This window comes from Nonomuraea jiangxiensis (assembly GCF_900099965.1).
Taxonomy (GTDB): domain Bacteria; phylum Actinomycetota; class Actinomycetes; order Streptosporangiales; family Streptosporangiaceae; genus Nonomuraea; species Nonomuraea jiangxiensis.
The window spans coordinates 56,363-112,222 of sequence record NZ_FNDJ01000010.1 but is presented as its reverse complement, the minus strand read 5'-3'; the positions used below and the strand labels follow the sequence as shown (position 1 = coordinate 112,222).

The window sequence follows — 55,860 nt, the reverse complement described above, 5'->3', positions numbered from 1 at the left end:
AGGTCGAATATCGGCTGACGCCGATGGGCCGCAGCCTCGCCGAGGCGGTCGAACGGCTGGCGGACTGGTCGCGGGCGTACAAGGACACCATGGCCCACGCCCGCGAGCAGTGGGACGCCGAACACGCGGGCGACGCCTGAGCCGGCGCCGATCGCGGCTCAGCCCTTGGCGATGGCCTCCTTGAGCTCCTCGGCCGAGTAACCCTGCACGTAGGCAGGCTTGTCCCGGGTGAAGCGGCGGCCCTCGCTGAGCGGGCCCGCGTCCACGACGTCGAAGCCGAAGGAGTCGATCAGTTCGGTGACGGCCTGCTTCGCCTCGGGGTCGTCACCCGCGATGGGGAGCGCGCGGCGGCCCTCGGTGCCACGCGGCACGCCCTGCGTGCCCAGGTCGCGGTAGTAGATCGCATTGAACGCCTTGACCACCCGGGACGTGGGCAGGTGGGCGGCGAGCAGTTCGCTGTCGGACGTCTCGCCGGAGTCGATCTCGGGGAAGCGCCCGTCCCGCTCGTGGTAGTAGTTGTTGGTGTCGATAACGATCTTGCCCGCGAGCGGCTCGACGGGGACCTCCCGGTAACGGCCGAACGGGATCGTCACCACCACAATGTCGCCCGCGGCCGCCGCCTCCGCGGCCGTCGCCGCCCGTGCGCTCGGGCCGAGCTCTGCCACGAGGTCGGAGAGTGTCTCCGGGCCCCGCGAGTTGCTCAGCACCACCGTGTGTCCGGCGTCGATGGCGAGCTTCGCCAGGGTGCCGCCTATGTAGCCGCTGCCGACCAGTCCGATAATCATGCGCGCCACAACAATGCCTCAGGCGGCGCGTATTCCCCCAGCTCAGCGCGGTGCGCGGGCGCCTGGTCCGGCGTCGGCGGCACCGGTGGGTCCGCCTTGGAACGGGTGCGCTAATCTCGCCGCGGCGTCGTGGTGCATCCATGCGGCGCCTCGGACCTGGGGAGAAACTGGTGCTGCGACGTCCTACGTTCCGCTGGACCGCCGGTCGTGCCAAGGCGGTTGCGCCGCTCGCCGTGGCGGGGGTGCTGGTGCTGGCCGGTGTCCCGGCGTGCGGGTCGTCCTCGCCGGTCACGCCCGCGGCGGCGAGCCCCACTTCGGACGAGGCCTCACCGGTCACGTCCGCCTCGGCCAGTGACGCCCCGAGCGCTGGTGACGCTCCCAGCGAGAGCGATGCCCCGGTCGGCGGGGGCGGGTCGCCCGCGTGTGCGGCGACGGACATCGAGGTGACTCTCACGGAGCAGCCGCAACGACGCGAGGGCGACAGCCGGATGGCGCTCGTCCAGCTCACGAACGCGTCCAGCCGTACGTGCGGGGTGGCCGGCCGACCGGTGATCGCCCTGGTGAACGCCGCCGGCGAGACGGTGACCGTGCCGACGAAGAACGTCGCCCAGCCGGGCGAATCGGTGCCGGCCGACCTGGCTCCGGGTACGGGGGCGTTCGCCGGTATCAAGTGGACGATCTGCGACAAGGCAGCCGCTGACTGCCCGGCCGGGAACACCGTCAAGGTCGGGCTCACGAAGGGCGGGCCGCTCGTGGCGGCGACCCTGGAGGGCTTCCCGAACCCGGAGCAGTCCGGCATCACCTTCAAGTCACTCCTGGTCGGCACCGTTCAGCCCAGCAGGCAGGGCGTCGTCGCCTGGTGACAGCACGCCGGGGGGTCCAGCGGCTGCGCTTCGGCAGGGGCGTCACGGGCCTCCCGGGGGCTACGCGCCGCCCCAGACCTGCCTGGCGGTGTTCGCGACCAGCTCCAGCTTGCGGCGTTGATCGTCGATGGTCAGCAGGTTGCCCCTGGCGGTGGAGGCGAAGCCGCACTGGGGGCTGAGGGCCAGGTTCTCCAGGGGTACGTACTTGGCGGCCTCGTCGATGCGCCGGCTCAGCTCGTCCGGGGATTCCAGGTGAGGGGTCTTGGAGGAGACCAGGCCGAGGACCACCGTGGTGCCGTCGGGGACGAAGCGCAGCGGTTCGAAGCCGCCCGCGCGGTCGGTGTCGTACTCCAGCAGGAAGCGGTCCACCGGGACCTCGCCGAACAGGCGTTCCGCGATGGGCTCGTAGCCGCCCCTGGACATCCAGGCGCTGCGGTTGTTGCCCCGGCAGATGTGCATGCCGACCGTGACGTCGGGGTTCATGGCCTTGGCGGCGCGTACGACTTCGGTGTCCACCGCGATCGTCATGTCGAGGATGCCGTCCGGGCCGGGGCCGTCGGGGCCGAGCAGGCGCATGCGGAACTCGGGGTCGATGACGTGGTTGTAGCCCAGCGAGTCGAGCTGGATCCAGGTCACGCCGCGCTCCAGCAGCCCCTTGATCTCGTTGATGCGCAGGGCGACGAGGTCGCGCACCATGTCGGCGGGTGTGGGGTAGGCCGCCAGGCTGAGGTCGGGGCGCCACAGGAGGTTGCCCATGGACGAGCTCATCATTGTGATCTTGAACTGGCCGGGGGCGTGCCTGGCCAGGAAGTCGGCCTCGGTGAAGGTGAGGTTCCGCTTCTGGGTGAGCTTGGCGTTCGTGGCCACCATGTCCCAGACGGTGTCCTCGTACCGTGGGGCGCCGTCCTCGCGGAACCAGCCTCCCTCGGGCAGCCGGACGGACACCACGCCGCCGAGCGACTCCAGCAGGCCGGCCATCCAGGTGGCCCGCCGGACCTCGCCGTCGGTGAAGACCTCGATCCCGGCCTCGCGCTGCAGCTTGATCGCGGCCAGCGCCGCGTCGTCCTCCAGTCGCGCCAGCTCCTCCCCGGTCATGTAGCCACGCTCGCACGCGTGCCGGGCCTCCAGCAGTTCGGGCGGCCGCAGGAGGCTTCCCACGTGCTCGGCGTGGTGGGTCGCGGGCATACTTCCTCCTCGAGGTCGGTACGCGGGAGAACGTGGTATCCGCGCCGGCCGTGCGGCCGACGGTCAACCATCACTTTCCGCTGATCTACGTAGGTCGTCCACCCCCGCGCGTTAGGTGGTGGCTGGCGAATCTTGCCGGGACCTTGCCGAATCCGTGGCGGGCAACATCTCACTGTCTGTGGCGGGCCAGGGTGGAATGGGCGATGTCGTGCATCGGGAGGCAGGAGGGCCGGAGTGCTCGATCGGGTCCGTGAGGCCGCGGGGACGGCGCTGGTGGACGACGCCGGCGCGGTCATCGAGGCCGCGGCCGCCATGTCCGAGCGGTTCCGGGGCGGTGGCAGGCTGCTGGCCTTCGGCGGGGCCGCGGACGCGGCGCACGTCGCGGTGGAGTTCACCCATCCGGTGATCGTGGGCAAGCGCGCGCTTCCGGCGTTCTGCCTGGGTGGCGAGCCCGCCCTGCTGCCGGTGCTGGGCCGGGCCGGGGACATCGCCGTGGGGATCCGGCCCGCCGCGGGTGACCTCGTCGTCGCCCGGGGGCTCGGCATGCTGACCGTCGCGCTGACGGCGAACGAGGCGTGTGCTGAGGCCGATCACCCGCTGGTCGCGCGGAGTGACGATCCGCTGGTCGCCCGGGAGATCCACATCACGATGTACCACCTGCTGTGGGAGCTGGTCCACGTGTTCCAGGAGGCGGGCTCGTGAGCGGGCGGCCGGAGGACGGGGCGGTCTGCGAGTCCTCCTGCCTGACGTGCGGTGACATCGCGGTCCAGGTGCGGGTGGTGAGCCTGTTGCCGGCGGGGCTGGCCCTGGTGGACACCGGTTCGGGGACCGAGGAGATCAGCGTGGCGCTGGTGGCGGCGCGGGTCGGCGACACCGTGCTGGTGCACGCCGGCGAGGCCATAGTGGTGATCGAGGACGGGATCGGTGACGACACGTCGCCGTGAGCGGAGGGGGGAAGCCGTGACGGGGACGCTGTATCCGTTTCTGCGGCGGGATCCGCTTGACCTGCGGGCGTCCACCGAGGCCAAGGCGCGAGAGAGCCTGGAGTTGCGGCGGCGGGTGCTCGGCGAGCTGTCGCCGGCGCTGGGGGTGGCCGCGGCGGCGATGGCCGCGGCCTTCCGGGGCGGCGGGCGGCTGTTCGCCTTCGGCAACGGGGGCAGCAGTACGGACGCGCGGTCGATGGCCGCGCTGTTCACCGGGCGTGGCCTGCCCGCGGTGTCGCTGGCCGACGACTCGGCGCTGGTGACGGCGCTGGGCAACGACGTCGGGTTCGACGTGGTGTTCGCCCGGCAGATCGCGGCGCTGGGCGGGGCGGGCGACATCGCCTGCGCCCTGTCCACGAGCGGCGGGTCGGCGAACGTGGCGCGGGGGCTGGCGCAGGCCGGTGACCGGCGGATGGTGACGGTCGGATTCGCCGGGTCGGGGGGCGGGCGGATGGCCGCGGACCGGCTGGCCGAGCACCTGTTCGTGGTCCCGTCCGCGTCGGTGCACCGTATCCAGGAGGCGCAGGCGACGCTCTACCACGTGCTGGCGGAGCTGGTGTCGGCAGAGGTCGCAAAATAGCGGGTCTCGGTGGGCCGGGGTCAGCAGATGCGGGGTAGAGGGTCGCCGACCAGGACGTCCACCACCCGGGTGCCGCCGAACGTGGTACGCAGCAGGACCAGGCCGGGCGGGTCGTCCGCGACGGTGCCGATGATCTCGGCCTCCGAACCCAGCGGGTGCCCGCGGAGCGTGTCGAGGGCCTGGGCGGCGTGCTCGCCGTCGACGACCGTCACGAAGCGGCCCTCGCAGGCCACGTAGAGGGGGTCGAGGCCGAGGAGCTCGCAGACGCCGGTGACCTCGGGGCGTACCGGGATCTTCTCCTCCTGCAGCACGACGGCCACCTCCGAGGCGACGGCCACCTCGTTGATTACCGTGGCGATGCCGCCCCTGGTGGCGTCGCGCAGGGTTCTGACGTGCTGCGGGATCGCCCGCAGCAGGTCCGCGACGATGCCGTGCAGCGACGCGGTGTCGGAGGTGATCGGGGCTTCTATGTCGAAGTCGCCCCTGGCCAGCATGATGGCGGCGCCGTGCGCGCCGATCGGGCCGGACACGATGACGGCGTCGCCCGGCCGCGCGCCCGCGGCGGTCAGCGTGACCGGCTGCTCGATCAGCCCGACCCCGGCCGTGGTGATGTAGCAGCCGTCGCCCTTACCGCGCGGGACGACCTTGGTGTCCCCGGTGACGATCGTCACCTCGGCGGCTGCCGCGGCGGCGGCCATGGAGGCGGTGACGCGCCGCAGGTCGGCGACCGGGAAGCCCTCCTCCAGGATGAAGCCGGCCGACAGGTGGCAGGGCCGGGCGCCGCACATGGCCAGGTCGTTCACGGTGCCGTTGACGGCCAGGTCGCCGATGTCCCCGCCGGGGAAGAACAGCGGCGAGACCACGAACGAGTCGGTGGTGAAGGCCGCGCGGGCGTCCTCCAGCCGCAGGATCGCGCCGTCGTCCAGGGGCGCGAGCAGCGGATTGCGGAACGCCTCCAGGAAGACCGCCTCGATCAGGGTGTGGGTGGCCTTGCCGCCGGCCCCGTGGGCGAGCGTGATGCGCTCCTCCCGGACCACGGGCTTGCGCCGCCGGACCCGCTCGATGCGGTCGAGTACCTGCTGTTCGCGGCTCATGCCCGGCTCGCCTCCCCCGCCAGCGGCTCATCGGCCGCCGCACGCATGCGTTCCCGGGAGAAGCGCCCGAAGTTGTAGTACGCGGCGCAGGCCCCCTCCGAGGACACCATGCAGGTGCCGATCGGCGTCTCGGGCGTGCAGGCGGTGCCGAAGACCTTGCACTCCCACGGCTTGAGCACCCCCTTGAGCACCTCGCCGCACTGGCACGACCTGGGGTCGGCGACGCGTACCCCGGGCAGGTCGAAGACGCGTTCGGCGTCGAAGGCCGCGTAGTCCTCCGCCATGGCCAGCGCGGAGTGCGCGATGAAGCCGAGCCCGCGCCACTCGAAGTGCGGGCGCAGCCGCATCACCTGGCCGATGGCCGACAGGGCGACGCGGTTGCCGTGCCAGGGCACCACGCGGGCGTACTGGTTCTCCACCTGGCAGCGGCCCTCGGCGAGCTGGCCGAGCAGCATGTGCACCGAGGTGAGGATGTCCAGCGGCTCGAACCCGGCGACCACCATCGGTTTGCCGTAGTCGTGGGCGATGAACTCGTACGGCTGGCAGCCGATCACCGCCGACACGTGCCCGGGACCGATGAACCCGTCGAGGCGCAGGTCCGGCGAGTCGAGGATGGCCTTGATCGCCGGAATGATCAGGACGTGGTTGCAGAAGACGGAGAAGTTCGACAGGCCCTCGGCCGCCGCGCGCAACACGGTCACGGCGGTGGACGGCGCGGTGGTCTCGAAGCCGATGGCCATGAACACGACCCGCCGGTCCGGATTGGCCCGCGCGATCTTGAGCGCGTCCAGCGGCGAGTACACCATCCGGATGTCGGCGCCCTCCGCCTTGGCGTCCAGGAAGCTGCCCGACCCGCCGGGCACCCGCATCATGTCGCCGAACGACGTCATGATCACGTCCGGCTGGCGGGCGATGTGGATGGCGTCGTCCACCCGGCCCATCGGGATCACGCAGACCGGGCAGCCCGGGCCGTGCACGAGGTTCACCTCGGGCGGCAGGTGGTCCTCCAGGCCGTGCTTGTAGATCGTGTGGGTGTGGCCGCCGCACACCTCCATGAACGTGTACCGGCGTCCCGGCCGGCAGGCGGCGGCGATCCGCTCGCCCAGGGCCCGCGCCCGGTCGGCGTCGCGATACTCATCGACGAAACGCATCCGTCCCCCTCAAGCGCCGTCCGAGGCGCGCAGCGCTTCAAGCTCGTCCTCGTACGGCTGCCCGAGCTCCTGTAGGTAGTCGAGCACCGCCTGCGCCTCCCGTTCGGAGATCTTGGACAGCGCGAACCCGACGTGCACGAGCACCCAGTCGCCCGGCTGCAGCCGCTCGTCGGCGAGCAGGCCGATGTTGATGCGCCGGCGCACGCCGCCGACCTCCACCACGGCCAGGTCGCTCGGCTCCTCGACGAACTCGACCAGCTCACCGGGGATGCCGAGACACACCGGGCACCTCCTCGACGAAGGTGACCGACTCCAGGACCAGTTCGTCGCCGCCGCTGAGCTCCACGGCGTCGTCGCCGCAGTGCGGGCAGGCGGCCAGCACGTCCACCGACTTGGAACGGCCGCCGCACGCGCGGCAACCGATCGTCATCGGAGTGACGACCAGCTCCACCGTCGCGTCCTGGACGGGGGTGCCCGCCGCGGCGAGCGCGAAGGCCTGCTCGAAGGCGGCGTCCACGACGGCGTGCCGGGCGCCGACACGCACCCGGGCGGCCGTGACCTGCCTGCCTGCCCCTTGCTGCTGGATCAGCTCGACGAGGCCCTCGCACATCCCGATCTCATGCATGCTGCCCCTACATCCGCTCCATCTTCAGGTACCGGTGAATCTGCGGCCACTGGTGGGCGACGAACGCCGCCAGCCCGCAGAGCACGAGCAACGTCACCACGCGTGACTTCCACATCTCACATCACCTCACTGCGGGGCCCGAGCGCTCGGGCCGGTGTTTTCCGTAATCATGTCCATAACCAGGGACTTCACTAGGTTCGCCGCTTCGCCGATCATCGCGCGTACCGGCTCGCTGAGCTCGAACAGCGCCTCCTCGACCGTCGCCGGCTCGCAGCAGACCACCCGGACCCGATCGGGTACGCGGCCGAGCGTCCGGGCCAGCCACAGCACCCGGACGGGGTCCATGCCGTGGGTCTCCACCGGCGCGCCGGCACTGCCGTCCGCGACGTCCGGCAGGTCGGGGTCCAGGACGGTGAGCGTGCCTGGGGCGTGGCCGCGTGCGGCCGCGTCCACGAAGATCACGGCCGCGTAGTCGCGTTGCAGGGCGTAGGCCAGGTCCATGCCGCGGATGCCGAAGTCGACCACGTCCACGCCCGGGAGGGCGGGCTCCTCCGCCAGGCGGCGGACCACCTCGACGCCGAAGCCGTCGTCCCCGAGGAAGACGTTGCCGATGCCGGCGACCAGGACGCGGCCGGTCAGGCGCTCCCCCGGCTCGCCCAGCGGCTCGATCTCGTCAACGGAGTAGAAGAAGCGGTGGCCTGGCAGGCGGGCCTCGCCCAGGTCGCGGCCCGGGTCGTCGTCCAGCGTGACCGCGACGTACAGGATGCCCTCGTCGTCCTGCTCGACGCTCTCCACGATCGCCACGCGGCCGTCGAGCACGAGGTCGAAGATGTCGGCCCTGCCTGTCGGGCTCGGTGCTGTCGGGCCCTGTGTTGTTGGGCTCGACGCTGTTGGGCTTGTTTTGGGGTGCAGGCGGACGCGGCTGCCTGGGCCGACCAGTACGCCGGAGACGAGCACCTCGCCGGGGCCGCGCCTGGCCATCCGGGTCCAGAAGCCGTTCACGTGTGTGCTCCCGTCCTGCGCATGAGGCCGTGCAGCCGCATCAGCTGCTCCGGTGTGAGCGCGGTGCAGCGGTCGAGGATCTCGCGGCCCCGGGGGTCACCGTCGCGGATCTCCTGCTGCTCCTGTTCGCTGAGGGCGAGCACGCTCAGCGTGAGGAGCTGGTCGATCTCGGTGGCGTCGAACAGGTCGCCGGGGCTCTCCGGGGAGATCCGCGGGTGGTCGTAGAGAATGATCGGCGAGGCGAGCACGGTGTGCCGGTCGCCGTCCGGGCCGGCCAGCACCGGCCAGGCACCGACGTTGTGGCAGGACTCGACGTGGACGCGCAGCTCCGGCGGCGGGTCCATGAGCGAGACGAACCTGGCGCGCGGCGCGTGCAGCACGGTGTGCGCGGAGACCAGCGTGCGCTGGAGGGCCTCGTCGCGGGTGCCGCCGTCCCAGGGCGTGGTGTTGACCACCTCGACGGTGAGCCGGAACAGGCCGGGGGCCAACTGCTGCGCGCCGGCCTCGATCCGGCCGTTCAGCGCCTCCCAGGAGTACACCTCCTCCCCTCGGGCCGGGTCCGCCGTCCGGCGTTCCGTCCCGGCCGGGAGGTCGATCTCCGTGCCGGCGGGGGCGTGCGACAGGTCCTCCAGGACGAGTCCCGCGAGCTTCACCTCGCGCTCCCGCGCCTCCTGCCCGGGCGTTCCGTCGGCGGCGTGCGACACCACGTGCAGGAACCGCACACGTACGTCCACCTGGTCGCGCGGCTCGGCCTCGACGAGGCATTCGGTATGCATCAGCCACGGGTTCCCGTCGTGAGCCCGCCCGTACGCCTCGGGGTGCACGCCGCCGATCGTCCAGCGGTGCCGGTTCTTCAGCGCCGAGGCGCGGTACGGCCACAGCAGGTAGCCCTCGTACAGCACGGCCTGCGCGATCTGCCTGACCTGGTCCATGGGTCGTCAGCCTCCGCTCGTCTCCAGCAGCGACCGCACCGCGTCGTCCCAGCCGAGCAGGGTGTGCCGGACCCGGTGCGCGTACAGGCGGTCGAACGTGTCGCGCTCCAGGCGGATCCAGGCGGTGCGCGGGAAGTGGCGCTCCATCAGGTCCTGCCACACGGTCACCGGCATGCGGAAGTCCGCCTCGGTGTCCCACGGCAGGTGCGCCGCCTGCAGCCGGTCCCCGTCCAGATAGAAGACGGTGCCGGTGAACAGGAAGCGCAGCGGCACCTCGCCGTCGGGCAGGTTGTGCAGGTATTTGGCCGCGGCCACGTCGAAGTCATAGGTGCAGGGGACGGTGATCGGCGCCACGGTGCTGCCGGTGAAGGCGGGCACGTGGGTCACCGTCTGCGTCCACAGCAGGCTGGACAGGTTGCGTCCCCAGCTCTCCGGCTCGCCGAACAGCTCCTTGAGCCGCCGCTGGGAGTGCTCGTCGTAGGCGCGGGCGGGCGCGTCGATGCGGAGCTGCGTGGACAGCGTGAGCGCGCGGATCCGCACCCCCGGGGTGGCGTCGATGCGCAGCGGGAAGCTGAGGGCCGGTGCGGCGGCGGGTTCGGCCGCCACCGCATCGCGGACCTCGATCTTCAGCTCGGGTGAGGTCGGTGACATCGCGATCAGGCGGGTGACAGGTTGGGCATGTCGGGTTCGATCGGGTCGTGCTTGCGGGGGTTGATACCGGTCGAGCGCTCGGCCGTGGAGCGGCCGTCCGGCAGGTGCCCGGACTGCTTGTCGTAGTTGCCCAGGGCGTTGCCCTCCTTGACGCCTTTGACGTGGGCGGGCGCGTCGGGGCGGACGTCGCGGTGGCCCGTCCTGATCGGCTGTTTCCTGTTCACGCTGGGCTCCTGTCGTTGCCGGCGGCCGGTACGGTGACGCACCGGGCGTCGAGGTCGGTGAAGAATCGGCTGATGTGCTCGCGGACGCCGGGGCCGCCCGTCATCCCCCGCCAGTGGGCCCGGATCGTGCCGGCGAGCGCGTAACAGTCGTCCACGGGGACGATCCAGGCGCCCCGGTCGCGGTCGAGCAGCAGGGCCTCCACGTCCGGGAGCAGCCCCGCGAGGTCCGGGTGGGCGCTCCGCAGCAGCTCCCAGGCGGACCGGTCCACGGTGGCCCGCACCGGCCCGGCCGGGCTCGGGTAGAACTGGACGATCTGCCCGGCGGCCTCCTCCTGCACCAGGAACACCATGCGTACCGGGGTGCGCAGCCGGGCCCAGGTCTGGTCGTCCACGGTGAGCCCGCTCAGCCGCAGGCGCCGGTCCGGCAGCAGGCGGTAGTGGCCCGCGCCGGTGGCGGCGTGGTCGAACAGCAGCTGACACGCCCGGCAGGCGCAGCGCGGCTCGCGGGCGGGCAGCTCCAGCAGGTGGCGGTGGTCGGTGGGCAGCGGTTCGCCGCACAGCTCGCATCGCGGGCGGCGGGCCTCCTCCCGCTCGCGCGCCTCGGCCTGCTCCCGCTGGCGTGCCTGGGTGGCCAGCAGGCGCAACCGGCCGCCGCTCACGGCGCCGACGCCCGCGGCCCAGGCCGCACGGTGGCGTCGGAACGCACTACCGCGTCGGACCGCTCGGTCACGTCAGAGCGTACGGCCGGGCCGCGGCGGACGGTCAGGCTCTCGATCGGGATCAGGGTGGACGCCGCCGCCTCGACCTCGATCTCGACGTGCTCGATCTCCGGGGCCGCGTTCCTTACCGCCTCGCGCAGGGCCGGCTCGGCCGGGGCGGAGTGGCAGCCGGTCGGGCGGAGCCGCAGGCGTACCCAGTCCTCCTCGACGACGAGCACCTCGGCGGAGGTCCCGGCCAGTGCCGACTCCACCCGGGCGCGGGTGTCCAGCGGGTGCAGGTCGTGCAGCAGGAGCAGGGACGAGACCAGCTCGTCGGTCGCCAGCCGGAGCGCCTGCTCCTCCCCCACGGCCGCCATCACCCGCGCCAGGCCCTCGCCGTACAGGTCGAGCAGCTCCTTGACGAGCTCGGCCGCGGCCGGGCCGGCCTGTTCGAGCATGGACTCGATCCTGCCGATGCGCTCGTTCATGCGATCGTCCCCTCAGCCGGAGACGCCCGCGCCGAACGTCGGCGAGTGCACCTGCTTGAGCTCCTTGCCGTCGCCCAGGTACATGTGGACGCCGCAGGGCAGACACGGGTCGAAGCTGCGCACGGTACGCATGATGTCGATGCCCTTGAACGAGTCGGGGCCGTTCTCCTCGAAGATCGGCAGCCCCTGCACCGCGTCCTCGTACGGCCCCGGCACCCCGTGCACGTCGCGCGGGCTGGCGTTCCACGGGGTCGGCGGGTACGGGTGGTAGTTGGCGATCTTGCCGTCCCTGATCACCATGTGGTGCGACAGCACCCCGCGTACCGCCTCGTGGAAGCCGCAGCCGATCCCCTCCTCGGGCACCTCGAAGTCGCTGAACACCTGCGTGCGCCCGGCCCTGACCTCGCCCATCGCCTGCTCGACGAAGTGGACCGCCATCGCGGCCGCGTACGCGACGAAGTAGGCGCGGGCGCGGTTGCGCTCGATGGTGTTGGACCAGCGCGGCACGTTCCACTTCAGCTGCATCTCCGGGAAGGCCGCGCTCTTGGGCAGGTTGATCTCCACGCCGTCGCCGGTGGCCCGCACCGTGCCGGTGTCGACCAGGCGGGCCAGCGCCGTGGACCACAGCCGGGCCAGCGGGCCGCCGCCGGTGTCGAGGGCCAGGTGGTCGCCGGAGCGGGAGTCGTACCAGCGGGGGCTCATGACCCAGCTGTAGTTGCCGTGTTCGAGGTCGCGCTTCTGCGGCTTGGGCAGCGTCGTCTGGTTCCATGGGTGGCGCTGGTCGACCGGGTTGCCGAGCGGGTCGTGGGTGACGAAGGTCTCCTCGGACTGCCAGTCGTCGTAGTAGGAGCTGCCCAGCAGGATCCTGATGCCGAGGTTGATGTCCACCAGCTTCGTCGTCAGCAGTTCGCCGTCCAGCACGATGCCGGGCGTGACGAACATGTTCCGGCCCCACTCGTTCATGTTCCGGTAGTCGTAGTCGACGACCGCCGGGTCCTGGAAGGCGCCCCAGCAGCCGAGCATCACCCGCCGCCGGCCGACCTCCTCGTAGCCGGGCAGCGCCTCGTAGAAGAAGTCGAAGAGGTCGTCGTTCATCGGGACGGCCTTCTTGACGAAGTCGAGCACCTTCAGCAGGCGCGCCAGGTAGTCGGTGAACACCTGGGGCGTCGCGACGGTGCCCACACCGCCCGGGTAGAGCGTCGAGGGGTGTACGTGCCTGCCCTCCATCAGGCAGCACATCTCCCTGGTGACCCTGCTGACCTGGAGCGCCTCGCGGTACACCTCCCCGCTGAACGGGTTGAACGCGCGCATGATGTCGGCGATCGTGCGGTAGCCGTGGATCGCGGCGCTGGGAGCCTCGGCCGTCTCCGCCCGGCGCAGCAGGCTCGGGTTGGTCTCCTTGACCATCTGCTCGCAGTAGTCGACGAAGACCAGGTTGTCCTGGAAGAGGGTGTGGTCGAACATGTACTCGGCGGCCTCGCCGAGATTGATGATCCACTCGGCCAGCGGCGGCGGTTTGACGCCGTAGGCCATGTTCTGGGCGTAGATCGAGCAGGTCGCGTGGTTGTCGCCGCAGATGCCGCAGATGCGGCTGGTGATGAAGTGCGCGTCACGCGGGTCCTTGCCCTTCATGAACACGCTGTAGCCGCGGAACAGCGACGAGGTGCTCCTGCACTCGACCACCTCGCGATTCTTGAAGTCGATCTTGGTGTAGATGCCGAGGTTGCCGATGATCCTGGTGATCGGGTCCCAGGACATCTCCACCAGCTCGCGAGTGGTGCCCGCCTTCTCGCGCCGTCCCGTGGTACGCGTTGCCACCTTGCCGCTCTCCCTAGTTTCCCCAGCGCGGGTCGTACCCGCTCGTCAGTCTGCGGCGGTTGTGGCGCCACTTCGGCTCCTTGTTGGCCGCGTTGTTGGTGATCGCGCGAAGCCGCCGGATCAGCGAGCCGTACGCGCCGCTGAGCGCGATCGACACCGACGCGCCGGGGGGTTCGTCCATGAACGGCATGAACTTGTCGGGGAAGCCGGGCATCGTACAGGCGATGCAGATGCCGCCCACGTTGGGGCAGCCACCGACGCCGTCCATCCAGCCGCGCTTGGTGACGTTGCAGTTGACCACCGGCCCCCAGCAGCCCACCCGTACGAGGCACTTGGGAGAGTTGTAGTCGTGGGCGAAGTCGCCCTGCTCGTAGTAGCCGGCCCGGTCGCAGCCCTCGTGCACGGTCTTGCCGAACAGCCAGGTCGGCCGCAGCATCTCGTCCAGCGGGATGGTCGGGGCCAGGCCCGCCGCCTGGTAGAGCAGCCAGGTCAGCGTCTCCATGAAGTTGTCCGGCTGCACCGGGCAGCCGGGCACGTTGACGATGGGCAGGCCGCCGGCCGAGCGGAAGTCCTTGCCCAGGTAGTCGGCCAGCCCCATGCAGCCCGTCGGGTTGCCGGCCATGGCGTGGATGCCGCCGTAGGTCGCGCAGGTGCCGATCGCGACCACGGCCCACGCCTTGGGCGCGAGGCGGTCGATCCACCGGTTGACGGTGATGGGCTCGCCGGTGATCGGGTCGTTGCCCATGGAGGTCCAGTAGCCCTCGCCGTTGATGCGCTCGTTCGGGATCGAGCCCTCGACCACGAAGATGTACGGCCCGAGCTCGTCCCGGTCGGCCTGGTGGAAGGCGGCCATGAAGGCGTCGCCCACCTCGGTGGCCAGGACCTTGTTGTGCAGGTGCACCTTGGGCAGTCCGGGCACGAGCCCGAGCAGGACGTCCTCAAGGCTCGGCAGTGTGGCCGCGGTGACGGAGACGGTGTCGCCGTCGCAGCTCATGCCCTCCGAAGTCCACAGGATGTGGATTTCGTCCAGGGCAGTCGGCGTTTGCGTGGTTGTCATGGCCCAAGCCCCCTTCTTGGCCCGTGTAGAGGTTTGCGAACGACTCCTTTCGGTAGTCGATGCTCATCTCTACGTAGCGGACATACCGCGCTGACGAAGGTTGCAAACCATGACGCAGACCATGCCACCTCGCTCCACCTCACAGGCTGACCTGCGGGAACGCCGACCCGCTCGGCCTCGACGGTCCCTGCCGCGGGCCACCGCGCGGGGTGCGATCGGCTCCATGGCGATGTCCGGTCTACGGCAGTTCACCACGGCGCTCGGGGTGGTGAAGAAGGTGCCGCCCGAGGCGCTGATCGAACGTACCGCTCCCAGCGTCCTCCGCGAGCTGCCCACCGAGCGCCGCCCGGCGGTGGTCGAGCTGGTCCACTGGGGGGTCGGGGCGGTCGGCGGGGCGGTGTTCGGGCTGCTGCCGGGGGCGGTGCGCGGCCGGGCCTGGGCCGGGCCCGCCTACGGGGTGGCTTTCTGGGCCTTCTTCGAGGCGGTCGTCGCGCCGACGCTCGGCCTGCCGCGCCGCCACCACACCACGCCCGAACGCCTGGCGCTGCTCGCCGACCACGTCCTGTACGGGATCGTGGTCGGCGCCTCACCCTGGCCGCACCAGGACCGACCGACCTGACCATGGCCGCACCAGGACCGACCCGCCTGACCATGGCCGTATCAGGACCGGCCGGCCTGACCCTGACCCGCGTCACGATCGGCCGGGCTCACCGCCGTTCGGTCTCATCGTGGCCGCCTCACGATCGGTGGGTCTGAGCGCCGTCAAGGTCGCGGGCGGCGGCGACGGCTGCCTGGCCGAGGCTGATGCCGCCGTCGTTGGGCGGGACCCTGGTGTGCGTGAGCACGCGGAACCCGGCCTCGTCGAGCAGCTCGACCGTGCGCCGTGCCAGCAGCATGTTCTGGAAGACGCCGCCGGACAACGCCACCGCCGTCAGTCCGGTCTCCTCGCGCAACCGCCGGCAGCAGGCCACGACCAGATCGCTCACACCGTTGTGGAAGCGGGCCGAGACGACCGCCGGGGCGACGCCCGCGCGCAGGTCCGCAGCGGCGGCCCGCACCAGGTCCGCGCCGGACACCACGAACGGGCCGGGCGCGCCGCCCGACACGGCCGCCGGATAGCCGCCCCGTTCGGCGGGGTCGGCGAGCTGCTCCAGCTCGATCGCGGCCTGCCCCTCGTAGGCGACCGTGTCCCGCACGCCGACCAGCGCCGCCACAGCGTCGAACAGGCGACCGGCACTGGACGTCAGCGGCGCCCCGCCCCCGACGCCCGCCGTCGTGCCGCCCTCGGCGCCCGATGTCGTGCCGCCCCCGGCGCCCGGCGTCGTGCCACCCTCTGCGCCCGGCGTCGTGCCGCCCTCTGCGCCCGATGTCGTGCGGGCGCCCGGTGTGAGGGGCGTGCCGGCGCCGCGGGCCAGGGCCGTCACGCTTGGCCACCAGCGTTCGTTGCGGCGGGCCACGGCCAGTGACTCGTCCTCGCCGTCCAGGTACGCGGCGGCCATCCGCCACGGCTGCCGGATCGCCGCCTCGCCACCCGGCATCGGCACCGGGGCCAGGTGCCCGGCCCGCTCGAACGAGGCCAGGTCGGCCAGCAGGAATTCGCCGCCCCACAGGGTGCCGTCGAGGCCGTAGCCCAGCCCGTCGAACGCGACCCCGATCACCCGGCCGGACTCGCCGTTGTCGGCCAGGCAGGAGGCGATGTGCGCGTGGTGGTGCTGCACCCCGGCGAGCGCCACGTCCGGCAGCTCCATGGCGTACCGGGTGGCGGGGTATTCCGGGTGCAGGTCGTGCGCGACGACCTCGGGCCGCACGCCGAACAGGGCCTGGAAGCGGGCGATGCCCTCGGTGTAGGCACGCAGGGTGGCGTAGTCCGCCAGGTCGCCGAAGTGCGGGGAGACGATCGCCCGCCGCCCCTTGACCAGGCAGAACGTGTTCTTCTGCGCGGCTCCGCAGCCGAGGATCTGCCGGGGCGCCCGGCCGGGCAGCATGATCGGGCGCGGGGCGTGGCCGCGCGAGCGCCGCAGCGGCAGCGCCTGCCCGCGGAAGGGGCGTACCACCGAGTCGTCGGCGTGTTGCTGGATGGGGCGGTCGTGGGTGAGGAACGCGTCCGCGATGCCGCCGAGGCGTTCCAAGGCGTCGTGGTCGTCGTACGCGATGGGCTCGTCCGAGGTGTTTCCGCTGGTCAGCACGATCGGCGCGGCGACCTCCGCCAGCAGCAGGTGGTGCAGCGGCGTGTACGGCAGCAGCACCCCGAGCTGCCGGTTGCCCGGCGCGACCGGGTCGGCGACCTCCGCGTCCGCGCGCCGCGGCAGCAGCACGATCGGCCGGGCCCGATCCGCCAGCAGTTCGGCGGCCACCGCGTCCACCTCGCACAGCCGCCGGGCCGCGTCCAGGTCGGCCACCATGACCGCGAACGGCTTGTCCGCCCGCCGCTTGCGCCGCCGCAGCGTGGCGGCGGCACTTTGGTCGGCGGCCAGTACCGCCAGGTGGTAGCCGCCGACGCCCTTGACCGCCAGCACCCCGCCCGCCCGCAGCACCGCGGCGGCGCCGGCCAGCGGCTCGCCCGGCGCCCCGACCAGGCTGAGACTGGGCCCGCACGCCGGGCAGCAGATCGGCTGGGCGTGGAAGCGCCGGTCCGCCGGATCGTGGTATTCGGCCAGGCAGTCGGCGCACATCGCGAAGCCCGCCATCGTGGTCAGCGGCCGGTCGTACGGCAGCCCGCGCACGATCGTCAGCCTGGGCCCGCAGTGGACGCAGTTCACGAAGGGGTAGCGGTAGCGCCGGTCGGCCGGATCGGCCAGCTCGGCCAGGCAGTCGGCGCAGGTGGCGATGTCGGGCGACACCAGCGCGCGGGCCAGGCCCGAGGGATCGCTCTCGACGATCAGGAACCCGCCCTCCGGCCGCGCCGCCCGTACGCCCGACGTGACGGTCACGCGCTCGATGGCGGCCAGTGGCGGCGCGTCGCGCTCCAGCCGGTGCAGGAACTCCTCGATCTCCCGCCGGCCGCCCTCCAGCTCCACGAAGACGCCGCGCGCGTCGTTGCCCACCAGCCCCGCCAGCCCCAGCCCGGTGGCGAGCCCGTGCACGAACGGCCGGAAGCCCACCCCCTGGACGACGCCTTCGACCCTGACCCGCACCCCCATCGAGCCAGTGTGCAGCCAAAGGCGCGGAAATCCCGGCTGGCACACCGGTATCACCTGACAAGCACCATGACTCGTGGTCACAGCAGCATCCTGGGGTCCCGCGAATGCCGCCGCCCCGACGCTTACCGGCAAATCCCAAGAATTCTTTACCGAGGCCGGAATCCCCGTGGATCTCGGGCTTTCCGCACGCCTCCCACCATGTCTTGATTTGACCTACTTGCCACCTTTAAGTAGCGATATATACCTTTTGGCCAGCTCGGCGAATGCTTTGACAAGCGTTCGTCGTAGTGTTGCCAAGTTCTTGACCAGGCCTAATCCGCACCCTCGTGCGGAGCCGGGGACCCACCTTCGGGGGTGAATCGCCCGCCGGCTCGACCGGCGGCGGTAGGGCACTTCCAGGCCCGAACCCGTCAGCTAACCCGGTAGGCGTATGGAAGCAAGGAGTCAATACCCCTCATGCTCAACCCCAGTAAACGCCTCAGCTTCGCCCTGGCCGGCCTCGCTCTGACCGGGACCACCGTCGGCGTGGCCGGCACGGCACTCGCGTCCACCACCGACGAGGGCGGCCCGCTCGCGCCCGTGGCCGAGGCGCGGCAGCAGCCGCTCACCTACGGCCAGGACGTCTCCAACTACCAGCCGCTCTATGACTGGGCCACCAGCTCCGCCCAGTTCGGCATCATCAAGGCCACCGAGGGCGTCGACTTCCGCGACGCCTCCTTCGCCAGGCACTGGCAGGAGCTGGGCAAGAAGGGCATCGTCCGCGGGGCCTACCACTACGGTCACCCGGCCGGCGACCCGATCGCCGAGGCCAACTACTTCCTGTCCACGGTGAACGCCCAGCCCGCCAAGCCCGGCGACCTGCTGGTCCTGGACCTGGAGACCACCGACGGCAAGAGCGTCGCCGAGGTCAACGCCTGGGCCAAGACCTGGCTGTCGTACGTGAAGGCCAAGACCGGCATCACGCCGATGTTCTACAGCAGCTGGCGCTTCGCCGACACCTACGGCCGCGGCCTGTCCGCGTACCCGCTCTGGGTCGCCCACTACGGCAAGGAGAAGGGCACCGTCACCCCACCCGCCGACTGGAAGACCTGGACCATCCACCAGTACTCGGACTCGCCCATCGACCAGGACGTCTCCGCGCTGTCACCCAGCCAGCTGCGCGGCCTGGGCCGCCAGTCGGCCTGAACGCCTCGGCGCCGCTCCCGCGCGGCTCGCCCGGTCAGGACTCTCCCGGGGTCCGGTAGCGCTGCTCCAACACGGCGTGCTCGTCCAGGCCGATGAGCGTGTTGAAGTCGTCGAAGCCGAGCATGTTCGGGCGCATGGAGCGGGTGTCGCCCTGGGCGGCGAGCGTCTCCAGGTAGTCCCACAGGCCCTTGGCCACGGCGAAGGCGGCGCCGACCGAGTAGAGCGCGAGCGCGTACCCCAGATCCTGGAGGGCGCGCACGCCCAGCAGCGGGGTGCGGCCGCCCTCGATCTGGTTGCAGAGCACGGGGACGCGGCCGCGGAACGTCCCGCAGATGCGCCGCATCTCCTCCTCGGTCTCGGGTGACTCGATGAAGAGCAGGTCGGCGCCCGCCTCGTGGTAGGCCGCGCCTCGTTCGAGCGCCTCGTCCAGGCCCATCGTGGTCCGCGCGTCCGTTCTGGCGATGATCACGAAGTCGGGGTCGCGGCGGGCGTCCACGGCCGCCCTGATCTTCTGGGTCATCTCGTCCCTGGGCACGACGTGGCGGCCCAGCATGTGCCCGCAGCGTTTGGGGAAGGTCTGGTCCTCGATGTGCATGGCCGCCGCGCCGGCCGCCTCGTACTCGCGGACCGCGCGGCGTACGTTGAGCGGGTTGCCGTAACCGGTGTCGGCGTCGGCGATCAGTGGCAGGTCGGTGGCGGCGGTGAAGGCGGCGACCCGCGCCACCATCTGCGTCATGGTGAGATAGCCGACGTCGGGCTGGCCCAGCAGGCCGGCCGAGGTCTGGAAACCGCTGAGGTAGATCGCCCGGAAACCGAGCGCCTGGGCCACGCGGACGCCGGTCCCGTCGTAGACGCCCGGGACCACCAGGATTTCCGGGGCTTCGAGCAGGCGCCTCAGCCGGGTCGTGTGTCGCATCAACGGTCCCACCCCCTTGGTCGCCGCGAGCCCGTACCCCTGGGCTCCGCGTGGGAGTTCGGGGCCGGGACCGCGTGCGACTGGCGGCGTGCTCTCCGGGCCCGCCCGAACCGGCCGCTCCAATGGTGGTGACGTGCCCACGGCACCCCCACCGTCGTGCCATCGCCCGTGTCGCCCGTGATGAGCAGATCCGCCGTTTTCTCCGCCGAACCGTCACGGTCATCGCCGTGACGTCGGGTCCGCCCGGTTGATCAGCGGCGGCGGCGCCGACGGCGTGCGCTTCTGCTGTAAGCGCCGCGATCTCTCGGGTTAGGGAAGGGACCCGTGGTGACAGGCGAGCGGGTTACCATCGCGGCCGCCAGATAGTGCTGGATAGACATGACGTCCCTCCTTGTGTGAGTGCCGGGCGGGTGTGTTTTCCCGGCACTCACTTCTCCAACAGGGCAAATACCCATAAACTTCCCATCGGGTCGTTTTATGGGATATTTCGCCCCTGCCTTTTACCACTTCTGGACCGACTCCGCGACGCCCGCTGACGAGCGGGGGAGAGTGATCATGCGTGCGGCCGTACCGCTCAGGAGGCACCGGCCGCCACGGATCGGGCCGGGCCTCGGGATGGCGGCTCACCGACAATGGTATTTCCGGCCATTCTCGCGACGTCCGACATATTGGTTTCTCCACCATTCTGGAGGCATATCGGCGAACGGCGCCCGGAGCACCGCATGACCGCGCTGACCTGGGATTATGTCGTTGACGGCGATGTTGGCGACGCCTAGCATCAGAGCCCGTGGCCAGCACCCTGTCGGTGGAAAAACAGATCCGGTCGCCGAACGCGACCATGCGCGTTCTGAATGGCATAGAACGCGCGGGAAACAAACTCCCCCACCCGTTCTGGCTGTTCCTCATCCTGAGCGCCGCGCTCGTGGTGCTGAGCTGGGTCCTGGCGAGCCTGCGGGTGTCGGCGGTCAACCCGGCCGACAACACGACCGTCGTCGCGAGGAGCCTGCTCTCGGCCGAGGGCGTCCGGCTGATGCTCGGCGACTCGGTCACCAACTTCGCCACCTTCCCCGCACTCGGCACGGTCCTGGTGATCACGCTGGGTGTCGCCGTGGCCGACCGCGCCGGGCTGATGAGCGCCATGCTCAGGCACGGCCTCTGCCGGGTGCCGGCCCGGTGGGTGACGTTCGCGCTGGCCTTCACCGGCATGGTCTCGCACCTGGCCGCCACCTCGGCCTACATCGTGCTGATCCCGCTGGGCGGCCTGGCCTTCCGCGCGGTCGGCCGCAACCCGATCGTCGGCGTGATCGTCGCCTACGTCTCGGTCTCGGCCGGGTTCGACGCCACTCCCCTGGTCACCCCGCTGGACGTCATCCTCGGCGGCATCTCCACCGAGGCCGCGCGCACCATCGACGCGAGCGTCACCGTCACGCCGCTGGCCAACTACTTCTTCTCGGTCGGCTCCTCGCTCGTGCTGTCCGCCGTCATCACGCTGGTGACGGAGACCGTGCTCGCCAGGCAGGCCAGGAGCATGCCGATCGACGAGGACGCCGAGGCGGGCGACCTGGGCGCGCTGAGGCTGTCCGCCCCAGAGCGGCGCGGCCTGCGCCGGGCCGGTCTCGCGCTGCTCGTGATCACCGCGCTGACCACGCTGGCCGTCGTCCCGTCCGGCTCGCCGCTGCGCGGCGCGGGCGGCGGCCTGGCGGACGGGCCGCTGCCGGACTCCATCGCCCTCCTGCTCGGCATCGCCTTCTGCGTGCTCGGCATCGTCTACGGGCGCGCCGCCGGCACTGTCAGCCGGAACGGCGACGTGCCGGACTTCATGGCCCACGGCATGCGCGAGCTGGCGCCGATCATCGTGCTGTTCTTCGCCATCTCCCAGTTCCTGGCCTACTTCAGGTGGAGCGGCCTCGGCACGATCATCGCCATCAAGGGCGGCGACCTGCTGAAGGCGACCGGGATCGACGGTCCCCTGGTCCTCATCGGCATCCTGCTCATGGTCACGGTCAGCAATCTGGTGATCACCAGCGGCACCGCCCAGTGGGCGCTGGTCGCCCCGGTGTTCGTGCCGATGCTGATGTTGCGGGACATCCCGCCGGAGACCACCCAGGCGCTCTATCGCATCGCCGACTCCTGCTCCAACGTCCTCACGCCGATGAGCCCCTTCTTCCTGCTGGTGCTCGGCTACGTCCAGCGCTACCGCAAATCCGCCGGCATCGGCACCCTGATGGCCCTCACCCTGCCCCTCAGCCTGGTGATGCTGGTGGCCTGGACGCTGCTCTTCCTGGCGTGGTGGGCCCTCGGCATCCCGCTCGGCCCTGGCGCTCCGGTCCGGTGACCGCCCTCTCACTAGGATCGAAAGCCTTGGCACGACTGAAAGGCACTCGAGATGGCCCCGAACATCGCTACCGCACAACGCGTCGAACTGCCCGAACTGCTCGATTTCCTGCGCCCCAGGCACCACGGTCTGCTGTCGACCACCCGCGCGGACGGCCGGCCGCAGCTCTCGCCCGTCGCCTGCGGGGTCGACGAGGACGGCCGGATCGTGGTCTCCACCTACCCCGACCGCGCCAAGGCGATCAACGCCCGGCGTGACGAGCGGGTCTCGATCTGCGTGCTGTCCGACGACTGGAACGGCCCGTACGTCCAGGTCGACGGGCACGCCGAGGTGCTGGACATGCCCGCGGCCCTGGAGGCGCTGGTCGAGTACTACCGGTGCATCGCGGGTGAGCACCCCGACTGGGACGACTACCGCGCCGCCATGGTCCGGCAGGACAAGTCGCTGATCCGGCTGCACATCGACCGCTGGGGCCCGATCGCGACCGGCGGCTTCCCGGCGCGCCTGGCGGCGCAGTGACTCAGGGCCACGCCCGCAGGCCCTCGTGGCGGACCGTCCAGGACTCCGGGAAGCCCGGCGCCCCTGACCCGCCGCGGTGGTCCCAGCCCTTGGCCATGAGTGCGACGGCCGCCAGCAGGCCGCCGTTTCCCGGCAGGTAGACGGGCAGCGTGGCGGACTGCCTGTTGTGCCCGTTCGGCAGGTACACGTTCTTGGCCGTGGGCATCAGCAGGGCCTCGATCGCGGTCCCGGGCTCGCCCAGCCGGGTCGCGGTCATGGCGATGGCCGGGTAGTCCCAGCCCCAGGTGGTCTCCCACGCCCACGCGCCCAGCACGTCGTGGAGGGTGGCGCGCATCGTCGCGGGATCGACGACCGGGGTCGGCGGGACGAAGCCCAGGGCGTACAGCATGGACGGGTGGTCCTCCCGCACGGTGTACGGCGGAGCGTCCATCGCGGCGTAGACCCCGTCGCGCACCAGCGGCCGGGCCATCCCGGTGGCCACCTCCGCCCAGGACGGCTCGGGGGCCAGGCCCAGCAGCCGCCGCCACCGCTGGGCCACCTCCAGCGCCCAGGACCAGTAGGCGAGCTCGAACGTCGGGTTCGCGGCGCTCGCCCGCACCTCCGCGTACGACTCCTGGGCCGGCACCAGCGGTGGCCCCAGCCCGTGCCCGCCGGGCCCCTTGACCGCGAAGGCGGCCATGAACGCGGCCGTGTCCAGCACGATGTCCGCGTACCGGGCCAGCGCCCGCGGGGTGCCGGTCGCCCGTCGTACCAGCTCGGCCAGGAAGATCGGGTGCGGTTGCTGCCACACCAGGAACGGCCCGATCGGGCTCGGGCTCTCCCTGCCGTCGGGGCCCACCTGCTTGGGCCAGCGCGCCCCGGGGTAGCCCTGCGCCCCGGCGGTCCCGCGGGCGCGCGGCAGGGTGTCGGCGTACCAGCCGAGGCTGCGTTCGAGCAGCTCGGCCCGCCCCCAGAGGGCGAAGTGCGCCGCGTGCCACCAGTGCATCTCCAGGTGGAAGCGGCCCCGCCAGCTGTTGGCCATGAGCCCGGTCTCCGCCGGCGGTGACGAGCCCGCGCAGTGGATGGCCGTCAGGTACTGCGACAGGACGATCCGGCGCTCCAGCTCCGGGGCCCGCTCGTCCTTGCTGCCCGCCAGCTCCACCGCGCCGCCCGTGCTCCAGAACCGGGCCCAGTGCCGCCCGGACTCCGCCACGACCTTGCGGAACTCCTCCGGCTCCGCGCCGAACCCGGCCACCAGCTCGGCGACCGGCTCCCGGAACGTGACCAGGAACTCGTGCGGCCCCACCGCCACCACGGAGCCGCCGCCCGTCATGGTCACCGCCACGTCGTACGCGGTGGCGTCGAGCACCCGTGCCACGGTGAACCCGCCCGCCGTGGGCGATTTAATGCATGCAGGGGAGGCCCGAGCGTGCAGGGAGAGCGGATGAGGGCGAGCACCGCGGACGGTGATCAGGAGAGCGAGCAGCCGTCGGCCCGCCCGGCCCGCAGGCGCGGGCCGCGGCCGGCGGGGTCCGCGACCATCAGCCGGGTCGCCGAGGCGGCCGGCGTCTCCCGCGCGACCGTGTCGCGGGTGATGAACGGCTCGACGACGGTGGCGGCCGAGCTGGCCGCCCGGGTGCGCGCCGCCGCCGCGGCGCTCGACTACGAGCCCAGCGTGGCGGCCCGCAGCCTGGCGCTGGGCCGCACGGGGACCATCTCACTCGTCGTCCCCGACCTGTCCAACCCGCTGTACCAGGGGGTGCTGCGCGGGCTCGGCCAGGCCGCGGCGGAGACCGGGCGCAGGCTGCTGGTGGCCGAGTCGAACGAGGACCCGGAGGAGGAGACGGTGCTCGCGCTGGAGGCGCGGCGCAACTCCGACGGGCTCGTCCTGGCCTCCCCGCGCGCGCCGGACGAGCGGCTGCGCGAGCTCGGCGCCAGGCTCTCGCCGTTCGTCCTGGTCTACCGGGAGGTGCCCGGCTGCGGCGCGCCGTCGCTGTCGGTGGACAACGCCGCCGGCGTCGCCGACCTGGTGGCCCACCTCACCGGGCTCGGCCACCGCCACCTGGTCTATCTGGCCGGTCCCCCGGGCAGCGCGGCCAACTCGGAGCGGCTCGCCGCGCTGCGCGCCGCCCCCGGGCTCACCCTGACCGAGCTGCCGTGCGGCTCCATGTTCGACGACGGCCACGCCGCGGCCCCCGCCGTGGTGGAGTGCGGCGCCAGCGCGGTGGTCGGGTTCAACGACATGGTCGCCTCCGGCGCCCTGACCGGCCTGCACGAGCTCGGCGTACGGGTGCCCGCGGACATCTCGGTCACCGGTTTCGACGACATCCCCTTCGCCCGCTACACCACTCCCCCGCTGACCACGGTGTCGATCCCGAAGAACGAGCTGGGCAGGCAGGCCTGGGACCGGCTCCGGGCGCTGATGGAGGGCGAGGGCGGCGGCTACGACGTCCGCTTCCAGCCCCGGCTGCTCGTCCGCGACAGCACCGGGCCCCGTCATGAGGCACCCCGTCCAAGAGAGGAACAGGATGGACTGGATCAGCGTTAGCGGCGACCGGCTGGTGGACCCCTCGGGGAGGACCGTCACACTGGCCGGGGTCGGGCTCGGCGGCTGGCTGAACATGGAGAACTTCATCACCGGCTTCCCCGCCACCGAGTCCCTGCACCGCGCGGCCCTGCGCCGGGCGCTCGGCGAGGAGGGATATGAGCGCTTCTTCCACCGCTTCCTCACCGACTTCTTCGCCGCCGACGACGCCCGCTACCTCGCCTCCCTCGGCCTGAACTCGGTCCGGGTGCCCTTCAACTACCGCCACTTCGAGGACGACGACCGGCCGTTCGAGCTGAAGGAGGAGGGCTTCGCCTGGCTGGACCGGGTGATCGGCCTGTGCGCCGACGCCGGCCTCTACACGATCCTGGACCTGCACGCGCTGCCCGGACGGCAGAACCAGCACTGGCACAGCGACAACCCCACCCACTGGGCCGAGTTCTGGAACCACCGCCACTTCCAGGACCGGGTCGTGCACCTGTGGGAGGCCATCGCCGAGCGTTACAAGGACCGGCCCGAGGTGGCCGGCTACAACCCGGTCAACGAGCCCGCCGACGCCTCCGGCCAGGCCATCGGCCCCTTCTACGAGCGGCTGGAGCGGGCCGTGCGCGCCGTGGACGGCCGCCACGTGCTCTTCCTCGACGGCAACCGCTATTCCACCGACTTCTCCGCGGTCGGCGGCCCCTTCCCCAACACGGTCTACACCGCGCACGGCTACGCGCTGCCGGGCATCGCGGCGGGCAGCTCCTATCCGGGGGTGACGCGCGGCGAGTATTTCGACCGGTCCGTGGTGGAGCGGACGTTCCTGCGGCGGACCGAGTTCATGCGGCGCACCGGGACGCCCATCTGGATCGGCGAGTTCGGGCCGGTCTACGACGGCGATCCCGAGCGTGACCTGTCCCGGTTGCGATTGCTGGGCGACCAGCTCGCCATCTACCGGGCGCACGGGGCGAGCTGGTCGTTGTGGACGTACAAGGACATCGGGCTGCAAGGGCTGACGTACGCGCGGGCCGACAGCGCGTACGTCCGGCGCATCGCGCCCGTCCTGGAGAAGAAGGCCCGCCTCGGCGCGGACTCGTGGGGCGGCAGCGACGAGCACGTCCGCCACATCCTGGACCCGATCGATGAGCTCTTCGACAAGGAGTTCCCCGGCTTCGACCCGTACCCGTGGGGGCGGCGGCCGTGGATCCGGACCCTGGTCCGCAACATCCTGCTCGCCGAGCCGCTGGTGGGCGAGTTCGGCCGGTGCTTCGAGGGGGTGAGCCCGCAGGAGGCCGAGCGGCTGGCGGGCTGCTTCGCCTTCGACGCCTGTGACACGCGCGAGCCGCTCGCCGAGGTGATCCGCACCCATCTGGGCAAGGAGTGAGCATGGAATCCGTCTTCACCTACGGGGCGCCGGCGCTGAAGTTCGGCCCCGGCGCGTCGGCGGAGGTCGGCCACGACCTGGCCGGGTACGGCGTCCGCCGCGTGCTCGTCGTCACCGATCCCGGCGTCGCGGCCACCGGCCATCCGCGGCGCATCGCCGACCAGCTCGCCGGCTACGGCATCGAGGCCGCGGTGTACGACGGCGTGCAGGTCGAGCCGACCGACGAGAGCCTGCGCCGGGCCGCCGAGCACGCCGAGGCCACCGGGCCGTGGGACGCGTTCGTCGCGGTCGGCGGCGGGTCGAGCATCGACACCGCCAAGGCCGCCAACCTGCTGACGACCAACCCGGGCGACCTGATGGACTACGTCAACGCGCCCATCGGCGCCGGCCGGGCCCCCGAGCATCCGCTCAAGCCGCTGGTCGCGGTGCCGACCACGACCGGCACGGGCGCGGAGAGCACCACGGTGTGCGTGCTGGACGTGCTCTCGCTCAAGGTCAAGACCGGCATCAGCCACGTACGGCTGCGCCCGGCCCTCGCGGTCGTCGATCCCGACCTGACGATGACGCAGCCGGCCGGGGTGACGGCCGCCGCGGGCATGGACATCCTGTGCCACGCGCTGGAGAGCTACACGGCCCGGCCGTACACGTCGTTCGAGGCCAGGCGGCCGGAGCAGCGGGTGCCGTACTGCGGCTCCAACCCGATCTCCGACATGTGGTCGGAGCGGGCGATGGCGCTGCTGGCGACGTCGTTCCGGACGGCGGTGCGGCACGGCGACGACGTGCGGGCGCGGGCCGACATGGCGCTGGCGGCGACGTTCGCCGGGCTCGGGTTCGGCAACGCCGGGGTGCACATCCCGCACGCCAACGCCTACCCGATCGCCGGGCGCGTCAAGGACTTCCGCCCCGCGGGCTACGACGGCCCGGCGTCCGGCGCGCACCCACCGGCGGAGCCGCTCGTGCCGCACGGCATGGCGGTGGCCCTGACCGCGCCCGAGGCGTTCCGCTTCACCTTCGAGGCCGATCCGGAGCGCCACCTCAGGGCGGCCGAACTGCTCGATCCCGGCGCCGACCGGCCACGCGACCCGGCCGGCCACCTGCCGGAGGTGCTGACCCGCCTGATGCGCGACATCGGCCTGCCCAACGGCATCGGCGAGGTCGGCTACACCGAGGCGGACGTGCCCGATCTGGTGGCGGGCACGCTGCGGCAGGAGCGCCTGCTGGCCACCGCTCCCCGGCCGGTGGACGCGGAGGCCGTAACGGGAATCCTTCTCCGCTCGATCGAGAACTGGTGACCCGGGCCCGAATCGTGGGCGCGAGTGCTATTTCACATGCTCCGCGTACGCCAGGTTTTCCTCAAAACCGACAGATGATGAGAAGCCACATGACAGGTGATTCCCCTCCCACCGGTCCCGCGCTCCCGCCCAGAATCGACACGTCCATGCCGCAAGCGGCACGCATGTGGAATTACTGGCTCGGCGGCAAGGACTATTACGACATCGACCGCGAGGTAGGTGACCAATTCAGTCAATCCTTCCCCGATATTGTGCATATTGCCCGCCTGTCCAGGCATCTGCTGGCCCGCATCGTGCGTTATCTGGTCAGTGAGGCGGGCGTGCGCCAGTTCCTCGACGTCGGCACCGGGCTGCCCACAGTGGACAACACCCACGAGGTCGCCCAGCGGGCGGACCCGTCCTGCCGGGTGATGTACGTGGACAACGACCCCCTCGTGCTCGCCCACGCCCGTGCCCTGCTGGTCGGCACGCCGGAGGGTGCCACCGACTACATCGAGGCCGACCTGCGCGACCCCGACGCGATCATCGCCGCCGCGGCCAGGACCCTGGACCTCTCCCGGCCCGTGGGGCTCATGCTGATGGGGATCGTGGGGTTCCTGTCCGACGACGAGGGGGCGCACGACATCGTGGCCCGGCTCATGGACGCCCTGCCACCGGGCAGCCACCTGGCCCTGTGGGACGGCGTCAACGTGGTCACCGGCGAGTCCCTCGACCGGGCGCAGGAGGACTACAACCAGGGGCCCGGGGCGCCGTACAAGCTGCGGAGCAGGGAGGAGTTCACCGCGTTCTTCGACGGGCTGCGGCTGGTCCCGCCGGGCGTGGTGTCCCTCCCGCTGTGGCGCCCCGACCCCGATCCCCTCGCCCCGCTCGCGGAGGTGGACGCGCTGTGCGGCGTCGCCCGCAAGCCCTGAGTCCGCGCGAGGGAGGTCTTGAGCCCTACAGCGCCGCCATGGCCTGGCGGAGGATCTCCCTGGTCGCCGCCGGGGGCGGCGCCTGCACGATGAACTCGTTCATCAACTGCTGGTAGGGGCTGACCTCGGAGGGCTTGGTCAGATACTGGGCGCCGGCGAAGTGTTCGAGGTAGACCACGTCGTCCAGCTCCGCCTGGGCGAAACGCAGGACGGTGATCGGGCCGACGCCGCCGACCGTGCCCTCGGCGCTGAACGGCATCACCTGCAGCGTGATGTGGGGCGACTCGGCCAGCTCGCCCAGGCGGCGGAGCTGGTCGCGCATGACCGCCGCGCCGCCGATCGGGCGTCGCAGCGCGGCCTCGTCCAGCACCGCCCAGAGCTTGCGCGGCGTGGGCGCGGCCAGGATCCGCTGGCGGCGCATGCGCACCTCGACACGGCGTTCGATCTGCTCGGCGGGCTCGCCCCTCAGTCCCTGGGAGATGACCGCGCGGGCGTAGTCCTCGGTCTGCAGCAGCCCCGGGACGAACTGGATCTCGTGCGTACGGATCAGCGCCGCGTCCTGCTCCAGCCCGAGATACGTGTCGAACCAGTCGGGGATCACGTCGCGGTAGTCCTGCCACCAGCCGGGGGCGTTGGCCTGCTCGGCCAGGGTCAGCAGGGCCGAGCGCTCAGCGTCGTCGGCTACGTCGTAGAGGATGAGGAGATCGGCCACGTCACGCAGCTTGAAGCTGCAGCGCCCGCACTCCATCCGGCTGATCTTGGAATGCGACGCCCGAATGGTGTATCCCGCCTTTTCGCGGCTGATCCCTCGCGCCTCCCTCAGCTGCCGCAACTGCGCGCCCACCAGTATGCGCAGCGCCGTCGGTCCCGGCTGCCGGAAATCCCCTCTCAGGATTTCGGTCAGATCGCCCATATCACGTGTAATCGCCATTCGTCCCCCCTCAACCTCTCATAACACCGCCGGGCCAGCAGCAATCCCGCCCCGCCAGCCAACACAACACCATATTTCGCATTGAGCAGCCAACGCACCGCCATTGCCTCGATACGGAGTATGACGTTTCAGATTCTTGTGATCCCCTCGCTGCCTCGGCAGCGAATTCCGGCTGTTAGAGCGGCGAATTCCGGTTTGTCGCCGTCCGCGCCAAAAATCGAGGCCGGAGCGCGTCCCCCGCCGCTCCGGCCTCCCGATTCGGCCGTGGCGCGCCGATCAGCCCTTGATCTCGATGCGACGGGAGCGGCCCTGCTCGGTCTTGGGCACGCGGATGGTCAAAACCCCGTCCTGCAACTCGCCGTCGATCTGCTCGGTGTCGGCGTCGTTCGGCAGGACGGTCCGGTAGATGAACCTGCCGGTACGCCGCCGGAGCGCCTTGCCCTCCTTGTCCTGCTCCTCGACCTCGCCGTGCACGCTCAGCTGGTTCCCCTCGACGTCGACGTGGACGTCGTCCCGCTTGAGGCCGGGCAGCTCGGCGCGTACGACGTAGGCGTCCGGCGTCTCCTCGGTCTCGGCCAGCGGCCGCCAGGCGGTGACGGCGCTCTCTCCGCCTTCCTCGAACAGCCGGCCCAACTGGTCCCACAGCTCCTGGAACTCGGTGATGGGATCCAAGGAGCGGCCCATCCAGTGGCCGCCGGGCCGTTGCGCCGGCACCCGATTACGCCTGATGGGCAAAGCCATCGCCACTCACCTCCGTGACATGAGGACGTGGGTCCCCCTCGATGGTTCGTCCCGGCCCACTTACCCCTGCCTCAGGCCGCAAACGCGCAGGTGAGGGGCCTGATGGCGGCTACCGTCCGGGGATCAGGCGCATCCCGTCCGGCAGGCCCGTGACGGTGGCGGTGCCGTCGCCGGCGACGCTCACCTCGACCTCGCCGCCCGCCACCCGCAGGCCGCCGACGGTCAGCGCGCCCAGGGGGGCGCCGGCCAGCGGGCGCAGGGTGGCCTGGCCCGCCGGCACGTCCGGGTGGAGCCCGAGCGCCGCGTGAACGATGGTGAGCGCGGCGGCGGCGGACCACGCCTGGGGGCGGCAGGCCGCGGGGTAGGCCACCGGGCGGCCCACCCGGTGGCGGGCGTCGCCCCCGTACAGCTCGGGGAGCCGGTAGTCGAACGACTCGGCGGCGGCGAGCAACCCTTCGGCCAGTGTGGCCGCCTGCGCGTCGAAGCCCTCGCGGGCCAGCCCGGCCAGGACGATGGCCGTGTCGTGCGGCCAGATGGAGCCGCAGTGGTAGGACAGCGGGCTGAACCCCGCGTCGAGCGCGGACATCGTCCGCAGGCCGAAGCCCTCCGCCAGGCCCGGCCCGCCCAGCAGGCCCGCGACCTGGGCCGACTCCTCCGGCGTCAGCAGCCCGGTGCCGAGGAGGTGGCCGATGTTGCTGGTGAGGGCGTCCACCGGGCGCTTGTCGCGGTCGAGCGCGAGCGCGGGGAAGGGGCCGTGGGCGCCGTCCACCCAGAAGGCCGCGCGGAACCGGCCGGCCAGCGTGGCCGCGTACTCGCGCCAGCGGTCGGCGCCCGGGCGGCCGAAGGCGTCCAGGAGGGCGGCCCCGTGCAGGGCGGCCTGGTGGGCGTAGCCCTGCACCTCGGCCAGCGCGATCGGCGGCTCTGCCAGGCTGCCGTCATGGAAGCGGATCGAGTCGCCGGAGTCCTTCCAGCCCTGGTTGGCCAGGCCGTGGCCGGAGGTGTCGACGTACTCCAGGAATCCGTCCCGATCGGGGTCGGCGTGGTCGGCGAGCCAGCCCAGCGCGGCCTCCAGGTGCGGCAGGAGCGGCTCGACCTCGTGCTCGGGCAGGCCCCAGCGCCACGCGTCGTGCAGCAGGCTGATCCACAGGGGCGTCGCGTCGATGGTGCCGTAGTAGGCGGCGGGCACCCGCCGGCCGTCCTCGCCCAGGACGATGGCGTGCCGGCGCAGCTCGTGCATGATCTTGCCGGGGGCCTCGCCGGAGCGCGGGTCGAGGCGCTCGCCCTGGCGGCGGGCCAGCACCCGCAGGGTGCCGCCGGCCAGGGCGGTGCCCAGCGGGAGGAGCATCCGGGCGGCCCAGATGCTGTCCCGGCCGAACAACGTCAGGAACCAGGGCACCCCCGCGCCGAGGAAGGTGTCCTCCGGCGCGTCCGGCGTGGCCAGGCGGAGCGAGCGCAGGTCCGCCAGCGCCTGGTCCAGCAGGCGGGTGAGGCGCCGGTCGGCGGCGTCCACCCGCGGCGGGCTCCATTCGGGCGGGCCGGCGGCGGGCACGACGAAGGCGCCGGCCGGGTCCTGCACGACGAGCCGCCAGGACAGGGTCGTCCGGCCGCGCGGGGGCAGGTCGATCTTCCAGGTCAGGCGGGGCTCGTCCCCCGGCCGTGCCTCGGCCCCCTGCCCCGTGACGATCACGTGGGCGCCCGCCGACCGCCAGGTCAGCCGTCCCTGGCCGGCCGCCGCCGCCGGGACGGGGAACCCGGTGACGCGGCCGGTCTTGACCGCGTCCATGGCGGCGAAGTCACAGGCCAGCTCGACCGTCACGGTCGCGTTCACCGGTACGGAGGCGGTGGAGCTGATCTCCACGGACTCGGTCATCCCGTACGGCGTGAGCTCCCGCACCCGGTCCAGCCGGACCGTGGGATCGGCCCCCGAGTCGCCCAGCCACCGGGCCAGCGACACGAACCTCGTGCGCCCCGCCCCGTCGTGGGCGTGCCCGACGGCCTCCGGCTCGGTGTCGTCGACGAGGAGCCGGGCCTGCGACAGCACGCGGCGGTCCGCGTGGAAGAGCCCCTGCACCCCGGCCGGCCGCAGCTGACCGTCGGTTCCGCTCAGCGCGCCGGTCGGCGCCATGACCGTGCCGACCAGGTCGTGCAGCAACGGTTGAAGCACTACGACTCCCTCTTGACAGAACCCCATCCGGAGTGCAATTTTTTCTGACATCCTGCAATTTGAACGATCAAATCATGCCTTACTGGACTTTGAACGTTCAACCCCTTTAGGAAGGCGCTCCATGGCGGACAAGGTGACGATCACCGACGTGGCCAGGGCCGCGGGGGTGTCCCGCCAGACGGTGTCGAACACCCTCAACAGCCCCGAGGTCGTCCGCGACGAGACGCGCCGCCACGTCCTGGAAGTGATCGCGCGGCTCGGCTACCGCGCCAACCAGGCCGCCCGCCAGATGCGTACCGGCCGCTCCCGCCTGATCGCCATCCGCATCGACCCCGGCGGCGACGGCATCAACGGCTCGGTGCTCGACCGTTTCCTGCACGGCCTGACCGAGTCGGCGGCCCGCGCGGGCTACCGGATCCTGCTCTACACCGCCCACGACGACCGCTCCGAGATCGCGACCTTCGAGGACCTGATCGCCTCGTACGAGCCGGACGCCTTCGTGCTCACCGCCACGCACCACGACGACCTGCGGACCTCCTGGCTGCTGGAGCGCCGCGTGCCGTTCGTCGCGTTCGGCCGGCCGTGGAGCGATCTGCCCCGTACCCAACATCCCTGGGTGGACGTGGACGGCGCCGCGGGAACCGCGGCGGCCACCCGCCACCTGCTGGCGGCCGGTCACCGGCGCGTCGGCTTCGTCGGCTGGCCGCCCGGCTCGGGGGTGGGCGACGACCGGCGCGCCGGCTGGGAGCGCACGCTCGCCGAGCACGGCCTGCGGCCCGACGACCTGCACCGGGCGGGCGAGGACGGCATCGCCACCGGGGAGAGCGCGGCCCGCGACCTGCTCGGCGCCGGAGCCACCGCGCTGGTGTGCGCGAGCGACTCGCTCGCCCTGGGCGCGCTGAACGTGGCCGGCCCCGGCGTCGCCGTGACCGGCTTCGACGACACGCCGGTGGCCGGGGCGATCGGCCTGACCAGCGTGCACCAGCCGCTCGGCGAGGCCGCGGCCGCCTGCGTCGCGCTGCTCACACGCGCCCTGGACAGCGCCGAGCCACCGGCCACCCACATGCTGCTCCAACCCTCCCTGACCATCAGGCGGTCGGCATGAACTCCCGTCCCCCCACGCGAGAACAGGATCCCCCGATGAATCCCAACACCCGCCGCACGAGCAGGGCCGTCACCAGCATCGCCTGCGCCTCGATGCTGGTGACGACCGCCTGCGGCAGCGGCTTCGACGACGCTCCCGGACAGTCCGCCCAGCAGAGCGGCGGCCCTGTCACGCTGCAGATCCTCATCGGCTCCTCCGGCGACGCGGAGACGAACGCCGTCAAGCAGGCCGCCCAGACCTGGGCCGCCGCGAGCGGGACCGGCGCCACGGTGACCCCCGCCCAGGACCTGACGCAGCAGCTCGGCCAGGCCTTCGCCGGCGACAGCCCGCCCGACGTCTTCTACGTGGACGCCATCCGCTTCGCCGACTACGCCAGCGTCGGCGCGCTCGAACCGTACGCCGGCAAGATCAGCAGTCCGGACGACTTCTACCCGACCCTGCGCACGGCCTTCACCTACAACGGCACGTTCTACTGCGCGCCGAAGGACTTCTCCACCCTGGCCCTGATCGTCAACCAGGACCTGTGGGCCAAGGCCGGGCTCGGCGACTCCGACGTGCCGACGACCTGGGAGCAGCTCACCTCGGTCAGCGAGAAGATCAAGGCCGCCGGCATCACCCCGCTGGCGCTCGGCGACACGCGCGACCGCGTCGGCGCGTTCATGGTCCAGGCCGGCGGCTGGATCACCAGCCCCGACGGCAAGCAGGCCACCGCCGACAGCCCGCAGAACCTCGCGGCCCTCGACTACGTACGCACGCTGCTGGCCGGCAAGCTGGCCCAGTACCCGAGCCAGCTCGACGCGGGCTGGAGCGGCGAGGCGTTCGGCGCGGGCAAGGTCGCCATGACCATCGAGGGCAACTGGATCAAGGGCGCGCTCAAGGCCGACTACCCCGACGTCAAGTACGCCGCGTACGAGCTGCCCGCGGGACCCAAGGGCAAGGGCTCCCTGTCGTTCACCACCTGCTGGGGCATCGCCGCCAAGAGCCGCCACAAGGAGCAGGCCATCTCGTTCGTCGAGGCGATGACCAAGGCCGACCAGCAGATGGCCTTCGCCAGGGCGTTCGGCGTCATGCCCTCGCGGCAGTCCGCGAGGAGCACCTACACCGGTGAGTTCCCCGCCGACGTGCCCTTCGTCAACGCCGTCGACTACGCCCAGGGCCCGGTCAACGCCCCCAAGATGGACAGCGTCCTGGACGACTTCGACACCGGCCTGCAGAAGCTGACCTCCACCGCACCCAAGACGCTGCTGGAGCGCGTACAGAAGAACACGCAAGCAGCGCTCGGCACGTCATGACCGGGCGCCGACCCGGCGCGGCGAAGGAGAACCTCGCGGGCTGGCTGTTCGTGGCGCCCGTCGTGGTCATCCTGGGCCTGTTCATGCTGGCGCCGATCCTCATGGCGATGTGGGTGAGCCTGACCGACTGGAACGGGCAGGGCAGCCCCTTCCGCGCCGGCGTGCCCTTCGTCGGCCTGGACAACTACACGCGCCTGTTCGCCGAGGAGGGGCTGGCCCGGCAGGACTTCATGACCAGCGTGCGCAACAACGTCTACTACGTGGCCATCGTGGTGCCGGCCCAGACCGGCCTGGCCCTCGGGCTGGCGCTGATCGTCAACGGCAGGCTGCTGCGCGGCAGGACGTTCTTCCGTGCCGCGTTCTACTTCCCGTCGGTCACCAGCTCGGTGGCGATCAGCGTGGTGTTCCTGTTCGTGTTCGCCAACTCGGGGGCCGTCAACGGGCTGCTCCGCCTGTTCGGCGTGGAGGGCCCCCAGTGGTTCGCCGACTCGCGCGGCATCCTGCACCTGGTGCTGGGCGCGCTCGGGGTGGTCGATCCCGACGCGCCGCCGGCGGCGCTCACCGGCGGCGGACCGTTCGGGCTGTCGTGGTGGGAGTGGTTGTCGGGGCCGAGCGTGGCCATGACGACCATCATCGTGCTGGTCGTCTGGACGACCTCGGGGACGTTCATGCTCATGTTCCTGGCGGCGCTGCAGAACATCCCGGTGACCCTGGAGGAGGCCGCCCTGCTGGACGGGGCGGGCCGCCGCCAGGTCTTCACGCACGTGACGTTGCCGCTGCTCAAGCCCACCATGTTCCTGGTGCTCACGCTCGGGATGATCGCGACCTGGCAGGTCTTCGACCAGGTGTACGTGATGAGCCAGGGCAACCCCGCCAAGACCACGCTCACCCCGGCCTTCCTGTCGTACCAGACCGCCTTCAACGGCTTCGAGTACGGCTCCGGCACCGCGATCTCGTTCGTGCTCTTCGCCATCATCGTGGTGCTGACGCTGGTCCAGCGGTGGGTCCTGCGCGAACGGAGGGCCTGACATGCCGGACAGAAAGCGCTCCCTGGCCTCCACCTTCGCCGGCTACTTCATCCTGATCTTCGTCGCGCTCGTCTTCCTCTACCCGTTCGTCATCCAGATCGCCACCTCGTTCAAGACCGAGCCCGACGCGGCGGCCAACCCGCTCTCACCCCTGCCCCACCTCGCGACCCTCGACGGCTACGAGCGGGTCTTCGGCACCGACCTACCGCTGTGGCTGGGCAACTCGCTCCTGGTGACGGTGATCATCACGACCGGGCGGGTGCTGCTGGACTCCATGGCCGGCTACGCCCTGGCCCGGCTGCGCTTCCGCGGGCGGCGGGCGCTCTTCGCGACGATCGTCGCGGTGATCGCGGTGCCGGGGGTGGTGCTGTTCATCCCGAAGTTCCTGGTGCTGAACCAGCTCGGCATGTACGACAGCTACACGGCGTTGATCCTGCCGGTGATCGCGGACGCCGCCGGGGTGTTCATCATGAAGCAGTTCTTCGAGTCCATCCCGGTCACCGTCGAGGAGGCCGCCCGCATCGACGGGGCCGGTGTGTTCCGCACGTTCTGGTCCGTCGTGCTGCCGATGGCCCGCCCCGCGCTGCTGACGCTGACGATCATCTCCGTCCAGAGCTCGTGGAACGAGTTCCCGCACACCCTCGTGGCGGTGCAGGACCCGGCCCTGTTCACGTTGCCGCGCGGGCTGGCCGACCTGGTGTCGGGGTCGCTGGGCAAGGGCACGCAGTATCCGCTCAAGCTCGGCGCGGCGGTGCTGGCCACCGTACCGGTGGCGATCGTCTTCGTGGTGTTCCAGCGCTATTTCGTCCGGGGCGCCAACGAGGGCTCGGACAAGGGCTGACCGGACCTGGGCGCCTGCGGTCAGGCGCCCAGGTCGCGCACGATGTTGTCCAGGCGGTGCGCCAGCGCGTCCAGGGTCGCGTCGGTCATGGGCCCCGCCGGTACGTAGGGCGCGATCTCGTCGCGGCTGGCGATGACGAGCCCCTTGTGCGCGGCGTCCACCTCGGCGGCGGGCACGACGACGCAGTCACCTCGGACGAACACCAGCGTGGCGTCGGGGTGGGACGACTGCAGCAGTTCGCGGACGCATTCCCGGTCGATGAGTGACATCGCGGCTCCTCACCTCGTCCGTCCGGTGCCCGGCGGAGCACCTCCAGCAGCCCGCTTACCCCGCTGGAGCGGCTGAAACCCGGCCCCGCCGGACCCGGGATCATTACTCCGCCCGCCCGGGCCCCTGCCGCGTGGCGTCGTGAAACCGTACATGCCGCCCGCCCTATGACGGTCCGGTCGAAAGCTGAACCAGGGCCCTGACCAGGACTTTTGCCGAAGGCGCGCCACTCCTCTCAGTACTCGGACAATTACTGAAAGTGACCTTATGGTGTTGTCAGTGGGCTCAGGGGCCCCTCAGCGAGGGAGAGGATCAGCATGGCGCAGGAACCGAGAATAGACGTGGAGGTCGCCGCCAAAGGCGCGGCGGGCAGCCTGAAAGCCGAGCAGGCACGGCAGGTCGCCGAGGCTCTCGGGCGGCAGGGGGTGTGGTTCGCGACCCCGCCCGCCCGCGAAGGCCAGGCGCCCAGGCCCGACCACGTCTGGGAGCTGGTCGGCGACCGGCCGCACCTGGGATACACGGCCACCGGCCGGGCCAACGTCTACCTGGCCGAAGGGCACGCGGCGCTGACCAGGCCGCTGATCCTCGCCGACGGCTTCAACTACGGGCCGAGCGACCTGGACGCGCTGTGGCGGCACTTCAACGCCTCCTACGAGAAGGGCAAGCCCGGCTTCCTCGACCGGCTGCGCTCGATGGGCATCGACGTCGTGCTGCTCGGGTTCGACCAGCGGCATACCTACATCCAGGCCAACGGGGCCGTGGCGGTGAGCTGCGTGCAGCGCGTCATCGCGGAGCGGCAGAGTGACAACCCGCTGACCGTCGGCGGCGTCAGCATGGGTGGCATGGTCACCCGCTACGCGCTGGCCCGCATGGAGAGCGACCGCGTCGACCACCAGACCGACAAATACTTCTCCTTCGACACCCCGCACCTGGGCGCCTGGATCCCGCTGGTGCTGCAGCAGCTCGCCTACCTGCACGAGTCGCTCGAACAGCGCTCCGACGGGCCGGGCCAGGCCGAGCTGATCCGCAGCCCGGCCGCGCAGCAGCTCCTGTGGGCCTGGGTGGAGAACGAGCACTACTCGGGCCCGGTGACCACGGCCAGCTCCCTGCGCACGGACTTCCTGGACGACCTGCGCAGGGTCGGCTGGTTCCCGATGCGCCCGTACAAGCTGGGCCTGGCCAACGGCGCCGGCGACGGCACGGGGCTCGAACTGCCGCCCGGCGCGCCGGTCTTCGACCTCGACGCCGATCCGTTCCAGCTCGTCGCCCGCATCCAGCCCGACATGGGCGAGCTGCAGAACGTCGGCAGCATCCGCTACGGCGCGCCCATATGGGCGAGCGCCACCTCTCACGTGCCCGCCTTCGACGGCGCGCCCGGCGGCACGCTGGACTCCTGGGGCAGGATCGCCGACGCGATGGGCCTGCCGATCGACAACCGGTTCCGCAACAGCGCCTTCGTGCCCGCGGTCAGCGCCATCGCCCTGGCCAGGGACCCGTTCCAGTGGCAGTCGGAGCTCTACCTGGACCTCAGGGACCTGCCGAAGGACGAGACGTTCCTGGACGCGTTCTGCTGCGATGCCCGCAACTCCGCGCACGGCACCATCTCCAAGGTGCTGGCCGGATGGTTCCTGGAGCAGATCGCCGGGTGGTGAGGCCGCCCGCTGACCGACGATCAGGTGCCGGCTCGCGCGTGCGAGCCGGCACCTGGCGTGTCAGCGGTCGCCCCGGTAGAGGCACAGGAGCTGGTCGCGGGTGGCGTTCTTGTCACGGAAGGCGATGACGGCGGGGCTCTCGCCGCTGTAGTGGTCGGGCAGCCGCTCGTCGGCGGTCCACCTGGTGCCGTCGAAGCAGGTCCACCACAGGCTCCGGTCGAGGCCGCCGCGGTGCACGCAGTAGAGCCGGTCCTTGTAGACGGCCAGGGCCGGGCCCTCGGAGGAGAAGTGCTTGGGCAGCCGCTTGCCGGGGCTCCACTCGGAGCCGTCCCAGCGGGTCCACCACAGGCAGGTGTCCTCGCCGTCGCCGCGGTACACGCAGTAGAGATGCCCCTGGTACGCCGCCAGCGCCGGGTTGGAGCGGCTGGCGTGATCCGGGAACCGCTCGTCGGGGCTCCAGGCCGTGCCGTTCCACCGGGTCCACCACAGGGAGGAGTCGGCGTGGCCGCGGTGCACGCAGTAGAGCTCCCCGTCGTAGGCGGCCAGGGCCGGCGCGGCGCCGCTGGAGTGCCTGGGCAGGCGGGCGTCCGGGGTCCACTTCACCCCGTTCCAGCGGGTCCACCACAACGAGCCGTCGTCGCCGGTGCCGGCGTGCACGCAGTAGAGGTGCCCGTCGTACGCGGCGACCGCCGGGCCGTGGGAGCTGAAGTGCCTGGGGAGCCTCCGGTCATCGCTCCACCCCCCGTCGGCGTCGTAGAGGGTCCACCACAGGCCGATGTCGTCGTCACTGCCTCGGTGGCCGAGGTAAAGCCGGTCCCGGTATTCCGCGACGGCCGGCCTGGAGACGTTGAAGTGGTCCACGAACCGCTGGTCAGCGCTCCAGCCCTCGCCGGGCTCGTAGACCGACCAGTGCAGCCGGGACTCGGCCTGGGGGAAGCCGGCCTCGCGGGCCGGGACGAGCATGGCGGGCGCGACCCAGGGCGAGACCAGCTTGACGCCGTACGGCCGGGCGATCGAGGAGATCCAGCCGGCCTTGGCCCGCACCGACCGCTCGACGATCGGGCCGAGCCAGGTGCCCAGCACGGCACCGGCGGTGTCCCCGATGAGCCGGGCGAACTCGGCGCACCGCAGGGCCGCGGCCTCGTTCAGGTGGATCTCGAACCCCCACCACCTGGCGACCGGCCACACCTCGGCCCCCTTGGCACGCAGCTCCTTCTGGAGCTTGCGCACCCGGTCCAGGCCCCGGGAGTCGAGCTCGGCGATCTGACGTTCGCCCTCCCGCGTGGCCGCCAGCCACTCCGACTCGGCGGCGGCACGGGTCGCGAGATCGTCGCCGGCCTCCAGCAGCTCGGTCTCGACGGCGGCGTCGACGGCGGCGCTGGCCGCCGGGTCGTCCTGGGCGTGCAGCAGCACGTCCTCGCCGGTCACCGTGGTCTCCGTATGGTCGGCCCGGGTCTCGTCAGTCATTTCCAGCCCCCCTGGAATGCCGTACGATCCGGCCCAAGGCAGGACCGTACGATGCGGAAACGTACGAACCTGGCCATAGTAACCTTACGTAGTTGACCGGCTACTTCAGGGTCATCCCTTCCTGGCGACTCCGGCCATCAGGTAGCCGGGCAGGCCCTCCTCGCCGATCAGGTCGGGGTGGTCCGGCCGCCACTCGCACACGTGCACGAGCCCGGGCTCGATCAGCTCGAAGTCGCCGAAGAACGCGCGGATCTCCGCCAGCTCGCGGCCCTGGGCGCCGCCGGTGGAGGAACCGCGGTAGACATCGCGTACGTTCTCCTCGTCGCGCTCCTGGCCCAGACCCTCGACGGCATGGGTGAGCACGAGATAGCTGCCGGGCGCCACGGCGTCGCGCAGCACCTTGACCATGCTCGCCGGATCGTCGGCGTCCTGGACGAAGTGCAGGATCGACACCAGCAGCACGGCGACGGGCTGGTTCAGGTCGAGGAAGCCGGTGACCTCGGGCATGGCCAGCAACTCGGCCGGCCGCAGCAGGTCGGCCTGCACGAAGACGACCTTCCCCTCCTCCTCCAGCAGCGCCCGAGCGTGGGTGGCGACGACCGGATCGTGGTCGACGTAGACCACCTTGGCGTCCGGGGACACCTCGCGGACGACCTCGTGCACGTTGCCCCCGGTGGGCAGGCCGCTGCCCAGGTCGAGGAACTGCCGTACGCCCGCGGCGGCCAGATGGCGCACGGAACGTTGCAGGAATGCGCGATTGGCCCTGGCCAGGGGGATGGCCGCGGGAATGTGCTCGGCGATCCGGTCGACCGCCTCCCGATCCACGGCGAGGTTGTCCTTCCCGCCGAGCATGTAGTCGTACATCCTTGCGAGATTCGGCGTTTTTGGGTCGAAGGCCACGAGGTGATGGTAGAGCTATGGACCTTTATCAATCCGTGGTTACCGTGCGATTTATGGATTCCTTTGACAATTACCCGTTCATGCCTGGACCGCGGGGCGTGCCCGCCGGTACGTACGAGGCCCGCCGCGAGCGCGAACCGCTCGGAAAGGTACGCCTGCCCAGCGGCGACACCGCCTACCTGACCACGACGTACGAGGACGCGATCCTCGTGCTGAGCGACCCCCGTTTCAGCCGCGAACTGGGTTATCCGGGCGCGCCGCGGATGTTTCGGGGATTCACCGTCGCCGAGGCCCCGGGAATCCTCACCAGCATGGATCCGCCGGAGCACACCCGGTTACGGCGGCTGCTGTCCGGGGTCTTCATGCCGCGCCAGGTCAACGGCTGGCGGCCCAGATTACGCGCGCTCACCGGTGAACTGATCGACGCGCTTCCCGAGGAATTCGATTTTCTCCATGAATTCGCCTTCCCGCTACCGGTACAGGTGGTGTGCGACATCATGGGCGTGCCCGGGATCGACGTCGTCCGCGTACGGGCCTGGTCGGACGCGATGTTGTCCACCTCCGGCCTGTCGGAGGAGGCCAAGCTGGCCGCGGCCGGAGAGTTCCACGCGTACATGGCGGAGGTGGTCGCGGCGCACCGGGCGGACCCCGGCGACGGGCTGCTGGCCGCGATGATCCACGCCCGGGACGGCGAGGACCGGCTGAGCGAGAAGGAGCTCGTCCGCAACGCGCTCGGCCTGTTCCTGGCCGGGCACGAGACGACCGGCTCCGTACTGGCCCGCTCGATCGTCCGGCTGCTCGACCCGCGCGACACCTACGACCGGCTGGCCGCCAGGCCGGACCTGGTCCCGGGCACCGTGGAGGAGCTGCTCCGGCTGGAGCAACCGGGCGACAGCCCGCTGATCCGGGTGGCCACCGAGGACGTCGAGCTGCCCTCGGGCAAGGTACGCAAGGGCGAGGGGGTGATCGCCTCCTTCGCCGCGGCGAACCTGGACCCGTCGGTCTTCCCCGACCCGCACACCGTGGACCTGAACCGGGAGGCGACGCACCTGGCGTTCGGCCGGGGCCCGCACTACTGCCTGGGCGCGAACCTGGCCAGGATGGAACTGCAGGAGATCCTCGGCGTGCTGGTGCGCAGGCTCCCCGGGCTGGAGCTGGCGCGGCCTGCCGGGGAGCTGGAGTGGACGGCGGGCAGCATCATGGTCCGCCCGGTACGGGTGCCGGTCCGCAAGAGAGGGCGATGGCCCTCATGAGCCGTTGCCTACCGTCCAGGCTTCTGACCCACCCCACCGACCGGCACGCGACCAGCCGTCACTTTGAAGCGCCCGGCGGCCACCCCTCAGGCCGCCCAACCGCCCCACCCCCCCAGCCCCGTACCCGCTTTTCGGCGGCTGCCGGCGCCGCCCGCTAGATCCGATCTAGCGGGCGGATCTCGCGCCTGAGGGGTGACGGGCCCGGGGAAAGGGGAGACCATGGCCGACGACCGGCTTCGGGTGGCGGTGATCATCGGCAGCACCCGGGCCGGCCGTGCATGCGACACGGTCGGCGACTGGTTCACCACGCGGGCCCGCCGCCGCCAGGATCTCGACGTCGAGGTGCTCGACCTGGCGGACTACAGGTTTCCCGGCAACTACCCGGAGGAGGCGACGCCGCCCATGCGCCACTTCATCGCGGCCGTCGGCCACGCGGACGCCTTCGCCGTGGTCACCCCCGAGTACAACCGCAGCTTCCCCGCCTCACTCAAGCAGGCCATCGACTTCGCCTATGACGAGTGGCAGGCCAAACCGGTCGGTTTCGTCTCCTACGGCTGCGGCTCGGCCGGCTTCTACGCCGTGGAACAGCTCCGTACGGTCTTCGGCGCCCTGCACGCCGTGACCATGCGCGACTGGGTCGGGCTCGACCTGCTCGGCCCGGACGTCGACGGGTGCCGCCCGGCCGACACCGACGACCGGCTGCGTTCCGTGGCCGCCATGCTCGACCAGCTCACGTGGTGGGGCCGCACGCTGCGCGCGGGCAGGCGCGCCCAGCCATACGTCTCATGAAAGGGAATTCATCCATGCCCGACCTGGCGATACAGACCTCAGGCCTGGTCAAGACCTTCGACAAGACCCGCGCCGTGGACGGCCTCGACCTGGCCGTGCCCGCCGGCGCCGTCTACGGCGTGCTCGGCCCCAACGGCGCGGGCAAGACCACGGCGGTACGCATCCTGGCCACGCTGCTGCGCCCCGACGGGGGCGAGGCCACGGTGTTCGGCCACGACGTGGTGCGCGAGGCGGACGCCGTCCGCTCCCGGGTCAGCATGACCGGCCAGTACGCGTCCGTGGACGACGAGATGACCGGCGCCGAGAACCTCATCCTGCTCGCCCGCCTGCTCGGCCACCGCAAGCCGGCCGCCAGGGCCCGGGCCGCCGAGCTACTGGAGGCGTTCGGGCTGACGGAGGCCGGGGGGCGGCAGGTCAAGACGTACTCGGGTGGCATGCGGCGGCGCCTCGACATCGCCGCCAGCATCCTGAACACCCCCGACCTGCTCTTCCTCGACGAGCCCACCACCGGGCTGGACCCGCGCAGCCGCAACCAGGTCTGGGACATCGTCCGCATCGTCGTGGCCCACGGCACCACGGTGCTGCTGACCACGCAGTACCTGGAGGAGGCCGACCGGCTGGCCGACCGCATCGCGGTCATCGACCACGGCCGGCTCATCGCCGAGGGCACGCCGGGCGAGCTGAAGTCCTCCGTCGGCGCGGGCTCGGTGCACGTACGCCTGCGCGACCCGGCCACCCGGACCGAGGCGGAGCGCCTGCTCACCGAGATCCTGGACACGACCGTCTACCGGGAGTCCGACCCGGTGTCGCTCACGGCCCGCATCACCGGCAACGGCCGCGACGAGGCCGCCGCCGAGCAGGCATCGCGGGCCCTCGCCCAGCTGGCCGCGGCCGGCATCGTCGTCGACGACTTCTCCCTCGGCCAGCCCAACCTGGACGAGGTGTTCCTGGCCCTCACCGACCACCGCGCCACCGAGGAGACTGCGGCATGAGCACGACCGCCGAGACCGGCACCACGTACGAGCCCGCCACCGACGCCCTCGCCACCGTCCTGGCCCCAGGAGCGCGACCACCCCGGCCGAGCGCGTGGTCGGCGTCGATCACGTTCGGCTGGCGGGCCGTGCTGAAGATCAAGCACGTGCCCGAGCAGCTCTTCGATGTGACCGCGTTCCCGCTCATGATGACGCTGATGTTCACCTACCTGTTCGGCGGCGCGCTGGCCGGCTCGCCGACCGAATACCTGCAGTACCTGCTGCCGGGCATCATGGTGACGAGTGTCGTGATGATCACCATGTACACCGGTCTTGAGGTCAACAAGGACATCGAGAAGGGGGTCTTCGACCGGTTCCGCACCCTGCCCATCTGGCGCCCCGCGACCATGGTGGGCTACCTGCTCGGCGACGTCATGCGCTACACGATCGCCTCGACGGTCATCCTGCTGGTGGGCCTGGTGATGGGGTTCCGTCCTTCGGGCGGCCTCGTGGGGGCGGTGCTCGGGATCCTGCTGCTGCTGGGGTTCTCGTTCGCGTTCTCGTGGGTGTGGACGATGTTCGGGCTGCTGCTGCGCAGCGAGAAGTCGGTGATGGGGGTCAGCATGATGGTGCTGTTCCCGCTGACGTTCCTGAGCAATGTCTATGTCCAGCCCGAGACGATGCCCGGCTGGCTGCAGGTCTTCGTCAACCTCAACCCGATCACCCATCTGGTGGCCGCCGTCCGCTCCCTGATGGCCGGCACGCCGGACGGCGGGGCACTGATCCTGGTCCTGGTGTGGTCGGTGGTCTTCATCGGGGCCTTCGGCTCCATCACCATGCGGCTCTACAACCGCAAGTAGGCACTTCCCACACCGGGCATGCGTGCCCGGTGTGCCGCCGGTTTCCTCCAGTCCCGCGCCCACGGCCCCGAGCCGGGCCGGCGACCGGTGTGCGCCGGGTGCGCGGACGGAGATGACCGGTGATTTCACCGATGCGGAGTGGTTCGCCGCCGTAGATCATCCCTGTGTGATCGGCCCGTCCCGGTCACTGAAAGGAGATTCGACGGCATGGTCTCGCTGGTGAGAATGGCCCGGGTCGCGGTGGCAGGCATGGTGGCCACCGGGCTCGCGGCCGGACCGGCCCACGCTGACCCCCGACAAACCACCCGATCGGCTCCCTTACCTGTGTCCGCACCGAACAGCTCCGTACCCGATGCCAAGGGGCCCGACGCCGAGGGACCTGGCACCCAGCCCGTGGCCACGCCGACCGTCGAGGGACCCGTCCCCGGCGCCCTGCCCGGCAGCCCGTCCGCGCCCGACGTGCGCGACACCTATCCGTGGCTCGCCACGAACATCGACCTTGCCGCCCGCGGCTACGTCGAGCAGGAGTTCTACCTCTCCGGCCAGGCCGACGCCTACGACACGAGCGGGCGGTTGCTCGCCGCCGACGTCCCCTACAAGACCCGGATCATCGTACGCCGCCCCGCTCACCAGGCCAGATTCAACGGGACCGTGCTCGCCGAATGGCAGAACGTGACCGCCGGATACGACCTGGACGCGCTGTGGAGCGCCGACCAGATCATGCGCGCCGGCTACGCCTGGGTCGGCATCTCCGCGCAGCGGGTCGGGGTGAACCAGCTACGCGGCTGGAGCCCGGCTCGCTACGGCGACCTGGACGTCACCGGCGGCGGCCGGTTCGCGGCCGACGAGTTGTCCTACGACATCTACTCCCAGGCGGCCAAGGCGCTGCGGGCGCGCGGCGGCCACGCTCCGCTGCACCGGCTGAAGGTGGACACGGTGCTGGCCATCGGCGCCTCGCAGTCCGCGGGCCGGATGACCGTCTACTACGACGCCGTACTGCCGCAGATCGAGAGTGTCTTCGACGGGTTCGCCAACATCGTCGGCGGCGCGCCCACCCGGGCCGGTACGGAGCCGGTGTTCCAGGTCCTGTCCGAGACCGACGTACGCTCACCGGCCCGGCCCGCGGACACCGACCGGTTCCGCCGGTGGGAGGTCGCCGGCGCCGCCCACTCCGGCTGGGCAGGCCAGGAGTACCGGCGTCCCCTGCTCACGCGGGATCTCGGCGCCGCGCCCACGTACAACTGCGACCAGCCGCCCTACAGCCGGGTGCCGCTGACACACGTACTCGCCGCCGCCTACGACCACCTGACCCGCTGGGCCGAACGTGGCACCCCGCCACCGGCCGCTCCCCCACTGGAGTTCAACCCCGACGGTACGAAGGCCCGCGACGAGCTGGGGCTCGCCCGGGGCGGCATCCGCGTCTCCCAGGTCGCGGCACCCACCGCACTCAACACCGGCGACAACTCCGGGGAGGGCTTCTGCAGGCTGTTCGGCACACACCTCCCCTTCGACCAGACCCGACTCAGAACGCTCTACCGCACGGAGAGCCGCTACGTAGCCGCCGTCGCCAAGGCCGACGCGACCAACCTCCGCAAGGGCTACCTGCTACCCGGCGACGCGGCACAGAACCTGAAGGACGCCCTCACCGTCGACTTCAGCCCCCGCTGAACCCCAGACAAGAGAAACTCCCGCACCGACCCTGAGATGTGGGAAGCGCCTCCCCCGCCCGCACCGAACCCGAGGCGAGGGAAACTCCCGCCCCGCCCGCACTGAACCCGAGACGAGGGGAGCCCCTGCCCCCCGCCTGCGCTCCCCTCGTCTCCTCCGCTCTACCCGACACATCGGGACCGGCCACCGCCTTGGACCCGGAGCTCCGCACCCCCGGACCAGGACCTCCGCCGGCCATACCCGCTCGCACCAACGCCGGTCGCTGCACCGCCAGATCACTGTGGCGGCGCAGCGCCGGCATGAGGGGCCTACATGAGGGAGCCGGCATGAGGGAGCCGACATGGGGGCCGCATGAGTCGGGGCCGGCATGAGGGAGATGGTGTCCGGGTCAGAGGCGCCAGGTGATGGGGGTGTCGGGCTGGTAGCGGCAGGTGGCGCCGGTCGAGACGGTGGCGCGCAGGTGGGCGGCCAGTTCGGGATGGGTGCTGTCGAGCTTGCGCAGCACATCGCGAATCCGGGCGGTGACGGTCTTACGGGCCCGCTCCGCCTCGTCCCCCAACCGCCGGGTACGCCCGCCAAGCCCCGCCGCCGCCCGCAGCTCCTCCAGCAACGCGGCCCGCTCCCGGTCGAACTCGGCCGCCCGCCGATCGTCACCCAGTTCGGCGGCCCGATCGATCTCCTCGTCGAGCCGCGCCAGCCGCCGGCGGTAGCGGCTCTTGGCCTCCTCGTCCAGCACGTCGTCACCACCCATCCGGCGGGCCGCGACGACGACCTCACCGCCTTCGGGAGCCAGCAGCGACACGGCGCTCACGTCACCACCGGGACGGCTCAGCAGAATGTGCAGGTCGCGCAGCCCCTTGGCATCGGGCATGTGGACAAGCCGCCCGGCGAACGCCAGAGACCACACCGCACCGTCCCTCCGGAACTCCGCCTCGCCCACCCCCGAAGACCCACCATCGGCCCGCCCCCGCCCATCCCCGGAAGTCCCGGAAGCCCTGTCACCAGAAGGCCCAGTGCCCACCGGCCCGGCCGACTCCTGAAGGCGCTGCGTACCGAGCTCAGCCGACTCCCGGAGGCGGTGCGCGCCCAACTCGCCCTGCTCCCCGAGATGGTCCATGCCCCGCTCGGCCGACTCCCGGAGGCGATGCAGGCCCAGCTCAGCCTGCTCCTGGACGTGGTGCATCCCCAGCTCGGCCGCCTCCCGCCGTACCCCGGTCAGCAGCTCCGACGCCGCGTCGGCGTCGCCCGGCCACGCGCGGGCGAGCAGGGTCTCGGCCAGGTGGGCGCGGGCCAGCACCGACCACGGTCGCGACTGCATCAGGTCGGCTGAGCGGTAGGCGGCGGTGAGCTCCTCGACTGCCTCCTCCCAGCGCCCCTCGGCGGCGTCGACCAGGCCGAGCCACAGGTCGTACGGGCCGCTGATCTCCCATCCGTACAGCGACACCAGCCATTGCCCCCGATGCGGCGCCAGCGCGGCCCGGGCACGGGCGCACAGCTCCGGGTCCCGCGTGGCGGCGGCCAGCTCGGCCTGGAAGCGTAACCACAGCGGCTGGACGACGCGGTCGTCCGGCTGCCCCGCATGGAGATGGCGCAGCGCGGGGTTCAGGTCGCCGCCTTGCAGCGCCGTCAGCGCCTCCAGCAACGGCACACACGGGTGATGGGTGCCCCGGAGCCCGCGCAGCACCGCCCGCTGCTCCGCCGACTTCCCCCGAAGCAACGCCATCGCCCAGCGGTGGTGCTCCAGCATGAACCCGAAGTGCTCGTGCACCGTCTCCGGCCGCACTCCCGACAGCCGCTCCTCGGCCTCGGCGAAGCGTCCGGCGAAGGCGGCCACGATGCTCGCGTCGACATCGGTGGCCAAGATGAGGTGCACCCGCTCGCTGCGCCAGCCCTTGGCGGCGTAGTCGTGGAACTCGTCGATGTAGCCGGGATCACCCTGCTCGACCATGGCCACCCAGCGCAGCGCGGTGGCGAAGTGCTCCAGGTCGCGGTCGGCAGTGCGACGCGCCACGGCGATCAGCTCGTCGATCAGCGCGACCCGTTCGGGGGCCGTGCCGGGACCCCAGATGATGTCGTGCTGCACCCACAGGCTGAACGTCAGCGCGTCGTCGTCACCTCCCTTCCTGGCCCGGGCCATGAGGTGGAAGACCAGGTCGAGCGGCATCTGCTCGTCGGGCACGTCCTGGCCGACCAGCCGGCGGTGCGCCTCCCTGAGGAGGTCGCGGGCCTTGTCCAGGCCGTAGTGGGTGTGGAAGACGAGCGCGACGCGGGCGGGCAGCTCGGGGTCGTGGAGATCGCGGGCGATGGCGGCGGCCTCGTCGAAGAGCCGGCGCACCTCATCCCGCCGGTCCGGGTAGTGGTGCAGCTCCTGGCCAAGGTCGAGGCCGATCAGGGCCCGGCGGCGGGGACTGACGGCGGAGCTCAGCTCGTGTGCCCGGCGCAGGTGGAGCAGCTGCTCCTCGCCCGCCAGCCGGCACCTCGCCTCGTGGGCGGCGGCCAGGAGCAACGCGACGGCCCGCTCGGGATCGGCACGATCGCCGGCCAGGTAGGCGTGCCCGGCCAGGTCGTTGGGCAGCACCTTGCCCGCCAGGCCGGGCGAGCGGTCGAAGGCGCTGACGACCGCGCCGTGCAGCTCGCGGGGGTCGTCGAGCGAGTCGTAGAGGGTCTCGCGCACCAGGTCGTGCGCGAAGGCGAACACGCCGCCGCCCCTGGCCACCACCAGCTTGGCCACCACGGCCAGCTCCAGCAGCCGGTCGACGTGGGCGACGGGGGCGGCGATCATCTCGGCGAGCACCTGGCGGTGGAACTCGTTGCCGAGCACCGCGGCGGCGGGAAGCAGCTCGGAGACCTGCCGGGGCAGCAGCGACAGGCGGCGTAGCAGCGCGTCGCGCACGCCGGGCGCGACCGCGTCGGCCGAGCCGCCGCTGCGCCACAACCGGGCGGTCTGCTCGACGAAGAACGGGTTGCCGCCGGTGCGCAGGTGCACCTCGGCGACCAGGTCGGGCGGCGGCTCCTGCCCGGCTGTGCGGGCCATGAGCGCGGCGACGCCCGCCCGGTCGAGCCCGTTGAGCGTGATCGTGGTGGCCTTGGCGACGAGCGGTGACAGCAGGTCGCGCAGCGGGTGGTCGACCGGCTCGACCTCGGCGTCGCGGTAGGTGCCGACCAGCAGCAGCCGCTCGAACCAGGTCTGCCGCGCCGCGAACTCCAGCAGCCGCAACGAGTCCGGGTCGGCCACGTGCAGGTCGTCGATGACGACCAGCACCGGGCGCCGCTGCGACAGCGAGACCAGGGCCGAGGTGACCGCGTCGTAGACCCGGAAGCCGCCCGCGGCCTCGCCACTCCGTGTCTCACCACCCCGTGTCTCGCCACTTCGCGGCTCACCGCCCTGTGCCTCACCGAGCAGGGCGGCCAGCGCGGTCAGGCCGCCGCCCGCCGCCTCCTCCGCCGCGGCCCACTCCTCGGGCTCGACGGCGCGCCGCAACGCGCGGAGGACCTGCACCCACGGCCAGTAGCCGGGGGCGCTGCCGGAATCCCAGCACGCCCCGCCGACCACCAGCACGCCCGCGCGCCGGGCCTCCCCCGCCGCGCTGGTGACGAGCGTGGTCTTGCCGATGCCGGCCTCGCCGGTGACGAGCACCAGGCCGCCGTGGCTGCCGATCAGCCTGGTGATCTCGGCACGCAGCAGCGCGGCGGGGTGCTCCCGGCCGATGAGCTCGTGCGCGGAGACGTCGATAGGCATGACGCTTGCACGCTATACACCCCGACCGACAAATTCCTATCAAGCGGTGTCCTCCACCGAGCGCTCGCCGGCGGCGCCCCGGCCCAGCGCGCGCTCTACCAGGCCACCTCCAGGGAGCTCAAGCCGTACACGACGCTGAACGTGCGGAACCGCGGCTCGCCGGACACCCGCAGCCCGGGGAAGCGCCGCAGCAGCGCGGGGAGGGCGATGCGCAGCTCCATGCGGGCCAGCGGGGCGCCCAGGCAGTGGTGTACGCCGTGGCCGAAGGCGACGTGGCCGGGCGCGCCGCGTTCGAGGTCGAGGGTGTCGGCGTCGGCCAGGAATCCCGGGTCGCGGTTGGCGGCGGGCAGGGTGCAGAGCACCAGCTCCCCGGCCCCGATGGCCTGGCCGCCGATCTCGACGTCGGTCGTCGTGATCTTCGTGGTGCCGGAGTGCACGATGCTGAGCCAGCGCAGCAGCTCCTCGACCGCGGCGTCTATGCGGTCGGGCTCGTTCCTGAGCAGCTGGAGCTGGGCGGGGTGGCGCAGCAGGGCGAGTGTGCCCAGGGAGAGCATGTTCGAGGTGGTCTCGTGGCCGGCGAACAGCAGCAGGCCACCGATGCCGACCAGCTCGTCCGTGGTCAGGTCGGCGCCGTGCTCGCGTACGAGCATGCCGAGCAGTTCCTCACCCGGGTCCGCCTGGATGCGGGCGACCAGGTCCTCCATGTACGCGCGCTGCTCGAACTGCGCCTTCAGCCGCTCCTCGCCGGGCACCGTCATGTCCAGCATCCGGCTGGTACGCAGTTGGAACCCGGCCCGGTCCTCGTACGGGACGCCGAGCAGCTCGCAGATGACCAGCGACGGGACCGGCAGCGCGAACGACGCCACCAGGTCGGCGGGCGACCCGTCGGCCTCCATGGCGTCCAGGTGGTCCTCGACGATGCGCTCGATCCGCGGCTCCAGCCTGCGCATCCGCCGGATGGTGAACTCGCCGGCCAGCATCCTGCGCAACCGCGTGTGCTCGGGCGGGTCGAGGCCGAGGAGGTTGCCCGCGCGTACCTTGGCGAGCTGCTCCTCCGTCATCTTCGGCGCCCCCGGGAGCCGCGCGATGCCCTGCGGCGCGACCCTGAACCGCTCCGCGTCGCCCAGCACCTCCCGCACGTCCGCGTAGTGGGTCACGAGCCAGGCGGGGTCGCCATGTGCCGTGGTGACCCGTTTGACCCGCTCCTCGTCCCGCGCCGCCGCCAGCTCAGGCGCCGGGTCGAAGCCCACCCGCCGCATGTGCAGCGGCACGGTCGTGGACTCGCTCATGCCACTCCCTTGGAATGATCGCCGTTGTGGACTGAACCGTAACAATCATGGACGTCCGCCCTCTAGATGGGTGATCCCAAGGGCCAGGATGCGGGTGGTGACGGGGATCCGTAGTGCGTCGTGCGCGCCGGCTCGCTCTTGCGAGCTGGGAGGAGGAGGCGCCGGCGCGCTTGAGCGCGCGTTCCGGGAGCTCCATGCTCCTCAGGCGTATTGAAGGTCCGCGGTGGCGATTTTTCCGTCAGATACGGTGAAGTCGTAATGGGCGCGCCACCCGGATGAGCCGGCGGGGGCCCAGTGAACCAGCAACCGCTGGCCGTCGGCCCGCCGCCGGTCGGCCGACAGGACCCGCAGCGTGCCGCCGATGACCTCGCCATCAGCCCACGTACGGATGGCGTCATGGCCGGTGATCTTCCGCTGTACGTCGATGATCTCGCCCTTCTCGGCGAACGAGTTCACCAGAGCGTCAAGATCCTTGCTGTTCACGGCATCCACGTAGGCCCGCGCCTCGGCTATGACGTCGGCCGCTCCAGCGGACTCGGCCGCTTGAGCGGACTCGACGGGGCCCGGCGGCGGGTCACCGGCGCAGCCCGCGGTCACCAGTGCGAGGGTCAGAGCGGCGACGACTGCCCGTAGCCCGTCTCGTCCGCGGTCGCGGTGACGCAGAGAAGCCGGGCCGGTGACCGGTCGATGTCCGCCGCTCTCGGGTAGCCGGTGAGATACGTGGCCTGCGGCTGCCATGGATGGACGACGGCGGGTGCGAAGTGCGCTCATGCTCGAAGGATCTCCGGCATGCCTCGTGATCGTCCAAGGCGCGTTGGCATAACCAATGGCTATGGACACCTCACCGTTCCTGCCGTCCCGCGACAACCCGCCCACCGGGACCGATCGCCTTTTAGCATCTCCCCCATGCCGACCCAGCTGTCGCCCCGCCTCGCCGCGGTCGTGAACGCGTTACCCCTCCAGCCGCACTCGCGTGTCCTCGAGATCGGATGCGGCCCCGGGGCCGCCGCACGAGCGGTCGCGGCCCGGCTCACCACCGGCCACATCCTGGCCATCGACAGGTCAGCCACCGCCATCGCCCAGGCCCAAGCCGCCGGGACGGACGAGATCGCCTCCGGCCGCATGAGCCTCCGCCAGGCCGCGGGCGAGGACTTCGTCCTGCAACCCGACGAGGAGCCGTACGACCTCGTGTTCGCCGTACGGGTCGGCGCCCTCGACGGACGGCACCCCGAGCTCGGCCGGCGGATGCTCCAGCGCATCGCCGCGGCGACCACGGCCGGGGCCCGGCTGTTCATCGACGGCGGCGACCCACTCCGCGAACTGCCCATCCCACGAGTCTGAGCCTCTACCCTGCCCGTAATGACCTATAGACCACCGCCGCCCAGAAGGCCTTGCCTGAAGGTTCGGGATCGATCCGATGGGCCTTCGACCGCCGACATCCTTGAGGCTGTGGCGGAGGGGAGGCGCTGATCGCCTTGGTTCATTCACGCTGGTGCGCCCTGTTTCCCAGCCTGAACTGGAATGACTCAGCCCAGCGCTGCGCCGATGCCTGTCATGATCGGGATGGACAGGGCGGTGGTCAGCAGGATGGTGCTGCGGGCCAGTCGCCGGCCGGTGTCGTAGGTCACCGCGTAGACGTAGATGTTCTGGGCCGTGGGCAGCGCGGCGAAGAGGGTGGCGGCCAGCAGCGCGCTCCCGTCGAGCCCCAGCACGAGGCGCGCGACCAGGTAGGCGACGGCCGGCTGCACGAACGCCTTGAGGGCGACCGCCAGAAAGACCTCCTTACCAGCGCCCTTCGGCCTTTCCGGCGCGTCCTTCTCACCCATGGCCTCCTCGGGCGTCCGGCGCTGGGAGCCGTACAGGCTGAGTCCGTACGCGAGCAGCGCCACCGGCACGGCCGCGCCGCCGAGCAGCTCGATCGGGCGCATCACGATGGTGGGCAGCGAGAACCCGCTGAGCGCGAACGCCAGCCCGACCAGCGAGGCCACCGTGAGCGGGTTCCGCAGCGGAATCAGCAGTGCCGTACGCACCGAGCGGGCCCCCTGGTCGAGGACGAGGAAGGAGACCGGGGTGAGCACGAGTAACTGGAACAGCAGGATCGGCGCGACCAGGGCCCCGTCGCCGAGCACGTAGATCGAGATGGGTACGCCGAGGTTGCCCGCGTTGACGTATCCCGAGGCCAGCGCGCCGATCGTGAGCTCCCGCCGATCCCGCCGCCAGACCAGCCGGGCCACCAGGACGTACACGAGCTGGACGGACACCACGGCGGCGATCTGGGTCAGCAGCACCGGCGAGAACAACGACGTCAGGTCCGCCCTTGACACGGTGGTGAACATCAGCGCGGGAGTCGCCACGAAGAACGCCAGCCGCGACAGCACCAGCTCATCACTGGTACGCAACAACCCGCCCATGCCGACCAGGTAACCGATGACGGCAACCGACACCAGCGCGACGAACGCCGCCACAACCCCCGACAAACTCCAACCTCCGGATTTGGACATTCGGAGCGTATCGGGGCCCCGTCTGACGCCGACGACCACCCGCCCGACATCGCCCCTGCAGCCGCCGGGGCCGACTTCAGGACGAGACTCCCGGCGCGGTCGTCATCGAGCCTTCTCGCCTACCTCGACGGCCTCGGCCGGCAACCGGGACGACAGCCGCAGCAGTCCCGCGCAGGCGAACGCCAGCAGCACTCCCAAGCTCGCCCACAACAGCGGCGGAGACGCTGCCACCAGGGCGGAGAAGCCGGCGGGCGCCACCACCTGGCCCACCGCCCAGGTCATCTGGTGGACCGCCAGGTAGCGGCCGCGTAGCGCATGGGGTGCTGCGCCGGCGGCCAGGGCGGCGGACGGGGGCCTGTGGACGAGCTCGGCGAGGGTGAAGACGAGGGTGGCGGCCACCAGGGCGGAGATCCGGGGCAGGCCGGGCGGGATGAGGGCCGTGGCGGCGTACAGGGCGAAGGAGAGGATGAAGACGCCGCCGGCCAGGGCCATCGCATGTGTACGGCGTGCGCGCCGCTGCAGGCGCCGCACCGGGAGCTGCCCGGCGGCGACGAGCAAGGTGTTGATCGTGTAGAGGATGCCCAGCATGGCGGGTGAGGCGCCGAGGGCGGAGACGGCGTAGAGGGGCAGGCCGATGGAGAGGATCAGATGGGCCAGGGTGAACGCCTGCTCCGCCGCCACCAGTCCCATGAACGGCCGATCCGCCAGGACCTGGCGGTAGCCGCCTGACTTGCCCGCCGGGCGGCGGGCGCCCTTACCGGGACCGCGCGACAGGAGCAGGCAGGCGGAGGCCAGGACGAAGCTGGCCGCGTTGAGCGCCGCGATCAGTGTGAAGCCGGTCTGGCCGGCCAGCGACACGGCGGACGCCGAGAGCAGGCCACCAAGGCCGAAGGCGACGTTGCGGGCCGTCGCCTGCAGCGCGTACAGCCGGTCCCGGTCCCCGCCCTCCGTGAGCGCGGCCACATAGCTGCCTGAGGCGGGATAGAACGCACGGTCTCCGGCGGAGATGACGGCGGCGATCGCGACGAGCGGGCCGAAGGCGTCCACGAGCGGGTAGAGGGCGAAGCCGAGGGCGCGGATGACGTACGTGCCGACCAGCACGGTACGCGCGTCGAACCGGTCGATGAGCACCCCGGCCAGTGGGTTGGCGGCCAGGCCGAGCGTGGCCGCCACGGTCACCCCCACACCGACCGTGGTCGCGGGCAGCCCGGTCACCTGCTGGATGAACAGCAAGGTCAGGGGCACGTACAGGCCGTTGCCGAGGGCGTCGACGAACATACCGACAAGGAAGGGCCGCACGGCCCGGACACGGGTTGGGGAGGGGAACACCCCGAAGAGTGTGCCTGGCCGACGCGGTTCGCGGATCGGGCATCGGTCCTGCGACATTCGACCTAGGCCCGCCCTCAGGGGGCGGCCAAGCCCTGCCCACCCGCTCCCGAAGTCGTGATCCACATCGCCGTGATCGACCTCATAGCGCGCTCACCGACTTCGCCTGCGCGTTTGGATGAGCGCCTGAGCGAAGGAAGGAACGCTTGGAGTGGGGCTCCCGCCGGACGGCAACTGGTAGGCGCCTGGGGAAGGGGGGTCGTTTACAGTGTGCGCATGCGAGTTGTGGTGATTGGCGCCAGTGGGCATATCGGGACGTACCTCATTCCTCGGCTCGTTGACGGAGGGCACGATGTCGTCGCCGTGAGCCGGGGGAAGCGGGAGCCGTACAGTCCGCACGGGGCCTGGCAGCGCGTCACCCAGGTCACCGCCGATCGGGACGCCGAGGACGGCGAGGGAACGTTCGGGCGGCGGATCGCCGAGCTTGAGGGCGATGTCGTCATCGACCTGATCTGCTTCCAGGAGGACAGTGCGCGGCAACTGGCCGAGGCGCTCACCGGGAGGGTGCGGCAGTTCCTGCACTGCGGGACCGTCTGGACGCACGGGCACAGCACCGTGGTCCCGACCACCGAGGACCGGCCGAAGCGGCCCTTCGGCGAGTACGGGCGGCAGAAGGCCGCCATCGAGGCCTACCTGCTGGAGCGGGCTCACCGGGACGGGTTCCCGGCCACCCTGATCCATCCGGGGCACAT

At 71.4% G+C, this 55,860-nt stretch carries 54 protein-coding genes and 1 riboswitch (2 of these 55 only partly in view); of the genes, 25 read left to right on the top strand and 29 right to left on the bottom strand.

Going from position 1 to position 55,860, the window contains the following annotated elements; translation table 11 throughout:
• A protein-coding gene (locus BLS95_RS22390; protein WP_090934353.1) for a winged helix-turn-helix transcriptional regulator crosses the window boundary here: on the top strand, positions 1–140 show its 3' end. Its footprint begins 262 nt before the window's first position; the window shows 140 of its 402 coding nt (coding positions 263–402); its start codon lies beyond the left edge, outside the window; the stop codon is at positions 138–140.
• Between the two features lie 18 nt (positions 141–158).
• Here BLS95_RS22390 and BLS95_RS22385 read toward each other — a convergent pair whose 3' ends face one another.
• Entirely contained in the window at positions 159–785 is a 627-nt protein-coding gene (locus tag BLS95_RS22385; protein ID WP_090934973.1) for an NADPH-dependent F420 reductase, read from the bottom strand.
• Between the two features lie 170 nt (positions 786–955).
• Here BLS95_RS22385 and BLS95_RS22380 point away from each other — a divergent pair, with 170 nt between their 5' ends.
• Positions 956–1,648, top strand: coding sequence for a DUF4232 domain-containing protein (locus BLS95_RS22380; protein WP_143043835.1), 693 nt, complete (start codon positions 956–958; stop codon positions 1,646–1,648).
• A gap of 60 nt (positions 1,649–1,708) precedes the next feature.
• Here the strand turns inward: BLS95_RS22380 and BLS95_RS22375 are convergent, their stop codons facing one another.
• Positions 1,709–2,833, bottom strand: coding sequence for a cobalamin-independent methionine synthase II family protein (locus BLS95_RS22375; protein WP_090934348.1), 1,125 nt, complete (start codon positions 2,831–2,833; stop codon positions 1,709–1,711).
• Positions 2,834–3,067: 234 nt separating this feature from the next.
• Between BLS95_RS22375 and BLS95_RS22370 the strand changes: the two genes are divergently transcribed.
• From BLS95_RS22370 to BLS95_RS22360, 3 genes are read left to right on the top strand one after another with little or no spacing between them, the layout of a single operon-like run.
• Positions 3,068–3,535 carry a phosphoheptose isomerase family protein gene (locus BLS95_RS22370; protein WP_090934344.1) on the top strand — a complete coding sequence of 156 codons (468 nt, stop codon included), beginning with the start codon at positions 3,068–3,070 and terminating at the stop codon, positions 3,533–3,535.
• Complete coding sequence (locus tag BLS95_RS22365; RefSeq protein ID WP_090934341.1) at positions 3,532–3,777, top strand: HypC/HybG/HupF family hydrogenase formation chaperone; 246 nt, start codon at positions 3,532–3,534, stop codon at positions 3,775–3,777. The genes BLS95_RS22370 and BLS95_RS22365 overlap by 4 nt, the downstream gene beginning before the upstream one ends.
• A gap of 16 nt (positions 3,778–3,793) precedes the next feature.
• The gene (locus BLS95_RS22360; protein WP_245765207.1) at positions 3,794–4,396 is read left to right on the top strand and encodes a D-sedoheptulose-7-phosphate isomerase; all 603 of its coding nucleotides are present in this window, start codon (positions 3,794–3,796) and stop codon (positions 4,394–4,396) included.
• Positions 4,397–4,416: 20 nt separating this feature from the next.
• Here BLS95_RS22360 and hypE read toward each other — a convergent pair whose 3' ends face one another.
• Genes hypE through BLS95_RS22300 form a run of 13 tightly spaced genes read right to left on the bottom strand, consistent with a single transcriptional unit; the run spans position 4,417 to position 14,136 of the window.
• On the bottom strand, positions 4,417–5,490 hold the full coding sequence (hypE, locus tag BLS95_RS22355) for a hydrogenase expression/formation protein HypE (protein ID WP_090934335.1): 1,074 nt from the start codon (positions 5,488–5,490) through the stop codon (positions 4,417–4,419).
• Positions 5,487–6,641: a hydrogenase formation protein HypD gene (hypD, locus tag BLS95_RS22350; protein WP_090934332.1), complete on the bottom strand. Its 1,155-nt coding sequence runs from the start codon at positions 6,639–6,641 to the stop codon at positions 5,487–5,489. The genes hypE and hypD overlap by 4 nt, the downstream gene beginning before the upstream one ends.
• 9 nt (positions 6,642–6,650) lie before the next feature.
• On the bottom strand, positions 6,651–6,923 hold the full coding sequence (locus tag BLS95_RS22345; RefSeq protein WP_090934329.1) for a HypC/HybG/HupF family hydrogenase formation chaperone: 273 nt from the start codon (positions 6,921–6,923) through the stop codon (positions 6,651–6,653).
• Positions 6,901–7,266, bottom strand: a complete 366-nt coding sequence (locus BLS95_RS22340) for a hydrogenase maturation nickel metallochaperone HypA/HybF (RefSeq protein ID WP_090934326.1) — start codon at positions 7,264–7,266, stop codon at positions 6,901–6,903. Before BLS95_RS22340 ends, BLS95_RS22345 begins: the two co-directional genes overlap by 23 nt.
• A 7-nt stretch (positions 7,267–7,273) precedes the next feature.
• Positions 7,274–7,381: a DUF6893 family small protein gene (locus tag BLS95_RS59845; RefSeq protein WP_425434745.1), complete on the bottom strand. Its 108-nt coding sequence runs from the start codon at positions 7,379–7,381 to the stop codon at positions 7,274–7,276.
• Positions 7,382–7,392: 11 nt separating this feature from the next.
• Complete coding sequence (locus tag BLS95_RS56955) at positions 7,393–8,268, bottom strand: hydrogenase maturation protease (RefSeq protein WP_218135921.1); 876 nt, start codon at positions 8,266–8,268, stop codon at positions 7,393–7,395.
• Positions 8,265–9,200, bottom strand: a complete 936-nt coding sequence (locus tag BLS95_RS22330; protein ID WP_176993328.1) for a hypothetical protein — start codon at positions 9,198–9,200, stop codon at positions 8,265–8,267. The genes BLS95_RS56955 and BLS95_RS22330 overlap by 4 nt, the downstream gene beginning before the upstream one ends.
• A 6-nt stretch (positions 9,201–9,206) precedes the next feature.
• Positions 9,207–9,851: a DUF6084 family protein gene (locus BLS95_RS22325; protein WP_090934324.1), complete on the bottom strand. Its 645-nt coding sequence runs from the start codon at positions 9,849–9,851 to the stop codon at positions 9,207–9,209.
• Positions 9,852–9,856: 5 nt separating this feature from the next.
• The gene (locus BLS95_RS22320; RefSeq protein WP_090934321.1) at positions 9,857–10,075 is read right to left on the bottom strand and encodes a hypothetical protein; all 219 of its coding nucleotides are present in this window, start codon (positions 10,073–10,075) and stop codon (positions 9,857–9,859) included.
• Complete coding sequence (locus BLS95_RS22315; protein ID WP_218135920.1) at positions 10,072–10,734, bottom strand: DUF5947 family protein; 663 nt, start codon at positions 10,732–10,734, stop codon at positions 10,072–10,074. The genes BLS95_RS22320 and BLS95_RS22315 overlap by 4 nt, the downstream gene beginning before the upstream one ends.
• On the bottom strand, positions 10,731–11,261 hold the full coding sequence (locus BLS95_RS22310; RefSeq protein WP_090934315.1) for a hypothetical protein: 531 nt from the start codon (positions 11,259–11,261) through the stop codon (positions 10,731–10,733). The genes BLS95_RS22315 and BLS95_RS22310 overlap by 4 nt, the downstream gene beginning before the upstream one ends.
• A gap of 12 nt (positions 11,262–11,273) precedes the next feature.
• Positions 11,274–13,079, bottom strand: coding sequence for a nickel-dependent hydrogenase large subunit (locus tag BLS95_RS22305; RefSeq protein WP_245765206.1), 1,806 nt, complete (start codon positions 13,077–13,079; stop codon positions 11,274–11,276).
• Between the two features lie 13 nt (positions 13,080–13,092).
• Positions 13,093–14,136, bottom strand: coding sequence for an NADH-quinone oxidoreductase subunit B family protein (locus BLS95_RS22300; RefSeq protein WP_090934313.1), 1,044 nt, complete (start codon positions 14,134–14,136; stop codon positions 13,093–13,095).
• A 223-nt stretch (positions 14,137–14,359) separates the two neighbouring features.
• Here BLS95_RS22300 and BLS95_RS22295 point away from each other — a divergent pair, with 223 nt between their 5' ends.
• Complete coding sequence (locus tag BLS95_RS22295; RefSeq protein ID WP_090934309.1) at positions 14,360–14,755, top strand: hypothetical protein; 396 nt, start codon at positions 14,360–14,362, stop codon at positions 14,753–14,755.
• A 118-nt stretch (positions 14,756–14,873) separates the two neighbouring features.
• On the opposite strand, the gene hypF is transcribed toward BLS95_RS22295, so the two are convergent.
• Positions 14,874–17,276: a carbamoyltransferase HypF gene (hypF, locus tag BLS95_RS22290; protein ID WP_090934305.1), complete on the bottom strand. Its 2,403-nt coding sequence runs from the start codon at positions 17,274–17,276 to the stop codon at positions 14,874–14,876.
• Between the two features lie 298 nt (positions 17,277–17,574).
• Positions 17,575–17,720, top strand: a riboswitch (cyclic di-AMP (ydaO/yuaA leader).
• A 12-nt stretch (positions 17,721–17,732) separates the two neighbouring features.
• Between hypF and BLS95_RS22285 the strand changes: the two genes are divergently transcribed.
• A complete protein-coding gene (locus BLS95_RS22285; RefSeq protein WP_090934302.1) occupies positions 17,733–18,461 on the top strand; it encodes a glycoside hydrolase family 25 protein in 729 nt (242 codons plus the stop codon).
• Between the two features lie 34 nt (positions 18,462–18,495).
• On the opposite strand, the gene BLS95_RS22280 is transcribed toward BLS95_RS22285, so the two are convergent.
• Positions 18,496–19,377: an isocitrate lyase/PEP mutase family protein gene (locus BLS95_RS22280; RefSeq protein WP_090934298.1), complete on the bottom strand. Its 882-nt coding sequence runs from the start codon at positions 19,375–19,377 to the stop codon at positions 18,496–18,498.
• An 838-nt stretch (positions 19,378–20,215) separates the two neighbouring features.
• Here BLS95_RS22280 and BLS95_RS22275 point away from each other — a divergent pair.
• Both BLS95_RS22275 and BLS95_RS22270 read left to right on the top strand, forming a co-directional pair.
• Complete coding sequence (locus BLS95_RS22275; protein WP_090934966.1) at positions 20,216–21,712, top strand: AbgT family transporter; 1,497 nt, start codon at positions 20,216–20,218, stop codon at positions 21,710–21,712.
• Positions 21,713–21,763: 51 nt separating this feature from the next.
• On the top strand, positions 21,764–22,231 hold the full coding sequence (locus tag BLS95_RS22270; RefSeq protein WP_090934295.1) for a PPOX class F420-dependent oxidoreductase: 468 nt from the start codon (positions 21,764–21,766) through the stop codon (positions 22,229–22,231).
• A gap of 1 nt (position 22,232) precedes the next feature.
• Here BLS95_RS22270 and BLS95_RS22265 read toward each other — a convergent pair whose 3' ends face one another.
• Complete coding sequence (locus BLS95_RS22265) at positions 22,233–23,579, bottom strand: hypothetical protein (RefSeq protein WP_143043834.1); 1,347 nt, start codon at positions 23,577–23,579, stop codon at positions 22,233–22,235.
• A gap of 75 nt (positions 23,580–23,654) precedes the next feature.
• On the opposite strand from BLS95_RS22265, the gene BLS95_RS22260 reads away from it, so the two are divergent.
• The 4 genes from BLS95_RS22260 (at position 23,655) to BLS95_RS22245 (ending at position 28,324) form a co-directional block, all read left to right on the top strand.
• Positions 23,655–24,758, top strand: a complete 1,104-nt coding sequence (locus BLS95_RS22260; protein ID WP_090934290.1) for a LacI family DNA-binding transcriptional regulator — start codon at positions 23,655–23,657, stop codon at positions 24,756–24,758.
• Positions 24,739–26,121 (top strand): glycoside hydrolase family 5 protein, encoded by a 1,383-nt coding sequence (locus BLS95_RS22255; RefSeq protein ID WP_090934287.1) that lies wholly within the window; start codon positions 24,739–24,741, stop codon positions 26,119–26,121. The genes BLS95_RS22260 and BLS95_RS22255 overlap by 20 nt, the downstream gene beginning before the upstream one ends.
• Positions 26,122–26,123: 2 nt before the next feature.
• Positions 26,124–27,413: a hydroxyacid-oxoacid transhydrogenase gene (locus tag BLS95_RS22250; RefSeq protein WP_090934285.1), complete on the top strand. Its 1,290-nt coding sequence runs from the start codon at positions 26,124–26,126 to the stop codon at positions 27,411–27,413.
• An 89-nt stretch (positions 27,414–27,502) separates the two neighbouring features.
• Positions 27,503–28,324: an SAM-dependent methyltransferase gene (locus BLS95_RS22245; protein WP_090934282.1), complete on the top strand. Its 822-nt coding sequence runs from the start codon at positions 27,503–27,505 to the stop codon at positions 28,322–28,324.
• 25 nt (positions 28,325–28,349) lie between these two features.
• On the opposite strand, the gene BLS95_RS22240 is transcribed toward BLS95_RS22245, so the two are convergent.
• From BLS95_RS22240 to BLS95_RS22230, 3 genes are all read right to left on the bottom strand, one after another.
• Positions 28,350–29,237 (bottom strand): helix-turn-helix domain-containing protein, encoded by an 888-nt coding sequence (locus tag BLS95_RS22240; protein WP_090934279.1) that lies wholly within the window; start codon positions 29,235–29,237, stop codon positions 28,350–28,352.
• A 294-nt stretch (positions 29,238–29,531) separates the two neighbouring features.
• Positions 29,532–29,996 carry an Hsp20/alpha crystallin family protein gene (locus tag BLS95_RS22235; RefSeq protein WP_090934276.1) on the bottom strand — a complete coding sequence of 155 codons (465 nt, stop codon included), beginning with the start codon at positions 29,994–29,996 and terminating at the stop codon, positions 29,532–29,534.
• A 109-nt stretch (positions 29,997–30,105) separates the two neighbouring features.
• A complete protein-coding gene (locus BLS95_RS22230; protein ID WP_245765205.1) occupies positions 30,106–32,160 on the bottom strand; it encodes an amylo-alpha-1,6-glucosidase in 2,055 nt (684 codons plus the stop codon).
• A gap of 121 nt (positions 32,161–32,281) precedes the next feature.
• Between BLS95_RS22230 and BLS95_RS22225 the strand changes: the two genes are divergently transcribed.
• The 4 genes from BLS95_RS22225 to BLS95_RS22210 are packed head-to-tail and all read left to right on the top strand — an operon-like array spanning position 32,282 to position 36,426.
• Positions 32,282–33,265, top strand: coding sequence for a LacI family DNA-binding transcriptional regulator (locus tag BLS95_RS22225; protein WP_090934271.1), 984 nt, complete (start codon positions 32,282–32,284; stop codon positions 33,263–33,265).
• A 35-nt stretch (positions 33,266–33,300) separates the two neighbouring features.
• On the top strand, positions 33,301–34,557 hold the full coding sequence (locus BLS95_RS22220) for a sugar ABC transporter substrate-binding protein (protein WP_090934268.1): 1,257 nt from the start codon (positions 33,301–33,303) through the stop codon (positions 34,555–34,557).
• Positions 34,554–35,585, top strand: a complete 1,032-nt coding sequence (locus BLS95_RS22215) for a carbohydrate ABC transporter permease (protein ID WP_090934266.1) — start codon at positions 34,554–34,556, stop codon at positions 35,583–35,585. The genes BLS95_RS22220 and BLS95_RS22215 overlap by 4 nt, the downstream gene beginning before the upstream one ends.
• A 1-nt stretch (position 35,586) precedes the next feature.
• Positions 35,587–36,426: a carbohydrate ABC transporter permease gene (locus tag BLS95_RS22210; RefSeq protein ID WP_090934263.1), complete on the top strand. Its 840-nt coding sequence runs from the start codon at positions 35,587–35,589 to the stop codon at positions 36,424–36,426.
• Between the two features lie 20 nt (positions 36,427–36,446).
• On the opposite strand, the gene BLS95_RS22205 is transcribed toward BLS95_RS22210, so the two are convergent.
• Positions 36,447–36,695, bottom strand: a complete 249-nt coding sequence (locus tag BLS95_RS22205) for a hypothetical protein (protein WP_090934260.1) — start codon at positions 36,693–36,695, stop codon at positions 36,447–36,449.
• Positions 36,696–37,010: 315 nt separating this feature from the next.
• Here BLS95_RS22205 and BLS95_RS22200 point away from each other — a divergent pair, with 315 nt between their 5' ends.
• Entirely contained in the window at positions 37,011–38,345 is a 1,335-nt protein-coding gene (locus BLS95_RS22200; protein WP_143043833.1) for a lipase family protein, read from the top strand.
• A 60-nt stretch (positions 38,346–38,405) separates the two neighbouring features.
• Here BLS95_RS22200 and BLS95_RS22195 read toward each other — a convergent pair whose 3' ends face one another.
• Both BLS95_RS22195 and BLS95_RS22190 read right to left on the bottom strand, forming a co-directional pair.
• Entirely contained in the window at positions 38,406–39,812 is a 1,407-nt protein-coding gene (locus tag BLS95_RS22195) for a PLL family lectin (RefSeq protein ID WP_090934254.1), read from the bottom strand.
• 111 nt (positions 39,813–39,923) lie between these two features.
• Positions 39,924–40,712, bottom strand: a complete 789-nt coding sequence (locus BLS95_RS22190; protein WP_281250026.1) for an SAM-dependent methyltransferase — start codon at positions 40,710–40,712, stop codon at positions 39,924–39,926.
• Between the two features lie 53 nt (positions 40,713–40,765).
• Between BLS95_RS22190 and BLS95_RS22185 the strand changes: the two genes are divergently transcribed.
• The 5 genes from BLS95_RS22185 to BLS95_RS22165 all read left to right on the top strand — a co-directional run bounded on the left by BLS95_RS22185 (position 40,766) and on the right by BLS95_RS22165 (position 46,253).
• Positions 40,766–41,965, top strand: coding sequence for a cytochrome P450 (locus tag BLS95_RS22185; RefSeq protein WP_176993327.1), 1,200 nt, complete (start codon positions 40,766–40,768; stop codon positions 41,963–41,965).
• 219 nt (positions 41,966–42,184) lie between these two features.
• The gene (locus tag BLS95_RS22180) at positions 42,185–42,754 is read left to right on the top strand and encodes an NADPH-dependent FMN reductase (protein WP_090934245.1); all 570 of its coding nucleotides are present in this window, start codon (positions 42,185–42,187) and stop codon (positions 42,752–42,754) included.
• Positions 42,755–42,768: 14 nt separating this feature from the next.
• Positions 42,769–43,746: an ATP-binding cassette domain-containing protein gene (locus tag BLS95_RS22175; protein WP_090934242.1), complete on the top strand. Its 978-nt coding sequence runs from the start codon at positions 42,769–42,771 to the stop codon at positions 43,744–43,746.
• Complete coding sequence (locus tag BLS95_RS22170) at positions 43,743–44,585, top strand: ABC transporter permease (RefSeq protein ID WP_090934239.1); 843 nt, start codon at positions 43,743–43,745, stop codon at positions 44,583–44,585. The genes BLS95_RS22175 and BLS95_RS22170 overlap by 4 nt, the downstream gene beginning before the upstream one ends.
• Positions 44,586–44,909: 324 nt before the next feature.
• Positions 44,910–46,253, top strand: coding sequence for an alpha/beta hydrolase domain-containing protein (locus tag BLS95_RS22165; protein ID WP_245765204.1), 1,344 nt, complete (start codon positions 44,910–44,912; stop codon positions 46,251–46,253).
• 388 nt (positions 46,254–46,641) lie between these two features.
• Here BLS95_RS22165 and BLS95_RS22160 read toward each other — a convergent pair whose 3' ends face one another.
• The 3 genes from BLS95_RS22160 to BLS95_RS22150 all read right to left on the bottom strand — a co-directional run bounded on the left by BLS95_RS22160 (position 46,642) and on the right by BLS95_RS22150 (position 51,878).
• Positions 46,642–49,992, bottom strand: coding sequence for an ATP-binding protein (locus BLS95_RS22160; protein ID WP_090934237.1), 3,351 nt, complete (start codon positions 49,990–49,992; stop codon positions 46,642–46,644).
• A gap of 95 nt (positions 49,993–50,087) precedes the next feature.
• The gene (locus BLS95_RS22155; protein ID WP_090934233.1) at positions 50,088–51,281 is read right to left on the bottom strand and encodes a cytochrome P450; all 1,194 of its coding nucleotides are present in this window, start codon (positions 51,279–51,281) and stop codon (positions 50,088–50,090) included.
• Positions 51,282–51,482: 201 nt separating this feature from the next.
• Positions 51,483–51,878, bottom strand: coding sequence for a nuclear transport factor 2 family protein (locus BLS95_RS22150; RefSeq protein ID WP_176993326.1), 396 nt, complete (start codon positions 51,876–51,878; stop codon positions 51,483–51,485).
• 192 nt (positions 51,879–52,070) lie between these two features.
• On the opposite strand from BLS95_RS22150, the gene BLS95_RS22145 reads away from it, so the two are divergent.
• Positions 52,071–52,622, top strand: a complete 552-nt coding sequence (locus BLS95_RS22145) for a methyltransferase domain-containing protein (RefSeq protein WP_143043832.1) — start codon at positions 52,071–52,073, stop codon at positions 52,620–52,622.
• Positions 52,623–52,807: 185 nt separating this feature from the next.
• Here BLS95_RS22145 and BLS95_RS22140 read toward each other — a convergent pair whose 3' ends face one another.
• A complete protein-coding gene (locus BLS95_RS22140; protein ID WP_090934225.1) occupies positions 52,808–53,758 on the bottom strand; it encodes an AEC family transporter in 951 nt (316 codons plus the stop codon).
• A gap of 126 nt (positions 53,759–53,884) precedes the next feature.
• Complete coding sequence (locus BLS95_RS22135; protein ID WP_176993325.1) at positions 53,885–55,060, bottom strand: MFS transporter; 1,176 nt, start codon at positions 55,058–55,060, stop codon at positions 53,885–53,887.
• A 324-nt stretch (positions 55,061–55,384) separates the two neighbouring features.
• On the opposite strand from BLS95_RS22135, the gene BLS95_RS22130 reads away from it, so the two are divergent.
• Positions 55,385–55,860: the 5' end (the start) of an NAD-dependent epimerase/dehydratase family protein gene (locus BLS95_RS22130; RefSeq protein WP_090934219.1), read on the top strand. The gene runs 478 nt beyond the window's last position; only the first 476 of its 954 coding nucleotides appear in the window; its start codon is at positions 55,385–55,387; its stop codon lies off the right edge, out of view.

Bases quoted from the DNA above. Each gene is read 5' to 3' on its own strand.
- BLS95_RS22385 (WP_090934973.1), bottom strand. From the start codon at position 785: ATGATTATCGGACTGGTCGGCAGCGGCTACATAGGCGGCACCCTGGCG.
- BLS95_RS22375 (WP_090934348.1), bottom strand. From the start codon at position 2,833: ATGCCCGCGACCCACCACGCCGAGCACGTGGGAAGCCTCCTGCGGCCG.
- hypE (WP_090934335.1), bottom strand. From the start codon at position 5,490: ATGAGCCGCGAACAGCAGGTACTCGACCGCATCGAGCGGGTCCGGCGG.
- hypD (WP_090934332.1), bottom strand. From the start codon at position 6,641: ATGCGTTTCGTCGATGAGTATCGCGACGCCGACCGGGCGCGGGCCCTG.
- BLS95_RS22340 (WP_090934326.1), bottom strand. From the start codon at position 7,266: ATGCATGAGATCGGGATGTGCGAGGGCCTCGTCGAGCTGATCCAGCAG.
- BLS95_RS59845 (WP_425434745.1), bottom strand. From the start codon at position 7,381: ATGTGGAAGTCACGCGTGGTGACGTTGCTCGTGCTCTGCGGGCTGGCG.
- BLS95_RS22330 (WP_176993328.1), bottom strand. From the start codon at position 9,200: ATGGACCAGGTCAGGCAGATCGCGCAGGCCGTGCTGTACGAGGGCTAC.
- BLS95_RS22325 (WP_090934324.1), bottom strand. From the start codon at position 9,851: ATGTCACCGACCTCACCCGAGCTGAAGATCGAGGTCCGCGATGCGGTG.
- BLS95_RS22310 (WP_090934315.1), bottom strand. From the start codon at position 11,261: ATGAACGAGCGCATCGGCAGGATCGAGTCCATGCTCGAACAGGCCGGC.
- BLS95_RS22300 (WP_090934313.1), bottom strand. From the start codon at position 14,136: ATGACAACCACGCAAACGCCGACTGCCCTGGACGAAATCCACATCCTG.
- BLS95_RS22295 (WP_090934309.1), top strand. From the start codon at position 14,360: ATGGCGATGTCCGGTCTACGGCAGTTCACCACGGCGCTCGGGGTGGTG.
- hypF (WP_090934305.1), bottom strand. From the start codon at position 17,276: ATGGGGGTGCGGGTCAGGGTCGAAGGCGTCGTCCAGGGGGTGGGCTTC.
- BLS95_RS22285 (WP_090934302.1), top strand. From the start codon at position 17,733: ATGCTCAACCCCAGTAAACGCCTCAGCTTCGCCCTGGCCGGCCTCGCT.
- BLS95_RS22280 (WP_090934298.1), bottom strand. From the start codon at position 19,377: ATGCGACACACGACCCGGCTGAGGCGCCTGCTCGAAGCCCCGGAAATC.
- BLS95_RS22275 (WP_090934966.1), top strand. From the start codon at position 20,216: ATGCGCGTTCTGAATGGCATAGAACGCGCGGGAAACAAACTCCCCCAC.
- BLS95_RS22270 (WP_090934295.1), top strand. From the start codon at position 21,764: ATGGCCCCGAACATCGCTACCGCACAACGCGTCGAACTGCCCGAACTG.
- BLS95_RS22260 (WP_090934290.1), top strand. From the start codon at position 23,655: ATGAGGGCGAGCACCGCGGACGGTGATCAGGAGAGCGAGCAGCCGTCG.
- BLS95_RS22255 (WP_090934287.1), top strand. From the start codon at position 24,739: ATGGACTGGATCAGCGTTAGCGGCGACCGGCTGGTGGACCCCTCGGGG.
- BLS95_RS22250 (WP_090934285.1), top strand. From the start codon at position 26,124: ATGGAATCCGTCTTCACCTACGGGGCGCCGGCGCTGAAGTTCGGCCCC.
- BLS95_RS22245 (WP_090934282.1), top strand. From the start codon at position 27,503: ATGACAGGTGATTCCCCTCCCACCGGTCCCGCGCTCCCGCCCAGAATC.
- BLS95_RS22240 (WP_090934279.1), bottom strand. From the start codon at position 29,237: ATGGGCGATCTGACCGAAATCCTGAGAGGGGATTTCCGGCAGCCGGGA.
- BLS95_RS22235 (WP_090934276.1), bottom strand. From the start codon at position 29,996: ATGGCTTTGCCCATCAGGCGTAATCGGGTGCCGGCGCAACGGCCCGGC.
- BLS95_RS22225 (WP_090934271.1), top strand. From the start codon at position 32,282: ATGGCGGACAAGGTGACGATCACCGACGTGGCCAGGGCCGCGGGGGTG.
- BLS95_RS22220 (WP_090934268.1), top strand. From the start codon at position 33,301: ATGAATCCCAACACCCGCCGCACGAGCAGGGCCGTCACCAGCATCGCC.
- BLS95_RS22215 (WP_090934266.1), top strand. From the start codon at position 34,554: ATGACCGGGCGCCGACCCGGCGCGGCGAAGGAGAACCTCGCGGGCTGG.
- BLS95_RS22210 (WP_090934263.1), top strand. From the start codon at position 35,587: ATGCCGGACAGAAAGCGCTCCCTGGCCTCCACCTTCGCCGGCTACTTC.
- BLS95_RS22205 (WP_090934260.1), bottom strand. From the start codon at position 36,695: ATGTCACTCATCGACCGGGAATGCGTCCGCGAACTGCTGCAGTCGTCC.
- BLS95_RS22200 (WP_143043833.1), top strand. From the start codon at position 37,011: ATGGCGCAGGAACCGAGAATAGACGTGGAGGTCGCCGCCAAAGGCGCG.
- BLS95_RS22195 (WP_090934254.1), bottom strand. From the start codon at position 39,812: ATGACTGACGAGACCCGGGCCGACCATACGGAGACCACGGTGACCGGC.
- BLS95_RS22185 (WP_176993327.1), top strand. From the start codon at position 40,766: ATGGATTCCTTTGACAATTACCCGTTCATGCCTGGACCGCGGGGCGTG.
- BLS95_RS22180 (WP_090934245.1), top strand. From the start codon at position 42,185: ATGGCCGACGACCGGCTTCGGGTGGCGGTGATCATCGGCAGCACCCGG.
- BLS95_RS22175 (WP_090934242.1), top strand. From the start codon at position 42,769: ATGCCCGACCTGGCGATACAGACCTCAGGCCTGGTCAAGACCTTCGAC.
- BLS95_RS22170 (WP_090934239.1), top strand. From the start codon at position 43,743: ATGAGCACGACCGCCGAGACCGGCACCACGTACGAGCCCGCCACCGAC.
- BLS95_RS22160 (WP_090934237.1), bottom strand. From the start codon at position 49,992: ATGCCTATCGACGTCTCCGCGCACGAGCTCATCGGCCGGGAGCACCCC.
- BLS95_RS22155 (WP_090934233.1), bottom strand. From the start codon at position 51,281: ATGAGCGAGTCCACGACCGTGCCGCTGCACATGCGGCGGGTGGGCTTC.
- BLS95_RS22145 (WP_143043832.1), top strand. From the start codon at position 52,071: ATGCCTCGTGATCGTCCAAGGCGCGTTGGCATAACCAATGGCTATGGA.
- BLS95_RS22135 (WP_176993325.1), bottom strand. From the start codon at position 55,060: ATGTTCGTCGACGCCCTCGGCAACGGCCTGTACGTGCCCCTGACCTTG.